This is a genomic window from Variovorax sp. GW531-E2 (genome assembly GCF_059423125.1).
The window spans coordinates 112872-169962 of record NZ_JBWKXQ010000007.1 but is presented as its reverse complement, the minus strand read 5'-3'; the positions used below and the strand labels follow the sequence as shown (position 1 = coordinate 169962).

General features: G+C 69.1%; 47 protein-coding genes, 1 tRNA gene and 1 riboswitch (1 of these 49 running past the window's edge). Of the genes, 32 read left to right on the top strand and 16 right to left on the bottom strand.

What is annotated here, in order from left to right:
- Positions 1 to 12: 12 nt before the first annotated feature.
- Positions 13 to 2043 (bottom strand): sensor histidine kinase, encoded by a 2031-nt coding sequence (locus tag AC07XP_RS07385; protein ID WP_495264243.1) that lies wholly within the window; start codon positions 2041 to 2043, stop codon positions 13 to 15.
- Positions 2044 to 2141: 98 nt separating this feature from the next.
- Between AC07XP_RS07385 and AC07XP_RS07380 the strand changes: the two genes are divergently transcribed.
- From AC07XP_RS07380 to AC07XP_RS07340, 9 genes are all read left to right on the top strand, one after another.
- On the top strand, positions 2142 to 2834 hold the full coding sequence (locus AC07XP_RS07380) for a response regulator transcription factor (RefSeq protein ID WP_495264242.1): 693 nt from the start codon (positions 2142 to 2144) through the stop codon (positions 2832 to 2834).
- 107 nt (positions 2835 to 2941) lie between these two features.
- A complete protein-coding gene (locus tag AC07XP_RS07375) occupies positions 2942 to 3262 on the top strand; it encodes a hypothetical protein (RefSeq protein ID WP_139705889.1) in 321 nt (106 codons plus the stop codon).
- A 254-nt stretch (positions 3263 to 3516) separates the two neighbouring features.
- Complete coding sequence (locus AC07XP_RS07370; protein WP_159276726.1) at positions 3517 to 5295, top strand: nitrite/sulfite reductase; 1779 nt, start codon at positions 3517 to 3519, stop codon at positions 5293 to 5295.
- Positions 5292 to 5687, top strand: coding sequence for a DUF934 domain-containing protein (locus AC07XP_RS07365; protein WP_062472499.1), 396 nt, complete (start codon positions 5292 to 5294; stop codon positions 5685 to 5687). Before AC07XP_RS07370 ends, AC07XP_RS07365 begins: the two co-directional genes overlap by 4 nt.
- A 17-nt stretch (positions 5688 to 5704) precedes the next feature.
- Entirely contained in the window at positions 5705 to 6337 is a 633-nt protein-coding gene (locus AC07XP_RS07360) for a phosphoadenosine phosphosulfate reductase domain-containing protein (RefSeq protein WP_139706772.1), read from the top strand.
- Positions 6338 to 6369: 32 nt separating this feature from the next.
- Positions 6370 to 7323: a sulfate adenylyltransferase subunit CysD gene (cysD, locus tag AC07XP_RS07355; RefSeq protein ID WP_307588654.1), complete on the top strand. Its 954-nt coding sequence runs from the start codon at positions 6370 to 6372 to the stop codon at positions 7321 to 7323.
- Positions 7323 to 8660: a sulfate adenylyltransferase subunit 1 gene (locus tag AC07XP_RS07350; protein WP_495264241.1), complete on the top strand. Its 1338-nt coding sequence runs from the start codon at positions 7323 to 7325 to the stop codon at positions 8658 to 8660. The genes cysD and AC07XP_RS07350 overlap by 1 nt, the downstream gene beginning before the upstream one ends.
- A gap of 43 nt (positions 8661 to 8703) precedes the next feature.
- On the top strand, positions 8704 to 9033 hold the full coding sequence (fdxA, locus tag AC07XP_RS07345; RefSeq protein ID WP_062472491.1) for a ferredoxin FdxA: 330 nt from the start codon (positions 8704 to 8706) through the stop codon (positions 9031 to 9033).
- The gene (locus AC07XP_RS07340) at positions 8991 to 10067 is read left to right on the top strand and encodes an NAD(P)/FAD-dependent oxidoreductase (RefSeq protein ID WP_495264240.1); all 1077 of its coding nucleotides are present in this window, start codon (positions 8991 to 8993) and stop codon (positions 10065 to 10067) included. Before fdxA ends, AC07XP_RS07340 begins: the two co-directional genes overlap by 43 nt.
- Here AC07XP_RS07340 and AC07XP_RS07335 read toward each other — a convergent pair.
- The gene (locus tag AC07XP_RS07335) at positions 10054 to 11355 is read right to left on the bottom strand and encodes an aspartate aminotransferase family protein (protein WP_495264239.1); all 1302 of its coding nucleotides are present in this window, start codon (positions 11353 to 11355) and stop codon (positions 10054 to 10056) included. The genes AC07XP_RS07340 and AC07XP_RS07335 overlap by 14 nt on opposite strands.
- A 115-nt stretch (positions 11356 to 11470) precedes the next feature.
- Here AC07XP_RS07335 and AC07XP_RS07330 point away from each other — a divergent pair, with 115 nt between their 5' ends.
- Positions 11471 to 12211, top strand: coding sequence for a TetR/AcrR family transcriptional regulator (locus AC07XP_RS07330; protein WP_495264238.1), 741 nt, complete (start codon positions 11471 to 11473; stop codon positions 12209 to 12211).
- On the opposite strand, the gene AC07XP_RS07325 is transcribed toward AC07XP_RS07330, so the two are convergent.
- Positions 12195 to 13112, bottom strand: a complete 918-nt coding sequence (locus tag AC07XP_RS07325) for a LysR family transcriptional regulator (RefSeq protein ID WP_495264237.1) — start codon at positions 13110 to 13112, stop codon at positions 12195 to 12197. The two genes, AC07XP_RS07330 and AC07XP_RS07325, sit on opposite strands and share 17 nt — an antisense overlap.
- A gap of 84 nt (positions 13113 to 13196) precedes the next feature.
- Between AC07XP_RS07325 and AC07XP_RS07320 the strand changes: the two genes are divergently transcribed.
- The 3 genes from AC07XP_RS07320 to AC07XP_RS07310 are packed head-to-tail and all read left to right on the top strand — an operon-like array spanning position 13197 to position 16431.
- Positions 13197 to 14228 (top strand): Bug family tripartite tricarboxylate transporter substrate binding protein, encoded by a 1032-nt coding sequence (locus tag AC07XP_RS07320; RefSeq protein WP_307635685.1) that lies wholly within the window; start codon positions 13197 to 13199, stop codon positions 14226 to 14228.
- Positions 14225 to 15451, top strand: coding sequence for a Rieske 2Fe-2S domain-containing protein (locus tag AC07XP_RS07315; protein ID WP_495264236.1), 1227 nt, complete (start codon positions 14225 to 14227; stop codon positions 15449 to 15451). The genes AC07XP_RS07320 and AC07XP_RS07315 overlap by 4 nt, the downstream gene beginning before the upstream one ends.
- Before the next feature lie 5 nt (positions 15452 to 15456).
- Positions 15457 to 16431 (top strand): PDR/VanB family oxidoreductase, encoded by a 975-nt coding sequence (locus tag AC07XP_RS07310; RefSeq protein ID WP_495264235.1) that lies wholly within the window; start codon positions 15457 to 15459, stop codon positions 16429 to 16431.
- Here AC07XP_RS07310 and AC07XP_RS07305 read toward each other — a convergent pair.
- A complete protein-coding gene (locus tag AC07XP_RS07305; protein ID WP_495264234.1) occupies positions 16405 to 18336 on the bottom strand; it encodes an adenylate/guanylate cyclase domain-containing protein in 1932 nt (643 codons plus the stop codon). The genes AC07XP_RS07310 and AC07XP_RS07305 overlap by 27 nt on opposite strands.
- A gap of 125 nt (positions 18337 to 18461) precedes the next feature.
- Positions 18462 to 19238 carry an enoyl-CoA hydratase gene (locus AC07XP_RS07300; RefSeq protein ID WP_062472475.1) on the bottom strand — a complete coding sequence of 259 codons (777 nt, stop codon included), beginning with the start codon at positions 19236 to 19238 and terminating at the stop codon, positions 18462 to 18464.
- Between the two features lie 136 nt (positions 19239 to 19374).
- Here AC07XP_RS07300 and AC07XP_RS07295 point away from each other — a divergent pair, with 136 nt between their 5' ends.
- Entirely contained in the window at positions 19375 to 19830 is a 456-nt protein-coding gene (locus AC07XP_RS07295) for a MarR family winged helix-turn-helix transcriptional regulator (protein WP_070060883.1), read from the top strand.
- Positions 19831 to 19940: 110 nt separating this feature from the next.
- A riboswitch (TPP riboswitch) is annotated at positions 19941 to 20045 on the top strand.
- A 76-nt stretch (positions 20046 to 20121) separates the two neighbouring features.
- Entirely contained in the window at positions 20122 to 21462 is a 1341-nt protein-coding gene (locus AC07XP_RS07290) for a purine-cytosine permease family protein (RefSeq protein ID WP_495264233.1), read from the top strand.
- Here the strand turns inward: AC07XP_RS07290 and thiD are convergent.
- Positions 21407 to 22255, bottom strand: coding sequence for a bifunctional hydroxymethylpyrimidine kinase/phosphomethylpyrimidine kinase (thiD, locus tag AC07XP_RS07285; RefSeq protein ID WP_495264232.1), 849 nt, complete (start codon positions 22253 to 22255; stop codon positions 21407 to 21409). The two genes, AC07XP_RS07290 and thiD, sit on opposite strands and share 56 nt — an antisense overlap.
- 35 nt (positions 22256 to 22290) lie before the next feature.
- Here thiD and AC07XP_RS07280 point away from each other — a divergent pair, with 35 nt between their 5' ends.
- From AC07XP_RS07280 to AC07XP_RS07250, 7 genes are all read left to right on the top strand, one after another.
- Positions 22291 to 23397, top strand: coding sequence for an FAD-dependent oxidoreductase (locus tag AC07XP_RS07280; RefSeq protein ID WP_495264231.1), 1107 nt, complete (start codon positions 22291 to 22293; stop codon positions 23395 to 23397).
- 17 nt (positions 23398 to 23414) lie between these two features.
- Positions 23415 to 23612 (top strand): sulfur carrier protein ThiS, encoded by a 198-nt coding sequence (thiS, locus tag AC07XP_RS07275; RefSeq protein ID WP_062472460.1) that lies wholly within the window; start codon positions 23415 to 23417, stop codon positions 23610 to 23612.
- Positions 23613 to 23650: 38 nt separating this feature from the next.
- A complete protein-coding gene (locus AC07XP_RS07270) occupies positions 23651 to 24460 on the top strand; it encodes a thiazole synthase (RefSeq protein WP_495264230.1) in 810 nt (269 codons plus the stop codon).
- Positions 24457 to 25416: a thiamine phosphate synthase gene (gene thiE, locus AC07XP_RS07265; RefSeq protein ID WP_495264229.1), complete on the top strand. Its 960-nt coding sequence runs from the start codon at positions 24457 to 24459 to the stop codon at positions 25414 to 25416. Before AC07XP_RS07270 ends, thiE begins: the two co-directional genes overlap by 4 nt.
- On the top strand, positions 25413 to 27554 hold the full coding sequence (locus AC07XP_RS07260; protein ID WP_495264228.1) for a TonB-dependent siderophore receptor: 2142 nt from the start codon (positions 25413 to 25415) through the stop codon (positions 27552 to 27554). Before thiE ends, AC07XP_RS07260 begins: the two co-directional genes overlap by 4 nt.
- Before the next feature lie 115 nt (positions 27555 to 27669).
- A tRNA-Asn gene (locus AC07XP_RS07255) sits at positions 27670 to 27745 on the top strand.
- 258 nt (positions 27746 to 28003) lie between these two features.
- Complete coding sequence (locus AC07XP_RS07250) at positions 28004 to 28450, top strand: hypothetical protein (RefSeq protein WP_390343608.1); 447 nt, start codon at positions 28004 to 28006, stop codon at positions 28448 to 28450.
- Between the two features lie 39 nt (positions 28451 to 28489).
- On the opposite strand, the gene AC07XP_RS07245 is transcribed toward AC07XP_RS07250, so the two are convergent.
- The 4 genes from AC07XP_RS07245 to AC07XP_RS07230 form a co-directional block, all read right to left on the bottom strand.
- On the bottom strand, positions 28490 to 31330 hold the full coding sequence (locus AC07XP_RS07245) for a prealbumin-like fold domain-containing protein (RefSeq protein WP_495264227.1): 2841 nt from the start codon (positions 31328 to 31330) through the stop codon (positions 28490 to 28492).
- A 1051-nt stretch (positions 31331 to 32381) separates the two neighbouring features.
- Positions 32382 to 39509 carry a hypothetical protein gene (locus AC07XP_RS07240; RefSeq protein WP_495264248.1) on the bottom strand — a complete coding sequence of 2376 codons (7128 nt, stop codon included), beginning with the start codon at positions 39507 to 39509 and terminating at the stop codon, positions 32382 to 32384.
- Positions 39510 to 39800: 291 nt separating this feature from the next.
- On the bottom strand, positions 39801 to 42698 hold the full coding sequence (locus AC07XP_RS07235) for a beta strand repeat-containing protein (protein ID WP_495264226.1): 2898 nt from the start codon (positions 42696 to 42698) through the stop codon (positions 39801 to 39803).
- 162 nt (positions 42699 to 42860) lie between these two features.
- Entirely contained in the window at positions 42861 to 43484 is a 624-nt protein-coding gene (locus AC07XP_RS07230) for a hypothetical protein (RefSeq protein WP_495264225.1), read from the bottom strand.
- On the opposite strand from AC07XP_RS07230, the gene AC07XP_RS07225 reads away from it, so the two are divergent.
- Positions 43475 to 43855, top strand: coding sequence for a hypothetical protein (locus AC07XP_RS07225; RefSeq protein ID WP_143599180.1), 381 nt, complete (start codon positions 43475 to 43477; stop codon positions 43853 to 43855). The genes AC07XP_RS07230 and AC07XP_RS07225 overlap by 10 nt on opposite strands.
- Positions 43856 to 44374: 519 nt before the next feature.
- Positions 44375 to 44776, top strand: coding sequence for a GreA/GreB family elongation factor (locus tag AC07XP_RS07220; protein WP_062472433.1), 402 nt, complete (start codon positions 44375 to 44377; stop codon positions 44774 to 44776).
- Positions 44777 to 44819: 43 nt separating this feature from the next.
- On the opposite strand, the gene AC07XP_RS07215 is transcribed toward AC07XP_RS07220, so the two are convergent.
- Positions 44820 to 45050: a hypothetical protein gene (locus tag AC07XP_RS07215; protein ID WP_062472430.1), complete on the bottom strand. Its 231-nt coding sequence runs from the start codon at positions 45048 to 45050 to the stop codon at positions 44820 to 44822.
- Positions 45051 to 45228: 178 nt separating this feature from the next.
- Here AC07XP_RS07215 and AC07XP_RS07210 point away from each other — a divergent pair, with 178 nt between their 5' ends.
- Together AC07XP_RS07210 and AC07XP_RS07205 are read left to right on the top strand one after the other, a co-directional pair.
- On the top strand, positions 45229 to 46116 hold the full coding sequence (locus AC07XP_RS07210; protein WP_070060896.1) for a CsgG/HfaB family protein: 888 nt from the start codon (positions 45229 to 45231) through the stop codon (positions 46114 to 46116).
- Between the two features lie 82 nt (positions 46117 to 46198).
- Entirely contained in the window at positions 46199 to 47275 is a 1077-nt protein-coding gene (locus tag AC07XP_RS07205; RefSeq protein ID WP_495264224.1) for an MBL fold metallo-hydrolase, read from the top strand.
- 7 nt (positions 47276 to 47282) lie between these two features.
- Here the strand turns inward: AC07XP_RS07205 and AC07XP_RS07200 are convergent, their stop codons facing one another.
- Entirely contained in the window at positions 47283 to 48296 is a 1014-nt protein-coding gene (locus AC07XP_RS07200) for a zinc-dependent alcohol dehydrogenase family protein (protein ID WP_495264223.1), read from the bottom strand.
- 118 nt (positions 48297 to 48414) lie between these two features.
- Between AC07XP_RS07200 and AC07XP_RS07195 the strand changes: the two genes are divergently transcribed.
- The 3 genes from AC07XP_RS07195 to AC07XP_RS07185 are packed head-to-tail and all read left to right on the top strand — an operon-like array spanning position 48415 to position 50748.
- Complete coding sequence (locus AC07XP_RS07195; protein ID WP_495264222.1) at positions 48415 to 49317, top strand: LysR family transcriptional regulator; 903 nt, start codon at positions 48415 to 48417, stop codon at positions 49315 to 49317.
- A 31-nt stretch (positions 49318 to 49348) separates the two neighbouring features.
- Positions 49349 to 50215, top strand: a complete 867-nt coding sequence (locus AC07XP_RS07190; protein WP_495264221.1) for an alpha/beta fold hydrolase — start codon at positions 49349 to 49351, stop codon at positions 50213 to 50215.
- Complete coding sequence (locus tag AC07XP_RS07185; RefSeq protein ID WP_495264220.1) at positions 50212 to 50748, top strand: GrpB family protein; 537 nt, start codon at positions 50212 to 50214, stop codon at positions 50746 to 50748. Before AC07XP_RS07190 ends, AC07XP_RS07185 begins: the two co-directional genes overlap by 4 nt.
- A gap of 1 nt (position 50749) precedes the next feature.
- Here the strand turns inward: AC07XP_RS07185 and AC07XP_RS07180 are convergent, their stop codons facing one another.
- Both AC07XP_RS07180 and AC07XP_RS07175 read right to left on the bottom strand, forming a co-directional pair.
- The gene (locus AC07XP_RS07180; protein ID WP_062478117.1) at positions 50750 to 51163 is read right to left on the bottom strand and encodes a PaaI family thioesterase; all 414 of its coding nucleotides are present in this window, start codon (positions 51161 to 51163) and stop codon (positions 50750 to 50752) included.
- A gap of 66 nt (positions 51164 to 51229) precedes the next feature.
- Positions 51230 to 51634 carry a GFA family protein gene (locus AC07XP_RS07175; protein ID WP_495264219.1) on the bottom strand — a complete coding sequence of 135 codons (405 nt, stop codon included), beginning with the start codon at positions 51632 to 51634 and terminating at the stop codon, positions 51230 to 51232.
- Between the two features lie 91 nt (positions 51635 to 51725).
- On the opposite strand from AC07XP_RS07175, the gene AC07XP_RS07170 reads away from it, so the two are divergent.
- The 3 genes from AC07XP_RS07170 (at position 51726) to AC07XP_RS07160 (ending at position 55316) form a co-directional block, all read left to right on the top strand.
- Positions 51726 to 52703 (top strand): helix-turn-helix transcriptional regulator, encoded by a 978-nt coding sequence (locus AC07XP_RS07170; RefSeq protein ID WP_495264218.1) that lies wholly within the window; start codon positions 51726 to 51728, stop codon positions 52701 to 52703.
- A 107-nt stretch (positions 52704 to 52810) separates the two neighbouring features.
- Complete coding sequence (locus AC07XP_RS07165; protein WP_082818203.1) at positions 52811 to 53449, top strand: response regulator; 639 nt, start codon at positions 52811 to 52813, stop codon at positions 53447 to 53449.
- Between the two features lie 28 nt (positions 53450 to 53477).
- Positions 53478 to 55316: a sensor histidine kinase gene (locus AC07XP_RS07160; RefSeq protein WP_495264217.1), complete on the top strand. Its 1839-nt coding sequence runs from the start codon at positions 53478 to 53480 to the stop codon at positions 55314 to 55316.
- A 15-nt stretch (positions 55317 to 55331) separates the two neighbouring features.
- Here the strand turns inward: AC07XP_RS07160 and AC07XP_RS07155 are convergent, their stop codons facing one another.
- The gene (locus AC07XP_RS07155; protein WP_495264216.1) at positions 55332 to 56816 is read right to left on the bottom strand and encodes a Do family serine endopeptidase; all 1485 of its coding nucleotides are present in this window, start codon (positions 56814 to 56816) and stop codon (positions 55332 to 55334) included.
- Between the two features lie 87 nt (positions 56817 to 56903).
- Positions 56904 to 57091, bottom strand: the end of a protein-coding gene (locus tag AC07XP_RS07150) for an ATP-binding protein (protein ID WP_495264215.1). Its footprint extends 1141 nt past the window's final position; only the last 188 of its 1329 coding nucleotides appear in the window; its start codon lies off the right edge, out of view — the gene reads right to left on this strand; it ends in the stop codon at positions 56904 to 56906.

The following is a 57091-nucleotide window of genomic DNA, read 5'->3' as shown; positions in this document are numbered from 1 at the left end:
GTTCGCACCTTCTCAGGGCAGCGCGAGACTGAAGCGCACGTGGCCGTCCTGCCCGGCGCTGTCGAGCCGGGCCTGGCCCCGGTGCAACTCGGCGATCTGGTGCACGAGGTACAGGCCCAGCCCGGCGCCCGGTGAGCGCGCCGCCTGGCGACCGCGGAAATACTTCTCGAACAACCGCGGCACCTCGTCGTGCGGAATCGCGTCGCCGGGGTTGCTCACGCGGATGTTCAGGCCGCCCTCCCCATCCGGTCCCGCCGGCACCACGTCGAGCACGATGGCGTGGCCGGCCGGCGTGTGGCGGTCGGCGTTGGCCAGCAGGTTGCGCAGCGCCACGCGCAGCAGGCCGGGGTCGCACACCAACTGCGGCGGCAGGTGGCTGCCCTGCCACACGACGCGGCCGTCCGGCCAGTCGGCCACGAGGTCCTCGAACAGCTCCAGCAGCTCGTCGCGCTCGCAGGGGCGCGGCTGGAACGGCGTCTGGCCGGCTTCCATGCGGTCGGAGGTGAGGTACTCGTCGACCAGCGCGGTCATGCGCTGTGCGGCGGCGCGCAGGTTGAGGCAGCGCGCCAGGGTCTTCTCGCGCGCGGCGTCGAGGTTCTTGGCGATCTGCTGCGCGGTGGTGTGGATGATGGCCAGCGGCGTGCGGAACTCGTGCGACACCATGGCGACGAAATCCACCTGCGACTGCTTGGCGCGGCGCTCGGTCTCCAGCGCCGCGCGCAGCTCGACCTCGAGGCGCTGGCGCTGCTCGATCTCACCGCGCAGGTCGGCCGTGCGCTTGCGCACCTCGTCTTCCAGCCGGTCGTTCTGGCGACCGACCACGTGCACCAGGCGCGCCTGCGCGGCTTCCTTCTCGCGGCGCAGCTGGTCGTAGCGGCGGTTCAGCCGCATGCTCATGAGCAGCAGGTGCAGCAGCGTGCCCACGGCGGTCGCGTTGTCGGTCCAGGCGCCGGCCGGCAGCCAGCCCTGGTTGCGCAGGAAGCTCACCATCACGCCCACGTAGTAGATGCCGAAGATGACGAGAAAGGCCCGCGCCTGGCCCTGGTCGCGCGGCAGCAGCCACAGCGCGGCGCCGATCAGGTAGACGATGCACAGCATCGCCGTCCCCTGCACCGCCTGCATGGCCAGGCCGTTGGCGCCGGCCAGCACCAGCGCCACCGCGATGGCACTCACGAGGCCCACCACGCGCACCGCCACGCGGGTGAAGCGCGGCCACTGCACGTCGGTTCCCAGCTGCATGCCGGCGAAGCGGATGCCGATGGCCACGCCGGCGCAGATCGACAGGCTCAGCAGCAGGTCGGACAGCCGCGCGGGCATGGCCAGCAGCTGCTGCGGCAGCCCGGCCGTCAGGAACTCGACCAGCAGCGCGTTCGCCACGTAGACCAGGTACCAGGCGCTCAAGCGCTCGCGCGTCATCTGCCAGAACAGCGTGTGAAAGGCGAGCAGCATCAGGCCGAATCCGAAGCCCAGGCCGTAGAAGAGGTACTCGCGCCGCGCGGTGCCCGCGTAGACCTCGGGCGCGGCGAAGCCGATGGTGGTCGACATCGCATTGCGCGACTGCAGGCGCAGCAGCAGCGGCGTGGGTTCGGTGCTCTCCAGCGTGAGCGGCAACTGCACGTTGCGCGCGTCCACCGGCCAGTGCTCGCGGCCGATGTCTTCGCCGGACTGCACGGCCAGCTGCCAGCGGCCGGTGTCGTCCCGGCGGTACAGCCGCACGTCGTCGAGCAACGCGTTCCTGAACTGCGCCAGCCAGCGCTGCTGCGGCGCGTCGGCCGGGCGCTGCACCTCGAGCCTGATCCACACGGCGTCGCGCGTGAAGCCTGCGTTCACGGCGCCGGGCAAGGCCTTCCAACCCGGCGCGGCGGCGGCCTCGTCTGCGCTGAGGCGGCCTTCGGGATCGCGCAGCATCGACAGCTGGCCGTGGCTGTCGACGCTCGCCAACGGATTCAGCCGCAGCACGCCAGCGGCGGCCGAGGCAGAAAAGAGAAGGCCCAGCACGGCAAGACAACCGCACCGCCACAGGCACCGAGCAAGGCGTTTCATGGGCGCGGATTATCGAGGCCGCACCTAGAATCTGCGCGCCCTTCGCCGCGCTTAGAAACGCTCAGATTCCCCCGGCCACCAGCCCCTACCCTGTTCCCATGCGTGATGTGATCCTGCTGGAAGATGAAGCCGTGCTGCGCGAAGAGTTGAGCGAGTTCCTGACCGGCAGCGGCTACCGGGTCGATGCCGAGGCGTCGCTCGAGGGCTTCCACCGCACCTACGACCCGGCCCGCCACGGCATCGCGCTGGTCGACCTCGGCCTGCCCGACGGCGACGGCCTGTCGCTGATCCGCGAACTGCGCGAACGCGGCGAGCGCCTGGGCATCGTCGTGCTGACGGCGCGCGGCGGCGCCCGCGACCGCGTGACGGGGCTGGACATCGGCGCCGACTACTACCTGTCGAAGACCACCGACCTCGATGAACTGGCGGCCACGCTGGCGGCCTTGTCGCGGCGCCTGGGCGATTCGCCCGCCGCGCTGCCGGCCGACGCCTGGGTGCTGGAGCTGGGCCCGCGCCGGCTGTCGCCGCCGGGCTTTGCGCCCATTGCACTGTCGGAACAGGACCTCACGGTGCTGCACGAGCTGATGCGCAGCGGCGGCGAAATCGCCAGCCGCCAGCAGATCGTGCAGGCGCTGGGCGAGCACTTCCTGAGCTACGACCAGCGCCGCCTCGACACGCAGATCCGCCGCCTGCGGCGCAAGGTCAGCGAGGCCACGGGCCTGGTGCTGCCGATCAACACGGCGCGCAACGCCGGCTACCGCTTCCACGCCAAGACGCTCATCCGGCGCTAATCCGGCGCTGTCCGGGCGCCGGCCCGGCGCTCAGAAACGCTCAGTTTCATTTCGATACCCGCCGCTAATCTGCGGCACAGGCAGCGACTTGAGGCACGGATGAAGGCATGAGCGATCTCGCCAGGACAACTTCTTATGTGGTCCCCTACGTGGTCCACGTCAAAGGCCAGAACTTCACTTTGAAGGATGTCATGGTGGCCGCGGACATCTACCGGCTGCGGATCGAGGAGCAGATCGGCGATCCGCTGCGGGTGGTGAAGTGCTTCCAGGCCTGGTCGAAAGAGCGCCACCACGGCATCGAGCACCTGAACCGGACCGAAGCCCGGCTGGCCCGGGAATGGCTCAATGCGCAGCACCAGGCCGACAAGGCCGCGCGGCAGCTGCTGAGTTCGCCGCAGACCCTGGGCTTCGACTTCAAGCTGCGGTAGGCGCCCTGCGCGAGTGCCCCCGGGTTCCTAGAATCCAGCGTCCGGCGACCCCGCGCCGGCCTTCGCGCCTTATCCGGAATAAGCAACCAACCGCCTCGCAACCCGCATGGATGCTGGTGAATAAGCTTATCCGCATAAGACGCGAACCAAAAAATAGTTTGTTTCCATAAGGCGGGCTTTCAGAATCCGGGGCTTCTTGCTGGGGCGCCCCGTTGTACGTGCGGCACCGCACTTCTTCAAGACACATACGCACGATGTACCAATACACAGAATTCGACCGCCAGTTCGTTCACCAACGCGCTGCCCAGTTCCGAGACCAGCTCGAGCGCTGGCAAAAGGGCCGCCTGCACGAGGACGAGTTCCGCCCCCTGCGCCTGCAAAACGGCTGGTACGTGCAGCGCTACGCGCCGATGCTGCGCGTGGCCGTGCCGTACGGCGAGCTGTCGAGCAAGCAACTGCGCGTGCTGGCCCGCATCGCCCGCGAATACGACGAGCCCGAAGCCGAGGTCTACCGCAAGGCCATCGAGACCCAGGGCCTGCTCGGCAGCCACAAGCTGCCCACCCACTACGCCCACTTCACGACGCGCCAGAATGTCCAGTACAACTGGATTCCGCTGGCCAAGTCGGCCGACGTGATGGACCTGCTGGCTTCGGTCGACATGCACGGCATCCAGACCAGCGGCAACTGCATCCGCAACATCACGAGCGACGAGCGCGCCGGCATTGCCGTCGACGAAATCGCCGACCCGCGCCCCTTCGCGGAAATCATGCGCCAGTGGAGCACGCTGCACCCTGAATTCGCCTTCCTGCCGCGCAAGTTCAAGATCGCCATCACCGGCGCCACCGAAGACCGCGCCGCCACCGGCTGGCACGACGTGGGCCTGCACGTGGTGAAGAACGATGCCGGCGACATCGGTTTCCGCGTGCAGGTGGGTGGCGGCATGGGCCGCACGCCCATCATCGGCACCGTGCTGCGCGAGTTCCTGCCCTGGCAGCAGATCATGAATTACCTCGAAGCGGTGATCCGGGTCTACAACCGTTATGGCCGCCGCGACAACATCTACAAGGCGCGCATCAAGATCCTGGTGAAGGCCGAAGGCCAGCGCTACATCGACGACGTCGAGGCCGAGTACAAGCAGATCCTCGAGCACGACGGCGCACCGCACACCATCACGCAGGAAGAATACGACCGCGTGGCCGCCTCCTTCGTGCCGCCGACGCTGGCCACCCGCGTGCTGCAAAGCGCCGAAAAAACCGACGCCGAGCTGCGCGCCCACGCCGCCGACGACGTCATGTTCGCCCGCTGGCTGGCCCGCAACGTCGACGCCCACAAGAACCCCGCGCTGCGCGCCGTGACGCTGTCGTTCAAGCGCCTGAAGCAGGCGCCCGGCGACGCCTCGGGCGACCAGCTCGACACCATCGCCGAGCTGGCCGACCGCTTCTCGGCCGGTGAAGCCCGTGTGACGCACGACCAGAACGTGGTGCTGCCCTGGGTGCACGCCGAAGACCTGCACGCGCTGTGGCTCGCCGCCCGCGCCGCCGGTTTCGCGAGCGCCAACGTGCAGCTGCTGACCGACATGATCGCCTGCCCCGGCGGCGACTTCTGCGCGCTGGCCAACGCGCGCTCCATTCCCATCGCCGAAGCCATCACCGAGCGCTACCAGGACCTCGACGAGCTCGACGACCTGGGCGAGATCGACCTGCACATCAGCGGCTGCATCAACTCGTGCGGCCACCACCACAGCGGCCACATCGGCATCCTGGGCGTCGACAAGGACGGCAAGGAGTGGTACCAGGTCACCCTCGGCGGCTCCGACGGCTCCGCGCTCAGCGGCGCGCCGCAGGCCGGCAAGGTGGTCGGCCCCTCGTTCTCGGCGGCCGAAGTGCCGGGCGTGATCGAGGCCGTGCTCACCACGTACCGCGACACCCGCGCCAACGGCGAGACCTTCATCGACACCTTGCGCCGCGTGGGCCACGACCCGTTCAAGGCCGCGGCCAACGGTGCGCGATTCAAGGTGGAGGAAGCAGCATGAAGAAGACTCTGAACATCCTTTCGGCCGAAGAACACATCGACGACGGCGACCCGAAGGTCCTGCAACTGGCCAACGACGCCGACCCGCTCGCCATCGAGGTGTGCCTGGCCGACATCGAGCGCATCGACCTGAACTTTCCGAAGTTCACCGACGGCCGCGCCTACAGCCAGGCCTTCCTGCTGCGCCGCCGCCTGGGCTTCACGGGCGACATCCGCGCCACGGGCGATGTGCTGATCGACCAGCTGGTGCAGATGGAACGCACCGGCTTCTCCAGCGCCGTGCTCAAGGAAGGCGTGGACGCCTCCGACGCACAGCGCCAGTTCGACCGCTTCGCCACGTTCTACCAGGGCGACGCAGTGAAGACCGCGCCGCACTTCGTGGCCGGCGCCTGAGCAGACAAGAGAGTCCCATGAGCATCGCCACCGACATCGACTTCGCACGCATCAACACCGAACTCGGCCGCAACGCCGAGGGCCTGGTGGACTGGGCCGTCGGCCTGGGCCAGCCCGCGATCATCACCACCAACTTCCGCCCCTTCGAGGCCGTGATCCTGCACATGGTCACGCGCGCCAAGCGGGACGTTCCGGTGGTCTGGATGGACAACGGCTACAACACCGAGGCCACCTACCGTTTTGCCGACGAGGTGACGAAGCTCCTGGGCCTGGATCTGCACATCTACCTGCCGCGCCGCTCGCGCGCGCACCGCGAAGCGGTCGAAGGCGCCACGCCCGCGCTGGACGATCCGCGCCACGCCGCCTTCACCGAAGAAGTGAAGCTGGAGCCCTTTGCCCGCGCCCTGCGCGAGACCGCGCCCAAGGTCTGGTTCACCGCACTGCGGGCCACCGATACGGCCGTGCGCGCGCAGATGGACCCGGTCAGCGTCAACCCGGACGGCCTCATCAAGGTCGCGCCGCTGCTGCACTGGTCGTCCAAGGACCTGTACGAATACTGCGAAGCCAACGGCCTGCCCAACAACTTCGACTACGTGGACCCGACCAAGGGCGAAGACAACCGCGAATGCGGCTTGCATCTGTCGCACTGAACGATCGATCTCCGCCTCCAGGACCCCATCCGATGAACGCCCGTACCGAAGCCGACCTGCTGCAGCCGCCCATGCATTCACCCGCGAACCTGTCCAACACGCACCTCGACGCGCTGGAAGAAGAAACCATTTTCATCCTGCGCGAAGTGGCTGCCGCCTTCGAGCGCCCCACCCTGCTGTTCTCGGGCGGCAAGGATTCGCTGGTGCTGCTCAAGTGCGCTGAAAAAGCCTTCGGCGTCGGCCGCATTCCCTACCCGCTGCTCATGATCGACACGGGCCACAACTTCCCCGAAGTGACGGCCTACCGCGACCAGCGCGCGCAGGAACTGGGCGCCGAACTCATCGTGCGCAGCGTCGAAGACTCGATGAAGCGCGGCACCGTGCGCCTGGCCCATCCCGGCGAATCGCGCAACGCGCACCAGTCGGTGACGCTGCTCGAGGCGATCGAAGAATTCCGCTTCGACGCGCTGATCGGCGGCGCCCGCCGCGACGAAGAAAAGGCCCGCGCCAAGGAACGCATCTTTTCGCACCGCGACAGCTTCGGCCAGTGGCAGCCCAAAGACCAGCGCCCCGAGCTGTGGACGCTGTTCAACACGCGCCTGGCCCCCGGCGAGCACTTCCGCGTGTTCCCGATCTCGAACTGGACCGAACTCGACGTGTGGCAATACATCGAGCGCGAGAACGTCGGCCTGCCGTCGATCTACTACACGCACAAGCGCGAAGTGGTCGAACGCCGCGGCCTGCTGGTGCCGGTGACCGAACTCACGCCGCCGCGCGACGGCGAGACCGTGCAGGTGCGCGACGTGCGCTTTCGCACCGTGGGCGACATCACGACCACCTGCCCGGTCGAGAGCCTGGCCGCAGGCGCGGGCGACGTGGTGCTGGAGACGCTGTCGGTCGACGTCAGCGAGCGCGGCGCCACGCGCATGGACGACATGACGTCCGAAGCTTCGATGGAAAAACGCAAGAAAGACGGCTACTTCTGATGAGCACAACGATCGCAACCCCCGCCACGTCCGACGTCCACGGCGACACCGGCACCGCCCTGCGCTTCATCACCTGCGGCTCGGTCGATGACGGCAAGAGCACGCTCATCGGCCGCCTGCTGGTCGACAGCAAGACCGTGCTGCAGGACCAGCTGGCCGGCGTGCAGCGCGGCGGCGAGACCGACCTGGCCCTGCTGACCGACGGCCTCTCGGCCGAGCGCGAGCAAGGCATCACGATCGACGTGGCCTACCGCTACTTCTCGACCGCCAAGCGCAAGTTCATCATCGGCGACGCGCCGGGCCACGAGCAGTACACGCGCAACATGGTCACGGCCGTCTCGGCCGCCGACGCGGCCGTGGTGCTGGTCGATGCCACCAAGCTGGCCTGGGCCGCCGAGGTCGAAGACGGCACCGTGGTCAAGCGCGAGCTGCTGCCGCAGACGCGCCGCCACACGCTGCTGGCCCACCTGCTGCGCGTGCAGTCGATCGTGTTCGCGGTCAACAAGCTCGACGCCATCGACGACGCCGCCCTCGCCTTCGAGCGCATCTCGACCGCGCTGAACGCCTTTGCCGAAGCGGCCGGCGTGAAGGTCGCGGCCATCGTGCCGATCTCGGCCCTCAAGGGCTGGAACGTGGCCACGCGCCATGCCGACTGGGTCGGCTACGAAGGCCCGAGCCTGCTCGAGCTGCTCGAAGACCTGCCCGTGACCGCGCAGGACGAAGCCGTGCCCTTCGCCTTCCCGGTGCAGTGGGTCGAGAAGTTCTCGGCCTCGGCCGACACCTCGCAGGGCCGTCGCGTGTTCTGGGGCCGCGTCGCCTCGGGCCACGTGGAGCCCGGCCAGCGCGTCACGGTGCTGCCCAGCAACCAGACCGCCACCGTGGCGCAGGTGCTGAGCCACACGCGCCAGCCGAAGACCGTGCATGCGGGCCACAGCGCCGGCATCGTGCTCGACCGCGAACTCGACGTGTCGCGCGGCGACTGGCTGCTGGCGCCCGAGGCCTTCGAGCCCGTGCGCGAGATCACCGCCACCGTGGCCTGGCTCGACGACGAGCCGCTGGTCGCGGGCCGCGTGTACTGGGCGCTGCAGGGCCACCGCTGGGTCAAGGCCAAGGTGGCGCGCATCGTCGATCGCGTGAACATCACGACCCTCGAATCCGAGCCGGCGACCCAGCTGGAGGCCAATTCCATCGGCGATGTGGTGCTCGCGCTGCAGCAGCCGCTGGCCGTGCTGCCCTTCGCCCAATCGCGTGCGCTGGGGTCACTCGTACTGGTCGATACGGCCTCTCATCGCACCTCCGCAGCCGTGCTCGTGCAGCCGCCCGCCGCAAAGGCCTAAAATCTAGGGTTTTCCAGCCCCTTCTCCTGACGCTAAAAGACAAATGACCCACGTCGTCTCCGAAGCCTGCATCCGTTGCAAATACACCGACTGCGTGGACGTTTGCCCCGTCGACTGTTTCCGCGAAGGTCCCAACATGCTGGTGATCGACCCGGATGAATGCATCGACTGCGCCGTCTGCATCCCCGAATGCCCGGTCAATGCGATCTACGCCGAGGAAGACCTGCCGGCCGACCAGATCGCCTTCATCAAGCTGAACGCCGAGCTGGCCCTGGCCGACGGCTGGAAGAGCATCACCAAGCGCAAGCCTGCCCTGCCCGAAGCCGAGGAGTGGAAGGACAAGACCGGCAAGATCTCGGAGCTGGTGCGCTGAGCCAGGCGCCCGCACCGATCGAGACCGACGCGCTGATCATCGGCGCCGGTCCGGTCGGCCTGTTCCAGGCCTTCCAGCTGGGCCTGCTCGAGATTTCCTGCCACATCGTCGATGCGCTGCCCGCCGCGGGCGGCCAGTGCGTGGCGCTGTACGGCCACAAGCCGATCTATGACATTCCCGGCACCCCGGTCACCAGCGGGCGCGATCTGGCGCAGTCGCTGCTGCTGCAGGTGGCGCCGTTCAAGCCGCAATTCCACTTCGGCGAGCAGGTTTCTACCCTGGCCCGCCAGGCCGACGACCGGCTCTTGCTGACCACCTCGGCCGGCACGGCCTTCCTCGCGAAGACCGTGTTCATCGCGGCCGGCGTCGGCGCCTTCGTGCCCAAGCGCATCGCGGTCGACGGCATCGGGCAGTTCGAAGGCTCGACGCTGTTCTATCACCCCGATTCGCTCGACCGCTTCGCCGGCCAGACGGTCGTGGTCAACGGTGGCGACGACATCGCCCTGGAAACGGTCATCGCCCTCACGGCACTGGCCAGGCAGGTGACGCTGGTCCACCGTCGCGACGGCTTCCAGGCCGACGAGGCGAACGTGGCCGCCATGCGCGCCCTCGTGGCCGACGGCAAGCTGGCCTTCCGGGTCGGCCAGCCGAGCGCCTTCGATGGCCGGCAGCTGCAGGTCACCACGCCCGACGCCACCACGGTCGACCTGCCGCTCGACGCGCTGGTCGCCTGCCTGGGCATTTCGCCGCGCCTGGGCCCCATCGCCGACTGGGGCCTCGAGCTGGAACGCAAGCAGGTGCCGGTCGACACCGAGAAGTACGAAACCCGCGAGCCCGGCGTGTTCGCGGTGGGCGACATCAACACCTACCCGGGCAAGAAGAAGCTCATCGTCTGCGGCTTCCACGAGGCCACGCTGGCGGCCTGGGGCGCTGCCGCGCGGGTGTTTCCGGGCAAGGCGATCCCGCTGCAGTACACGACCACCAGCACGCGCCTGCACGAACTGCTGGGCGTGGCGGGCACTACCCCGCGCTGAGCAGCAGCGGCCGGCAGGCCTCGATGAAGCTGCCCACGGCGGCGACGTAGCGATCGATATCATGCGCCGACAACGGCAGCGAGAGCACGACGAATCCACGCGGCGAGGTGTAGATCCCCTCGCTCAGCAGGTGGAAGAACAGCAGCTGCCGCAAGCGCCCGTCCACTGCCGCCAGGTCGGCCACGCGCCGCACCTCGCCCCGCAGGAAATGCGCATTCATGAGCGAGCCCACGCCGGTGAACTGCATCGCGACACCCTCGTGTTCGCACAGCGCATTGAGCCGTGATCGCATCGCCTCGCCGCGCTCGGCCAGCGCGCCCGCCGCCTCGGGCGTGAACAACTGCGTGAGACCCGCATAGCCGGCCGCCATCGTCATCACGTTGTTGTTGAAGGTGCCCGAGTGCGCGAGCGCGCCGGTGCGCGGGTCGAACTGCGCCATCACGTCGGCTCGCCCACCGAAGGCGCCGAAGGACATGCCGCCACCGATGTACTTGCCCAGCGTCGTGAGGTCGGAGCGAATGCTCAGCCCGTTCGCCAGCCCGTGCGGCCCGAGCCGCGAAGTCATCACCTCATCGAAGACCAGCAGCGCGCCGACCCGCGTGGCCCCATCACGCAATGCCTGCAGGAAATCGTGCCGCCCCGGAATGCAGCCGCTCGCGCCCTGCATCGGCTCGACCAGGATGGCGGCAATGTCCGCGCCGTGCGCGTCGATCTGCGCGCGCGCCGTGTCCGCGTCGTTGTAGGGCAGCACGAGGAAATCGAAGGGCACGGTGGTCGGCGACGGCTGGTCGCCGAAGCCGAGCACGCCGCCGTGATAACCGCCCGAGAACACCACGATCTTGCGCCGCCCCGTGAAGCGCAGCGCGGCCGTGAGCGCCATCAGGTTCGCCTCGGTGCCCGAATTGGTGAAGCGCAGTTGCTCGACCTGCGGGAAGCGCTCGCAGATCGTCTGCGCGAGCCGGCCTTCGAGCAGGTTGTGGCCCGTGAGGTTGATGCCGCCCTGCATCGCCTCGATGACGGCCTCGCGGATCTCGGGCGCCGAGTGGCCGTAGACGCCGGCCGTGTACTCGGCGATGAAGTCGGTGTAGCGGTGGCCGTCCGCGTCCCAGAGCGCCGCGCCTTCGCCCTTGGCGATGGTGAGCGGGAACGGCGCGTAGAACAGCACCGAGCGGCTGTTGGCGCCGGGCATGTAGCGCGTCTGTGCCTCGAAGCGGCGCAGGCTTTCCGGGTTGCCGTCGGTGAAGCGTTGATGGGCCTGGGCCAGGGCCTGATCGATGGCGGTCGTCATGGGAGACATCCTTTGGGAATGGAACGTACCGGGAGCGCCCGGTCCGCTTAATTGATCAATGCTCAATTAATAATATTTATACAATCAATTCACCCGCTGCACAATGGCTGCATCCATGAAGAAAAAAGCCCCCGAGCCTCGCCCCCGGACGGCCGGCCGCCCTGCCGGCGGCGCGGCACTGTCAAAGCAGCGCATCGCCGAAGCCGCGCTGGCGCACATCGACGCCTTCGGCCTCGGCGCCTTCAGCATGCGGGAAATCGCGGCGCAGCTCGGCGTGTACCCGGCCACGGTGCACTGGCATGTCAGCACGCGCGAGGCCCTGCTCGCCGAAGTCGCCGCCACGGTCATGGCGCAGGTCACGCCGCCCAGAGGCACGCTCGCCTGGCAGGACTGGATCGCCGAGCTGTTCCACCGCTGCCGCGCGGCGGTGCGGCAGCACCCGAACGTGGCGCAACTGCTCGGGGCGCAGCTGGTGTCCAACGGCAGCCTGCCGACCGAACTGGTCGAAGGCGTGCTGGCGGCGCTGACCGAGGCCGGCTTCGACGGCGAGCCGCTGCGCGAGGCCTACAACTGCGTGATCGCCGCGATGCTGGGCTTTCTGACGATGGAGTTCTCGCCCCTGCCTGCCGACAACACGCAGGCCTGGGCCGAAGAGCTGCGCGAGCGCGTCCACACGATCCGCCCGCTCGACCACCCCGTGCTCGCGCGCCACCTGCCGCAGCTGGCCAACAAGGCCTTCATCCTGCGCTGGGACAACGGCACCACCGTGCCGCTCGACAGCAGCTTCGAGCGGCACATCCAGATCACGATCGACGGGTTGGAGGCTTTCGCGCGCAGGCTCAAGCCGGCGCAGTGAGCGCGATGCGCAGCAGCGCGTCTTTCAGCCACAGCACGCCCGCATCCGAATTCGAGCGGCGGTTCCAGCAGACGACCGAGCGGTAGCCCGGCAGCTCGAAGGGCAGCGGGTGCACCGCGAGGCGATCGCGAAAGCGCTCGGCCACGCGCAGCGGCAGCACGGCCACATGGTCGGTCTGCGCCAGCAGGTCGACGATCTGGCCGAAGCTGGTCATCGCCACGCGCATGCTGCGCGTGCGCCCCTGCCGCGCCAGCACCTGGTCGATGAGGTCGTCCAGCGCCGAGCTGCCGTAGCCCAGGAACACGTGCGCTGCCTCGCAGAACGCGTCGAGCGTGGCCGCCGCGCCCAATGTCGGATGGCCGCGGCGCACCGCGACCACGTAGCGGTCTTCGTACAGCAGCGCCGATTCGCAATCGCTCGGCGGCTGCAGGCGCGGCAGCACGGCCACGTCGAAGTCGCCCTTGCGCAGGCGCTCGGTGAGCGTGAGGAACGAGCTGGTCTCCCAGTGCAGGCGGATGCGCGAGCCGCAGGCCGCGAGTTCGTTGGCGAGCGTGGGCAACAGCAGGTGGCTGGCGTAGTCGCTGCCCGAGATGCGAAAGATGCGCTGCGACGACGCCGGCTCGAAGCCCTCGCCGGGCTCCAGCATCGCCGACAGGTCGGCCAGCACGCGCTCGACCTGGCCGGCCAGCGCATGGGCGCGCGCGGTGGGCTCCACGCCGTGGGCCGTGCGCGTGAACAGCGGATCGTTGAAGGTGTCGCGCAGCCGGTTGAGCGAGGCACTCACCGCCGGCTGGCTCAGGAAGAGCCGGGTCGCCGCGCGCGACACGCTGCGTTCGCGCATCAGGGCATCGAAGGTCCGCAGCATGCCGACGTCGAGGCTGCGGATATCACGTTGGGCCATATCTCATATTCAAAGCTTCGAATTGCCCGCGGGGCAGGCTGTCCGTATCGTCCAGCGCACAAGTACAACACGACTGGAGACACGATGAATCGGTTCAGACCCTCGCCGCCCGAAGCACATGCGGCGGACAAGACGTGCACCACGCGCCGCCATGCACTCGGTGTGCTCGGTGCCGGCTTCGCGGCCCTCGCCGCCGGCCCCGCCTTCGCACAGCCCGCGCCCTTTCCCAACCGCGTGGTGCGCATCGTGCCCTTCGGCTCGCCCGGCGGACCGATGGACGCCATCGCCCGCGTCTATGCCGAGAAGCTCAAGGCGCGCTGGAACCAGCCGGTGATCGTCGAGGCCCGCCCCGGCGCCAGCGGCACCATCGCGGCCGATGCCGTCGCCAAGGCCGCGCCCGACGGCTACACCGTGCTGCTCACGCTGCCGCTCACGCACATCAACAACGTGGTGCTGCAACCCAAGCTGCCCTACGACCCGGTGAAAGACTTCGAGCCGCTGTCGCAACTGGCCACGGGCGGCCCGATGCTGATCGCCCGCGCCTCGGCGCCCTTCTCCACCGTGCGCGAGTTCGTGGCCTACGCCAAGGCGCATCCCGGCGTTTCGTACGGCACCTGGGGCAACGGCTCCAACGCGCACCTGTTCGGCGAACTGCTGGCGCGCCAGAACCACATCGACCTCGTGCACGTGCCCTACAAGGCCGAGGCCGCCGCGCACAACGACATGTTCGGCGAAGCGCTGGGCGTGGCCTGGGCCAACCCTGCGACCGCACGCGGCCTCGCACAGGCCGGGCGCATCAAGGTGCTGGGCATCACGGGCCGCCAGCGCGTGCGCTCGATGCCCAACGTGCCGACCTTCACCGAACAGGGCTTTGCAGGCTTCGACCTCGACAGCTGGATCGGTGTGTACGCGCCCGCCCGCACGCCGCAGCCCGTGCTCGACGAATGGTCGCTCGCGCTGCGCGAGATCACGAAGCTGCCCGACATCCAGGAGCGGCTGGCCGGCTACGGCTTCGAGCCGCTGGGCAGCACGCCCGCCGAATTCCGTGCCGGCTACAAGGCCGACTTTCCCCGCGTGGCGGACCTGATCAAGGCCGCAGGAGTCACCCCCGAATGAGCGCCGTCGCCCCCCCTTCCGCCACGTCCGAGTGGCAACCCATCGCCTTCGACACCGGTACCGCCTACGGCCGCAAGGCGCCGAGCCACAAACCCGAGCTGACCGAGGTCGGCGCGGGCACGCCCATGGGCGAGCTGCTGCGCCGCTACTGGCACCCCATCGGCCTGGCCGCCGACGCCACCGACACGCCGCGCCAGGTGCGCGTGCTGGGCGAAGACCTCATCCTGTTCCGCGACAAGAAAGGCCGCGCGGGCCTCGTGCACTGGCGCTGCGCCCACCGCGGGGCCTCGCTGTACTACGGGCGCGTGGAAGAAGAAGGCATCCGCTGCTGCTACCACGGCTGGATGTTCGACGTGCAGGGCCACTGCGTCGACCAGCCCTGCGAACCCGATGGCGGTGCGCGCAGCCGCGGCCGCGTGCGCCAGCCCTGGTACCCGGTGCAGGAGCAATACGGCCTGGTCTGGGCGTACCTTGGCCCGGCCGAGAAGAAGCCCGTGCTGCCACGCTACGACTGCCTCGAAACCATGGACGACGGCGAGACCCTGGAAGCCGACGGCAACAGCATCGGCGGCGGCGGGCCGCAGGTCATTCCGTGTAACTGGCTACAGCACTACGAGAACGTGGCCGACCCCTTCCACGTGCCCGTGCTGCACGGCAGCTTCAGCGGCACGCAGTTCGTGGCGCTCATGGGTCAGATGCCCGACGTGAGCTTCGAGAGCACCGAGACCGGAGTGACGATCACCTCGATCCGCACGCTCGAGGACGGCAGCACCTTCCGCCGCGTGGCCGGCCCCGTGCTGCCGACGCTGCGCGTGGTGCCCAACCCGCGCGTGGCCGCCTACGGGCGCGTCGAGTCGATCGGCTGGGTGCTGCCGATCGACGACCACAGCTTTCGCATCTACACCGTCGGCCGGGTGAAAAACCCCGGCGACCTTGCCCGCGTGCGCTCGCGCCTGAACGGCAAGCTGTGGGAAGAGTTGAGCGAGGCCGAGCACCGCGCCTTCCCCGGCGACTACGAGGCGCAGGTGAGCCAGGGCGCCATCACGGCGCATTCGGAAGAGCACCTGGCCTCGTCCGACCGCGGCATCGTGATGCTGCGCCGACTGCTGCAACGCCAGCTCGACGCGCTACGCGAAGGCCGCGACCCGGCCGGCGTGAGCTTCGACCCCGCGGCCCCGCCCGTGCAGTTCGAGGCCGGCAACTTCCTCATGCCCAAGGAATGAATGGCGTGTCGAGCGGTGCAGGCATCGCGGTGCGGGTGGCGCGCAAGACGGTCGAGGCCGAAGGCGTGGCCGGCTTCAGGCTGGTACCCGTCGATGGCGAGCGCTTGCCGGCCTTCACGGCGGGCGCGCACATCGACGTCGCACTGCCCGGCGGGCTCGTGCGCCAGTATTCGCTGTGCAACGCATCGGCCCCTGGCGACGAGGGGCACTACGAAATCGGCGTGCTGCGCGACGCCGCCTCGCGCGGCGGCTCGCGGGCGATGCACGACGCCGTCCATGAGGGCTCGGTGTTGCAGATCAGCCCGCCTCGCAACCTCTTCGCGCTCGACGAAAGCGCAACGCACAGCCTGCTGCTGGCCGGCGGCATCGGCGTGACGCCGCTGCTGTCGATGGCGCAGCGGCTGGCCGCGCTGGGGGCCGACTTCGCGCTGCACTGCTGCAGCCGCTCGGCGGCGCGCGCGCCCTACCGGCGGCGGCTCGAAGACAGCACGTTCACAGACAAGGTGTTCTTTCACCACGACGACGGCCCGCCCGCACAGCACATCGACCTCGCGGCGACCCTCGGCTGTCCGACTCCGGGCCGACACGTCTATGTCTGCGGCCCCTCGGGCTTTCTCGAGGCCGTGCGCACGACCGCACGCGCCCTGCATTGGGCGGACACGCAGGTGCACTTCGAGTCGTTCTCGGGCGCCGCACCGCCAGCCGATGGACAGGGCAGCTTCGAGGTCGAACTGCACCGCTCGCGCCGCGTCGTCCACATCCCCACGACGATGACGGTGCTGGACGCGCTCGCCGCCGAAGGCATCGAGATCCCGGTCTCGTGCGCGCAGGGCGTCTGCGGCACCTGCCTCACGCGTGTGCTCGCGGGCGAGGTCGCGCACCACGACCTCTACCTGACGCCGGCCGAGCAGGCGGCCAACGACTGCTTCCTGCCCTGCTGCTCGCGGGCCCGCTCACCGAGGTTGGTGCTCGACCTCTAGCAGCTCGTAGAGCACCATCTGCGTCTGCCGCCCGCGCAGCTCGACCTGCTCCTCGATGCGCCGCGTGGCCAGGCGCCCGCCCAGCCCTTCGAAGGTCGCCTCGGACATCAGCGTGCGCGTGCCCAGCTGCTTGTTGGTGCCCTCGATGCGGCTGGCCGCGTTGATCACGTCGCCCAGCGCGGTGTACGACAGCCGGTCGCTCGAGCCGAGCACCCCGGCGATCACGACGCCGGTGTGCATGCCGATGCGCGTGCGAAAAGGCTGCAGGCCCTCGGCCTGCCAGCGGCGGTTGAGCTCGGTCATCTCGGCGTGCAGTTCGAGCGAGGCCGCGCAGGCGCGGTACTCCGCGTCGGGCAGGTCGGTGGGCGCGCCCCACAGCACCATGATGCCGTCGCCCATGAACTTGTCGATCACGCCGCCGTGGCGCGCGAACACGCGGGTGGCGAGGTTGAAGTAGTCGGTCAGCTGCCGCATCAGCAGATCGGCCGGCATCGATTCCGCGATGGCCGTGAATCCTTCCACGTCGGTGAACATCGCGGTGATGCGACGCGGCGACCCGTTGGGTTCGAGTGCGTGCCCTTCGGCGATGAGCTGGCGGATCACGTCCACCGGCACGAACTTGCGAAAGGCCTGCAGGCTGCGCGCGGAATCGTCCAGCGCCTGGTTCAGGTGCTGGATCTCGAGCACGCGGCTCGACTCGCGCGGCAGGTCGTCGAGCTCGAGCCGCCCGATGCGCCGCGCCGTGCGCGAGAGGTTCTCGATTGGCGCGGTCACCAGCTTCGACAGGCGCAGCGAAATGAAGAGCGCGATCGCCAGGAATGCCAGCACCAGCAGCAGCGACCACAGCACGTTGCGATGCAGTGCACCCAGCAGCGCCTCTTCGGGCTCCCAGCTCACCAGATGCCAGTCGGTGGCGGGAATGCGCGAGGTCTGCACCTGGTAGTGCATGCCCTCGTGCACGAGGGCAAAGGCCATGTCCTCGGTCCAGCCGCGGCTGCCGTTGGCCAGCATGTGGGTGTGCAGCGCACCGAGCACGCCCTCGTCCGGGTCTTCGAGCACGCGCACGGAATGCGGGTGATCGCTGCGTGCGATCACGTGGTGGTCGGCGCTCAGCAAGGCACTGTGGCCGTGGCCCGTGCCACCGAACAGGCGCACGAGGTTCGAGAGATGCCCCAGCGACACGCTGGCGACCGCCACCATCGTCTGCGTGACGCCCTCCTCGTCCTGCCGCCGGCTCGGCCGCGCGTGGCTCACGCCCAGTTCCTTCATCGAGGGCAGCACGAAGGGCGCGGTCCACACGGCGCGCTGCGCCTTCTCGGCCTGCGTGAACCAGTCCTGGTGCACCGGGTCGTCTTCGCTGCGGAAGGCCTCGATGCGCGTGGTCTCGTAGCGCCGCCGCGGGTCTTCGTCGTCGTCGCTGTCGGGCGGCGACTTGTACTCCCAGGTCTCGGTGGTGGTGCGACCTTCGCGCAGCACCTGCCGCACCACCGACACGGGGTGGCGCATGGCCATCAAGAAATGGCCGTCGTCGCTGCCCACGCCGATGCTGTCGATTTCGGGTGTCTGTTCCAGCGCGGCCCAGAGCAGCTCGGCAGTCTGCTCGCCATCGTGGCCCGCCGGGTGCAGGTCGGGCGTGTGGGCGATGGCGCGCACCAGGCCCTCGGTCTTGGCCAGGAAGGCGAGGATGTTGTCCTCGACCCGGTCGTGGTTGACCTTGTGCGCCGACTCGCCCACCTTCGACACCAGCTTCTCCGCCCCCCAGTAGCCGAAGGCCACCAGCAGCAGCGACTGCAGCAGCGCGACCGCGCAGATGATCGTGCCGACGTCGACCCGGAAGCGCCGCAGCCGCGCGTGGGGTGCGGGCGATGAGGCCGGTGGTTCCGGGTGCTTGCGGTCGTCTGTCATGTGCGGGGAGCCTCCAGGGCATTCGAAGGCGCCCTCGTGGCGGAGATTCTCACCCGGGCCGTGGGCCCGCGGACCGGCGCATCACGGGTCGGTCGACATCTGGACGATGACCGGCCCGCTTGCCGTTACGCCGCAGTCTTTGAGAAGTCAGGGGCCCGCTTCTCGGCGAACGCCGTGAAGGCTTCGCGCGCTTCGGGACTCTGGAGGCGCTCCACGAACTGCGCGCCTTCGAGGTCCATCTGGGCTGCAACGGCCGCGCCCTGCTTCATCAGGCCCTTCGTCAGCTTCAACGAGCCCGCGGCACGGCTGGCGAGCAGCTCGGCAACCTTCTGCGCCTCGCCGTGCAGGTCCGACACAGGAACGACCCGGTTCGCGATGCCCCAGGCCAAGGCCTGTGCAGCGGACACCGGCAGGCCCAGCGCAAACATCTCGTAGGCACGAACGTGGCCGATGCGGGCAGGCAGCAGCAGGCTCGACGCCGCTTCGGGAACCAGCGCCAGGTTGACGAACGGCGTGGACAGCAGCGCATCCTCAGCCAGCACGACGAAGTCGCAGTGCAACAGCAAGGTGGTCCCCACGCCGACTGCGCGTCCGTTGACCGCCGCAATCACCGGGCGCGTTGAACTCGCCAACGCACGCAGGAAGCGGGCGACATGGCGCTCTTCGTTGCCGGCCTTCCCGGCAGCCACGGCAGCAAATTCGCCCAGGTCGTTGCCCGAGGTGAACATGCCACCTTCGCCTCGCATCACGATGGCCCGGACGGACGGGTCGCTCTCGGCGCCTGCGATGGCATCGGCCAGACGGCCATACATGGCATTGGTCAGTGCGTTCATCTTCTCCGGCCTGGCCAGCGTGAGGGTCAGGACACCCTGGGTGGATTCGACGGTCACGTATTCGGTCATAGGTTCTCCTGGTTGCCCTCTCGCACCGTGCGAGAGGGATGGCATTTAATTCGCACGCGAAGTATATGCTTCGCGTGCGAAATAAATACGGATAAGATGTAACCTGCCGCGCCTTCGCCCAGGCCACAGGAATCCGATGAAAGCTCAAAAAAAATACAGGCTGGTGTTTCTTCTGAACGTCGCCCAGCGGGCGGTGCAGCGCTGGAAAGAAACCCGCGGCGACGCCCTGCCCGCGCTGTCGGCAGCCCAGGCCGGCACGATGTTTTTCCTGTCGGCCAACGATGGCGCCCTGACGGGAGAAGTCGCGCAGGCACTGAACATCGGTGCCCCGGCCATGTCCGGCCTTGCCGCCCGGCTCGAAAAGGCCGGCTACCTGACCCGCGCGCAAGACCCGAACGACGGGCGCGCATTCCGCCTGTACCAGACCGAGGAAGGACGGCTTGCGGGACAGCGTGCAAAGGCCGGGCTCGGCGCGTTGAACGCACGGCTGACCCAGGGTTTCAGCGACGAAGAGATGGCAATCGTCGGCCGGTGGCTCGAATCGGTGGTCGAGAATTTTTCCGCCGAAGGCGCGGGAAAGCACGAGGAATAGGCCCTCGGCCCCGGCACGCCATCGGTGCGGCGGGTGCAAGGCCCGCTGTGGCCGGATTCTTCCGTGCGCAGGAACTTTTCGGTGCGTCTGCGACACACGCGCCTAAAATGACATTTCGCTAGGGGTGCTGCACCGGTTTCGACCGGTGTGGCTGAGAAAGTCCCTTTGAACCTGACTGAGGTAATCCTCGCGCAGGGAAGCTGGTCCGGTGGCCTGTCGCGTTGTCTCGCGCGACGGCCACGCCACTGGAGCCTCGCCCACCTGCCAAACCTTTTGCACTGGAGCAAACGGATGGCACACAACGACAACGACAGTTCCGCTTCGTCCGGCAACGAAGCGCTCACGCCCCTGCCCGCCGCCCGGCGCGTCTTCGGCTGGCACGACCACGCCTCGCTGTGGTTCAGCCTCGGCGTCGGGCTGCTGGTAATGCAGATCGGCGCCTACCTGGTGCCGGCCGTGGGCACGCGCGACGCGACGCTGGCGATCGTGCTGGGCTCGCTGCTCGGCGCCGGGCTGCTGGCCTGGACGGCGCGGCTGGGCTGCGAAACCGGGCTGGCCAGCGCCGGACTGATGCACGCCACCTACGGCAGCGCCTTCGCGCGGCTGCCGGTGCTGCTCAACATCGTGCAGCTGGTGGGCTGGACCACCTTCGAACTCGTGATCATGCGCGAGGGCACACAGGCCATCGGGCAGCAGGCCTTCGGCGCCGCGCTGGGCACGGCCTGGGGCGGCGTGCTGACCACCCTGTTGTGGGGCGCGGTGCTGCTGGCGCTGCTCGCGGGCTCGATGGTGAAGCTGGTGCGCCGCTTCGTGAGCCGCTTCGGCCTGCCGCTGGTGGTGCTGTCGCTGCTGTGGCTCAGCTGGCAGTTCGCCACGCAGTTGCACGCCAAGGGCCTGGACGCCTTCTGGGCACGGCCGGGCAACGGCAGCATGGGCATGTTCAGCGCGCTCGACCTCGTGATCGCGATGCCGGTGTCGTGGCTGCCGCTGGTGGCCGACTACGCGCGCCACGGCAAGCGCAGCGCGGGGGGCGGCCTGGGCAGCGCGTTCAGCGGCACCTGGATCGGCTACGCGCTCGCCAACATCTGGTGCTATGCGCTGGGCGTGATGGTGGTGAGCGTGGCCGAACCGGGCACCAGCCTGGTCATGGCGCTGCTGCTGGCGCAGGGCGGCCTGGTGGCGCTGGGCCTGATCCTCATCGACGAACTCGACAACGCCTATGGCGACGTGTACTCGGGCTCGGTGTCCACGCACAGCCTGCTGCCGCGCTGGAGCGTGAAGCGCTGGGGCCTGCTGCTGGCGGTGCTGTGCATCGGCCTCGCGCTGGTGCTGCCGATGCACACGCTCGAACCTTTCCTGCTGCTGCTGAGCTCGGTGTTCGTGCCGCTGTACGGCGTGATCCTCGGGCGGCTCGGCAGCGGCCACGCCGTGTCGGCCAGCGGCACGCGCACCATCGACTGGGGCGCGGCGCTGATCTGGCTCGCGGGCATCGCGGCCTACCACGCGCTCGCCAAATGGGCGCCGCAGTTCGGCTCGGCGTTGCCGACGCTGGCGGCGACCTTCGTGCTGGCCTGGCTCAGCCGCCCGACAGCGGCACGCGGTGGGTCGGCACTGGCGCAAAGCCGTGGTTGAGCGGACCGTGGCCCGCGCCGACCAACACATCCGCACCGGCGCGCATCGCGCCGAGGATGTACGCGCGTGCGCGCTCGACCGCGTCGGGCAGCGCCAGGCCCAGTGCCAGATGCGCGGCGATGGCCGACGAGAGCGTGCAGCCGGTGCCGTGCAGGTTGCGGCTGGCGATGCGTTGCGACGCGAGTCGCTTGCGCGCGCCGCTGCGCTCCAGCAGCACGTCGACCACCTCGTCGCCCGGCAGGTGGCCGCCCTTGAGCAGCACGGCCTTGGCACCGAGCGCGAGCAGTTCGTCGGCCGCGCCGTCGAGCGCGTCGATGCCGCCGATGGCGTGGCCGACCAGCAAGGCGGCTTCGTCGAGGTTGGGCGTGACCACCACGGCACGCGGGAACAGCTCGCGCACCAGCACCTGCACGGTCTCGGCCGCGATCAGGCGGTCGCCGCTGGTGGCGATCATCACGGGGTCGAGCACCACGTTCTTCAGCTGGTAGCGGTCGATGGCCCAGGCCACCACCTCGACCACCTCGGGCGCGTGCAGCATGCCGAGCTTGACGGCGTCGACGCCGATGTCTTCCACCACGGCCTGGATCTGCGCCTTGAGGAAGTCGGGCGGCACGCCGTGGATGCCCGAGACGCCCACCGTGTTCTGCGCGGTGAGCGCGGTGATGGCCGTCATGCCGTAGCAGCCGAGGGCCGCGAAGGTCTTGAGGTCGGCCTGGATGCCGGCGCCGCCGCCGCTGTCCGAGCCGGCGATGGAGAGCACGCGTGCGTAGCGCTGGGTGGGTGCTTGGGTCATGTCGAAAATTATCGGCGAGCCGACGGAGGTGCCGCATGAGCGCACCGCATCCCCTGCCTTTCGGCTCGGCGGCGATCCTCGGCGCGGGCCTGATGGGCCGGCTGCTCGCGGTCGAGCTGGCGCGCGCCGGCTGCCGCATCGACCTGTACGAAGCCGGCAGCCCCGACGCCGAAGGCGCAGCCGCACGCGTCGCCGCCGCCATGCTCGCGCCGCTGGCCGAATCGGCCGTGGCGCCGGTGTCGGTCGTGCGCATGGGCCAGCACGCGCTGTCGCGCTGGCCCGAGCTGCTGGCGCCGCTGGCGCAGCCCGTGTTCTTCCAGCGCGAAGGCACGCTGGTGCTGTGGCATCGGCAGGACGCCGCCGAGGCTACGCGGCTCGCGGGCGTGCTGGCGCGCACCGGCGCGCAGGTGCCCGAGCTGGCGCCGATGCAGGCACTCGACACGCCCGCCGCCATCGCCGCGCTGGAGCCCTCGCTGGGCACGCGCTTCGCCTGCGGCCTGTACCTGCCGGGCGAAGGCCAGCTCGACAACCGTGCGCTGCTGGCGTCGCTGCGCGCCACTCTGGAAGCCGATGCGCGCGTGACTCTGCACTGGCAATCGCCGCGTGCGCCCTCCGACTTTTCGCCCGGCACGGCGGGCCAGCCCGACTGGGTGATCGACTGCCGAGGCCTCGGCGCCAAGCCGCAATGGAACGCACTGCGCGGTGTGCGCGGCGAGGTGATCCGCGTGCATGCGCCCGAGGTCACGCTGCAGCGCCCCACGCGCCTCGTGCATCCGCGCTATCCGCTGTACATCGCGCCCAAGCCCGATCACCTGTTCGTGATCGGCGCGACCGAGATCGAGTCGGACGACCTGTCGCCCGCCAGCGTGCGCTCCACGCTCGAGCTGCTGAGCGCGGCCTACGCAGTGCACAGCGGCTTTGCCGAGGCGCGCATCGTCGAGATCGCGACGCAATGCCGGCCCACGCTGCCCGACAACCTTCCCGCCATTCGCCAGCCGCAGCCGCGCGTGCTGCAGATCAACGGCCTGTACCGCCACGGCTTCATGATCGCGCCCGCCCTGCTCGACGCGGCGATGGAACTGCTGGCGCACGGCCGTTCCACGCTCGCACGCGGCTTCGGCATGGACGTGCCCGACGCATGACGACAACGACATCGACGATGAACATCCTGATCAACGACAAGCCCTGCACGCTGCCCGAGGGCGCGCTGCTTGCCGACGCGCTGGCCGTGCTGCAGGCCGTGCCGCCTTTCGCGGTGGCGGTGAACCGCGAGTTCGTGCCGCGCTCGGCCTATGCCACGCACCCGCTGCACGCCGACGACCGCGTCGAGGTGATCCGCCCGGTGACCGGCGGCTGAACGAACGCACCAGAGACAAGACGATGGAGACGACAACCATGACCAATCCCGATCCCCTGGTCCTCTACGGCCAGACCTTCCACAGCCGCCTGCTGCTGGGCACCGCGCGCTACCCGTCGCCCGACGTGCTCGAAGCCGCCGTACAGCGCGCCCAACCCGCGATGCTGACCGCCTCGCTGCGCCGTCAGACCGCCAGCCAGGGCTCTGGCAACAGCGACCTCGGCAACGGCTTCTGGGAGCTGCTGCGCAAACTGGCCGTGCCGGTGCTGCCCAACACCGCCGGCTGCCACAGCGTGCAGGAGGTGATCGCCACCGCACAGATGGCGCGCGAGCTGTTCGACACGCCGTGGATCAAGCTCGAGCTCATCGGCGACGACTACACGCTGCAGCCCGACACGCTGAACCTCGTCGATGCGGCGTCGCAGCTGATCCGCGACGGCTTCCACGTGCTGCCGTACTGCACCGAAGACCTGGTGCTGTGCCAGCGCCTCGTCGATGTCGGCTGCCAGGCCGTGATGCCCTGGGCAGCGCCCATCGGCACGGGGCGCGGGCCGGTCAACCCGTATGCGCTGCGCCTGCTGCGCGAAAGGCTGCAGGTGCCGATGCTGGTCGACGCGGGCCTCGGCCTGCCCTCGCATGCGTGCCAGGTGATGGAGTGGGGCTACGACGGCGTGCTGCTCAACACCGCCGTCGCGCTCGCACAGGAGCCAGTCACCATGGCCGGCGCGTTCGCCGATGCGGTGCAGGCCGGCCGCGCCGCCTACCGCGCCGGCGCGATGGCCGCACAGGACGCCGCGCAACCCAGCACGCCCGTGCTCGGCACACCCTTCTGGCACCACGCACCATGAACCCCATCGACACCACCAACGCCCGCGCCGTGGCGCAAGCCATCGTCGCGGCCCACGGCCTGCGCTTCGGCGCCGCCACGGCCACGGCCGTGAGCGGCGCGCCGCGCTTTACCTCCGACGACGCCATCTATCGGGGCGCCAAACAGGCCTGCACCGCGCTCGGCTTCATCGAGATCGACGCCGAATGCCTCGCCCATGCGTGGCGCGCGCAGACCGAACGGCTCAGCCAGTTCGACGCGTCGGCATGGCCCGATGCGCCGGTCGATTTCGGCATGGGCCCGTTTCCGCCGACCGCGCGCGCCGACGCCTTTCCGCCCTGCCCCGAACGGCTCGGCCTCTACGCCGTGCTGCCCGATGCGGCATGGGTCGGCCGCATGGCGCGCGCCGGCGTGCCGACGGTGCAGCTGCGCTTCAAGTCGGACGACGCCGAGGCCGTCGCGCGCGAAGTGCAGGCCGCCGTCGATGCGGTGCGCGGCACGGGTGCGCTGCTCTTCATCAACGACCACTGGCAGGTCGCCATCGCAGCCGGCGCCTACGGCATCCACCTCGGGCAGGAAGACCTCGACGCGCTGTCGCCCGATGAACTGCATCAGCTGCGCGCCTCGGGCCTGCGGCTCGGCGTGAGCACCCATGGCTATGCCGAGATGGTGCGTGCCGACGCGGTGAGCCCGAGCTACATCGCGATGGGCGCCATCTACCCGACCACGCTCAAGAAGATGGCGACCGCGCCGCAGGGCGTGGCGCGGCTCGCGGCCTACGCGCGCCTGCTGCGCGGCTACCCGCAGGTGGGCATCGGCGGCGTCGATGCCGTGCGGTTGCCCGAGGTGCTCGCCACCGGCGTCGGCTCGGTCGCCGTGGTGCGCGCGCTGGTCGCCGCCGACGACCCCGAGGCCACGGCCGCGCAATGGATGACGGCAATGCACGCCGCCCCCGGTTCCCCTGAACGCACAGAATGAACGCTCGACTTTTCTCGCACTCCCCGCTCTCGCGCGCGCTTGCCGCCGCCCTCCTCACTTTCGGCGCCTGCGGCACGCATGCGCAATCGCAGTCGCAGGCCTTGCCCGAGGTCACCGTGAACGACGGCGCCGCCGCGCCGCAGGCCGAGATCAGCGGCTTCGGCGATGTGCCGCTGCGCGAGCTGCCGCTGTCGGCCACCATCATCGACAGCCAGCAACTGCGCAGCAGCGGCGCACGCCGCCTCGCCGACCTGACGCAGTTCGACGCCTCGGTCACTGACGCCTACAACTCCGCCGGCTACTGGGACTACCTCACGGTGCGCGGCTTCGTGCTCGACAACCGCTTCAACTACCGGCGCGAAGGCCTGCCGATCAGCGCCGAGACGGCGATCCCGCTCGATAACAAGGAGCGCATCGAGATCCTGCGCGGCACCAGCGGCATCCAGGCCGGCACCAGCGCGCCGGGCGGGCTCGTCAACTACGTGGTCAAGCGCCCGACCGAGCAGGACCTGCGCACCATCCGCCTCGAAACCACGAGCCGCGGCAGCGTGCTCAGCGCGCTCGACTTGGGTGGGCGCTTCGGCGAGAACCGTCAGTTCGGCTACCGGCTCAACGTGGCCGGCGAAAAGCTCAAACCGCTCACGCACAACCTGGACGGCAGCCGCCGCCTCTTCTCGCTCGCGGCCGACTGGCGCATCACACGCGACTCGGTGCTCGAGTTCGAGGTGGAGCAAAGCCACAAGCAGCAGCCGAGCCAGAACGGCTACAGCCTGCTGGGCAACACGCTGCCCCGGCCGGTCGATCCGCGCGTCAACCTCAACAACCAGCCGTGGTCGCAGCCCTCGGTGTTCAAGGCGCTGACCGGCACGGTGCGCTTCAGCCAGGCGCTGAATGCCGACTGGCGCTGGAGCGCGCAGATCGGCCAGCAGCGCCTGAAGACCGACGACCGGCTGGCCTACGCCTTCGGTTGCGGCGCCGAAGGCAACTACGACCGCTATTGTTCCGACGGCACCTTCGACGTGTACGACTTCCGCAGCGAGAACGAGCGCCGCACGCAAACCGCGGGCAGCCTCAACCTCAAGGGCAACGTGATGACGGGCAGCGTGCGCCACGAGCTGGGCTTCGGCCTGCTGCAAAGTCGCGTACGCAACCGCTTCCAGGACCAGGCCTATAACTACGTCGGCACCGGCAACATCTGGGCCACCGCGATGACGCCGGCCGACCCGCGCCTGACCGACGCGAACACCAACCGCAACGAGCGCTCAACCGAGCTGTCGGTGCAGGACGCGATCCGCTGGAACGACCGCTTCACGACCTGGATCGGCGCGCGGCACACGCGGCTGTCGCGCGACAGCATCCGCACCGACGGCTCGCGCCCCACCGGCTACAGCGACAGCATCACCACGCCGTGGATCGCGGCCAGCTACACGATCCAGCCCGGACTGCTCGCCTATGCGAGCTGGGGCAAGGGCGTCGAGTCGCAGGTCGTGCCGAACAAGAGTTCGCAGTACGCGAACGCGGGCGAGGCGCTGCCCGCGCTGCAATCGCGCCAGTGGGAACTGGGCCTGAAGGGCGGCGACGCGGCGTTCAACTGGCAGGTCGCGTGGTTCAACATCTCGCGCCCGATGACCAACCTCGACCTGTGCGGCGCGTCCTGCACGGTGCGCAACGACGGCCGCGCGGTGCATCGCGGCCTCGAAGCCGGCGCGCAATGGGCCGGCGGCCCCTGGCGCCTGGGCGGCAGCTTCGCGCTCATCGACGCCAAGCGGCGCGGCAGCACGACCGCGCCCGAACTCAACGGACAGGCGCCCACCAACGTGCCCAAGCAGGTGCTGCGCGCGCAGGCCGCGTACCGCTTCGCGTCGGTGCCGGGCCTCGAACTCGCGGGACAGCTGTCGTACGAAGGTCGCCGCAACGTGCTGCCCGACGGCTCGATCCGTCTGCCGTCGTGGACGCGCCTGGATGCGGTGCTGCGCTACGACACCAAGCTGGCCGGCATGGCCACGAGCTGGACGCTGGCTGTCGACAACCTGTTCGATCGCCGCTACTGGAAGGAATCGCCCTACCAGTTCAGCCACGTCTACCTGTTCCCCGGCGCGCCGCGCACGCTGCGCCTGGGCGTGAGCATCGCGATGTGACGACATGAGCGGGGCGCTTCGTCTTCGTCATCGCGGCTTCGTTGCCACGAATTCGTTGCGCGGGCGCCGCGTTGTTTTGGAAGCCCCAAAAATCACGCTATAATCTAAGGCTTGTTCCTCGATAGCTCAGTTGGTAGAGCGCCGGACTGTTAATCCGTAGGTCCCTGGTTCGAGCCCAGGTCGAGGAGCCACCATTTGCTGAAGGCCCGTTACTCACAAGGTAACGGGCCTTTTCGCTTTGCGGCCCCTTTTGCTTTGGCGCCACACATCGGCCGCCGCCTGCCCGCTCGCGGGCCTGTCCGACACGCAGGCCCCGCCCTGCGTGCAAAACTCCCTCTTTGTTAACGGCTTGCGCTGCCCTGCCCCGGGCAAACCCGTGCACGCGACACGCCGCTCAGGCGTTGTTTGGGCTCAGTCATTCACAAATAACAACCATCAAGGGCATCACGATGAAACTCACAAGAATTCTTCTGGCCGCCGCCGTGGCCGCCGCCACCTTGCCCGCCGTGGCGCAGGTGTCCGTCAACATCAACGTGCCCGGCCTGATCCAGGTCGCGCCGCCTGCACCACGCTATGAACCCGCGCCACGGCCGCGCAGCGGCCAGGTCTGGGTGCCCGGCCATTGGCAGTGGAACGACCGCGCCTACGCATGGCGCCCCGGCTACTACGTCGCGGCCCGCCCCGACTACGCCTACGCCCCGGGCGGCTGGGTGCGCGCCGACGGCGGCTGGCGCTGGCGCGAAGGCGACTGGCGCCGCGCCGAGCGTCGTGAAGAACGCCGCGAAGACCGCCACCACCGCCGCCATGACCGCGACCACGACCGCTACGACCATGACGACGATCACCGCGGCGGCGGCCACTGCCCGCCCGGCCAGGCAAAAAAGGGACGCTGCTGATAGCAGCAGCAGCTTGCGCGCCTGCTGACGCGCAAGCCCTCAGTTCACCGTCACCCTGAACCGCACGCTGCCCGTGCCGCCGGGCGCGAGTTGCCCGGTGAACTTCCAGTCCAATGGCCCCGTTCCGCCCGGCGCTTGTGCGGCCGCGCATGCCACGGCCGGCGCAGGCAATGCATTGGCCGGCGTGCGCTTCGTGCATGCGGTCAGCGTCGCCGGGGTAGCGCCTTCCTGCGAGGCGACGAAGCTGGTGTAGACCGGCGTGACGTCGCTCACCGTCAGGCCGCTGATCGGCGTCGCGCCGTTGTTGGTGTAGGTGATGCGGTACTCGAGCGTCTCACCCGACTTGGCTTCGTTGTTGAGTCCGAAGTCGCCGTTCTTCGTCAGGTTGCGCACTTCCTTCTTGAGCTCCAGCGCCGTGCTCGACACGGTCGTGGTGTCGAGCACGAGGTAGCTCGCGCTCAACGCGGGTGATGCGTTCGTGAACACGAAGCTCGCCTGCACCGAACGCTTGTCGTTGTAGCCGGCGAGCGCGCTGGCCGGAATGAACTCCTGCACCACCACGCACAGGTTCTGCCCTGTCGTCACAGGCCTGGGCACCGCCGGCGGATAGAGCACCGCGGCGCCGGCCTGCAAGGCGCCGGTGCAGCCCGGGTCGTCGAAGATCCTGGCGCTCCAGCCATCGATCGGCGGCGTGGCCACCGCGCCTGCCACGCCGAAGCTCACCGTCCCGCCGGTCTGCGCCACGAAGGTGTGCGCGTGGCTCACGCTGCTGCCGGGCGAGCCGGTGCGGGCGCTGTCGGCGCCGAAGCGATTGAGGGCCACGTCGCCGAAGTTCAGCTCGCCGGCCCGGGCTTCGTTCCATGCAAAGCCGATGTGATCCGGCGCCCCCGCGGCGGTGCGCGTGTAGGTGTAGGTCCGCCCGCCCACGGCCACGCCCGCGCCGGAAGGCAGCGGCGTGGCGCCGACCGACGCCCCCGTGGACAGATGACCCGCCGGCGTCACCTCTTCCACGCACATCGGATCGCCATCGGACGGGGACAAAGGCTGCGACGGCACCTCCAGGCGGTAGTGGCCCGAGCCGTCGGTCACCGCCGTGGACCACACCCCCGCCGCACAGTTGGTGAGCCGCATCCGCACACCCACGAGCCCCGCTTCGCCGCCGTTAACCACGCCGTCGTTCGGCACGCCCGCACCGCTGCCGTTGTCGTTGAAGACGCGGCCGGTGATGGCGTAGGCGTCGCTGTTGACGAAGGTGCATACGATGTCCGCGCCGCCCACCATCCATTCGGCGGGAATCGTCAGCACGTTGCCGGCCAGCACCACCGGCGGCAGCGACGCCGCTGCAGCCGCTGCCGCCCGCCTCGAAGCGGACACCCCGGGGATGGGCGACGGCGCAATGGCGTCCTTCACGTCGTAGCAGCTGGCGCTCACCGGGTTCACGGGCCAGCCGGCGGGCGACGTCTCGGTGATGGTGACCGGGACGCCGACCCTGCCGGTGATGGTCTGCGCGCCAAACTCCTCCCCCGGCACGGTGAGCGTGATGGTGTCGCTGCTCACGCTGAGGCCCGACAGCGCAAAGCGAAAGCGGTGGGTGCCCGAACCGACGTACGCAGCCTTGAGGATGCGGACCTTCGGGTCACCCAGCCGGACCCCGATGGACGGCGTCGTGGCATCGCAGGGATCGGTCACCAGCGTGGTGCAGAGCGCATCGCCGCCGCCGCTCAGGTTCACCGTGTTCGTGCCGGACTGCGCGCCCACGGCCGTCTTGTCGACCTCGACGGGAATGCGGATGTCGAAGGTGCCCGGCGCCACACCGGCGGCCACGCTGCAATTGGAAATCAGCGAGCCGGCCGCAGGGCAGCCGCTCAGGACGCCGGTGGTGGTCCTGGCGATCAGCACGGGCGGCCCGGCCAGCGTGATGCCGGTGGGCAGCATGTCTTCCACGAACAGCGGCGCCGTGGTCGGTTCATGCTCCACCTTCACGGCGACCGTGTAGAACTGGCCCGCCGCGCCGACGATCAACGGATTCGCACTCACGGTCTTCGTCGAGGTGATGGCCAGCGGAAAGGCCACGGGCGTATTCGTCGTGCTCCGGCACACGCCGATTCCGGCGCAATACGGATCCCCGCCCTTGGAGGCCATCGCGACATTGACGATGTACGACAACGGGGCCCCCACGGTCACGGCAGACGGCAGCGGCGTCACGGGAATCACGAACGAATGGGAGGTCATCAGGCCGGGGGGCACCGTGCAGGTCACGTTCTGCTGGACGGCCGTGCAGCCCGCGGGCAGCGTGCCGATGCGCAGGGACGATGAAATGGCGTCGGTGATCTCGGCCGGCGCCGTGGTCGGGCTGCCGTTGCTGCTGAGCTTCAGGGTGTAGCTGGCCGGCACGCCCACGAAGAACTTGGCGACGCTGACCGTCTTCTGGAGCTTCAGTTGCATCATGTCGACCGATGTGGGCGGCGTGGTCGAGTCGCAGGCCTCGTTGACCGCCGTCGTGCATGCCAAGTCTCCCCCACCGCTCAGGTTCGCCATGTTGGTGCCCTTGTTCAGGCCCGCGGCCGGTGTGCTGACGCTGACGGGAATCCTGATTTCGAAGGTGCCCGGTGCAACACCGGCCGCCACGTTGCAGAAGACGCCGCCGCCGATCGTCGGGCACCCGACCAGCGTGCCGGTGGTCGTTCCCGGAATCAGCGTCGGCCCGCCACGCAGGTTCATGCCCGCGGGCAAGAAGTCCGTCAGCCCAATGGGCGCCGTGGTCGTCCCGTTGGCCACGGTGATGAACAGGGAGTAGAACTGGTCGGGCGCCCCCACCACCAGCGGGCTGGCGCTGACCGTCTTGGTCGAGGTGATGACGGGCAGAGGCGGAAGGGCCACCGGCGTGGTCACCGTGCTCGTGCACGCCCCCGTGCCGTTGCAAGTGGCGTCTCCCCCCCCCGATGCCGTGGCCGTGTTGGTCACGCCGGGCACGGCCGAAGGCAGGGGCGTCACCGGAATGACGAAGGACGCGGACGATGTGAACCCTGGGGGCACCAGGCAACTGACGTTCTGGCCCACTCGGCTGCACCCCGGGGGAAGGTCGCCGATGGTCAGCGAAGGCGGCACTCTGTCGGTCACCACCGTATCGGCAGTGGTCGCGGCGCCAGTCGTGTTCGTCAGCGTGAGTGTGTAGCTGGCAGGCTGGGCCACGATCCATGGGGCCGCGCTGGCTTCCTTCTTGAGCGCCAACCGGGGGTCTGGGAGGTCTGGCACGAAGAAGCACACCCTGTTGTCCGACCCATTCGGCTGACCATGGATTGGCTCGTTCGAGAGCGTGACGGAAGACACGGATGTTCTCGAAACAAAGGCCCATGCAGAGGCCCCATAATTGGATTTCGCCCCCTCAAGATTGCCATCTGCATCGATTTTTACCGGCGCAAGGGCCCTCCACTCTGCGGGCATTGGATCGGGATCGGGGGCAGGCGTCTTGACCTCCGCCACAGTGAACGGATAGTGATTTCCGTTGACGGACACCACCATCTTCTCGCACCCATCTGCTGGGTCGCAGTTGAGCACGTAAGTTCGAACGCTCAGGTTCTTCACCGGCACAGAAAAATTGAACGTGCATGCCTCCCGCACGTTGGGCTTCCCAAGCCAGAGATAAGTACCCCATGTGTACTTGTTCTCCACCCCGCATGCGCCCTCCGTGGTGACAGCGACTTCCCCGTAGGTCCCGCTCTTCCATATACATAGCTCCGCAGCCGTGGCCTGCGTGCCGATCAGGAGCGAGGTCAGTGCCAGAAAGGCGACGCCGCGCAAGGCATGAAAGAAGTGCGCCACGCCTCTCGCAAGCGCCATCGCACGCGTCCGCACGGGTAGGCAGCGAAGCGCCGTCGCGCAGCGCATCGAATCAGTTTTTTGCATTTTCATTGGCCATTCCTCCGCGACTTCATCGATCGGTCCGGTCGTCTTTCACGGGGGCTGCCGCGCCCGCCGACGCGGCACCCAGCGCCGTCTCGTCGAACTTGAAACGCAGCCGGATGTACGCGCCCTTGCTCGTGTAGTCGTTGGCCGCCAGGTCGCGGTCTTTCAGGCCCACGAAGTTGTAGCCCGCCGACACCCACAGGTCCTTCATGACCTGGTAGCCGACTTCGATGCCCAAGGTCTTCTGCAGGCCGCCGCCCTTGCCACGCAGCAGGCCGGCCTGCACGCCGAGGTCCCAGCTGTCGTTGAGGTCTTGCGTGTAGCGCGCCTGCAGCAGGTGCGCCCAGTAGGTGCTGCGCAGCAGGCCGTCGTCGGCGCGCGACCACTTGGCGGCGTAGCGCCCGTTGATGACGGTGCCGGGGCGCGGGTTGTAGTTGAGGTGGGCCGAGACGATGTCGGCGCTGGTGCGCCCGGGCAGCGCTGCGCTGCCGTTGCCCGCGCCGAAGACGCTCGCGCCGTCGAGTGCGCCGGTCGAACTGCCGGTGCCGGTGACGCGCTCGGAACGGCGCTCGTAGCGCATGAGCGCGTTCCAGCTGTCGGTGTCCACCGGACGGTAGGCCAGGCCGATCTGGTGGCGCGCCAGGTGGTGCGCGTTGCCGGCGTTGGCGCCCTGCCCTTCGCTGGCGCTCATCACGCTGCGCGCCAGCAGGCTCCATGACGCATCGATCTTGAAGCCGAAGCCCGCGCTGAACAGGCGCGTGTCGGCGTCGTCGCCGTGGCGGCCTTCGAGGATGCCGCTGGCCTTGATGCGTGCGTCGGTGTATTCCACGCCGCCGGTGATGGCGGTGGAGTCGCCCGTCAGGCCGCTGGCGTGGCCGGTGCCGTTGTTGCCGCTGTTGCGCACCCCGCCGATCTGGCGCGTGTGCTCGACGCCGCCGGTCAGGCGCCAGTGGTCGTCGACCCTGAAGGTGTTGCGCACGCCCGTGGCGGCCTGTGCGGCGCGCCCGTCGAGGCTGTCGGCCAGGCGGTACTCGCTGTACACGCGCCCGCCCTCCATGTAGGCGCTCTCGATGCCGAGGATGCCCACGTTGTTCGACTGCCCCGCGTTCAGCTCGTACGGCCCGTAGAGGCTGGAGACCAGTTCGTAGCGGCCGTACAGGCGCGTCTTGTCGGTGACGGCGTAGTTGCCGCCCACGGCGAGCACGTGGCGGTCGGACTTGCGGAGGTCCTGCTCGCCCTCGACGAAGACGTGGGCCTGCGGCAGGCCCGGCACCTGCGCCGACAGGCGGGCGCGCACGGTGGTCAGGTCTTCGTCGTTGGCGTTGGCCTGGGTGCCGGCGTTGGCCGCCGCACCGAGCGCGGTGACGTTGTTGGCGGCCACGCCGCTGCCGAGGTTGCCGCTGTAGGTGGAGACCTGGCCGTAGTCGAAGCCCGAGCCGCTGCCCAGGCCGGTGCCGTTGTGGCCGTGGCGCAGGCCGAACTCGCCCACCAGTTGCTCGCCGAACTTTCTCTGCACGCTGGCAGTGATGCCGCGGCGGGTGCCTTCGCGCAGGGCGTCCTGGCCGTAGAGCAGTTCGCCGCGCAGCGCGGTGGCGGCGTCGAGCCGGTACTCGGCGCGCGCCGAGGCTTCGGTGCGCCCGGCGGAGAAGCTCGCGCCGGGGTTGTCGAAGCCGGTGCTGGTCTTGCTCGCGAGCGCGGCCACGGCCAGGTCTTCGCCCTGGTGGCGCAACTCGACGCGGGCGCCGCTGCCCTTGCCGTTGCGGTCGGAGTCGGTCTGCACCCATTCGCCGGCGACGGTGGTGTGCTCACCCAGGCGGGCCAGGGCGGTGACGGCACCGAGCTTGCGGCGGTTCTCGGGGTTCTCGTCGATGGCCGCGACCACGCCGACCTGCAGGTTCTTGGCCACCTTGAGCTGCACGTCGGCACCGGCCACGGTGAACTTGGGGCCACCCGCGTCGACCTCGTAGGTCACGCGGATCGACTGCGGGTTGAGGTTCGCATCGACCGACGCGATGGCGCGCGTGAACAGCAGGCGGCGCGTGAGCGGCTCGACGGTGTAGTCGACGAAGCGCGTCACGGTCGAACGCTGCAGCACGAGGTCGGGCTGGTTGCGGTCGCGCACGACGATCTCGACCTGCTCGCTGTTCTCGACGAACTCGCCGCCCCTGGCGCCCAGGTAGTACGGGCCCGAGGTGCCGACCGCGCGAAACTCTTCCACCTGCTGGGTCTGCGCGGTGCGCGAGGCAAACGTGGTGGTGCGCACCTCGCCGTCGTCGTAGACGTGCTTGAGGCCGGTGAGCGAACGGCTGACCTGGCTCAGGCTGCGCACCTCGGTGCTGCTGGCGGTGGTGAAGTCGCCGTACAGCAGGTAGGAGCGGTTCTTGTCGATGCGCACGTAGAGCTTCTGCGTGCTCTGGGCGTCGAAGCCCTTGGCGGACGAGTCGCCGTACACGGGGTAGAACTCGTCGGGGCGGATGTCGCGGAACAGGCGGTCCTTGCGCGTCTTGTCGGAATCGTAGGCGGCGGTGAGCAGGTAGTCGCCCTTGACGGCGCCCTTGAAGAAGAACGCAGCGCGCGCGGCCGCGCGGCGCTTGTCGTTGCCCTCGTCGGCCAGGCCGGACAGCTCGGCCTCGAAGGCCGCGCCCGCGGGCATCGCGCCCAGCGGCACCTGGCCGCGCTTGGTGAAGTCGAGCACGCCTTCGACGATGCCCACGCCGATCATCGGGCGCAGCTCGGGCAGCAGCGTCAGGCGCGCCTCGGCCGTGAAGCTCGCGGCCGTCACGCGCAGGCGGGCATCGCCGGGTTCGCCGGGCGGCAGCAGGCGGAAGTCGGCCATGCCACCGTCCATGAAGACCTGGGTGCCGGGTTCGGCGGGGTTCAAGTCTTCGTCGAGCCAGCGGCCGCGGTCGGTCTCGAGCGTGAGCTGCGTGCGTGCGGTCACGGGCACGCCGGCCGCGTCGGTCAGGCGCACCTTCACGACGACGGGCGTGCGCAGGTCCGCCTGCGCCGAGGCGGGCACGTCGATGTGGATGGCGCCGAGCTTGTCGGGCGCGGTGACGCTGATCTGCTGCGCGGCGCCGCGCACGTTGCCGAACGGATCGACGGCTTCGAGCACGAGGCGGTTGACGCCGGGCCGCAGCACGATGCCGATGTATTCCCAGGCGCCGATCCGGCGGCTGGCCTGCTCGGTCTTCTTGCCGACGCGGCGCTCCTCGACACCCTGGCCGTTGACGCTCAGGCGCAGCGCCAGGCCAGCTTCGCCCTTGACGCGCACGTTGAGCGAGGTCGAGGGCAAGGTGTCGCCGTCGCGCAGGTCGATGAAGCCGAGGGCGTTGCTTTCGATGCGGGGCAGCAAGGCTTCGAGGCCGATGGGGCTGGGGACGGCTTGCGGCGGCGCCACCGCGGCGGTCGGCTGCGCCATGCCGCGGGACACGCGCATGCCGGAGAAAAGGCTGCCCACAGGGGATGCGCCATCCGCCGCGCCGCCGCCGGTCGCCGCGCCGAGCGTGCTGCCCTGGCTGCCCGACGCGCCGCCGATGAAGCTGCTGGGCGACGCCGGTGCAGTGGGCATTGCGATCAGCGGCGCCGAGCTGGCCTGCGTGGTGCCGGTGCCGGTGCTGCCGCCCGCGCGCACCTCGCCGCTGGCAGGCAGCGCACGCCGGTCGCCCACGGGGACGATCCGGCCTTCGGGGTCCAGGCGCATGCGCACCTGGGCTTCGGCCTCGGTGTCGGGCACGGCGGCGATGGCCTCACGCCGCGCGATGACGGCGCTCATCACCGCCGGTGCGTCGCAGTTGGCGACCACGAAGTTGGCCTTGTGGAATTCGCCCTTCTTGAGATCGACGAAGCGGCTGTCGGGGCGCCCGGCATTGCGGTTGTCGAGCGCTTCGAGCCGCGCGCCGGCGGGCAGCGTGGTGGCATCGAGCCGCAGCACGTGGGTGACCGGCTTGAGGCCGTACAGGCTCCACTTGCCTTCGACGTCGGTGATGACATGCGTGCCGTCTTCCATATACAGGCGCACGCCGGGCACGCCGATTTCGTCGACGCCCTGCTGGCGGCCATCGCGCCGGCAGTCCATGTAGACCTTGCCGAAGAGGAAGGCATCGTCGGAGAACACGCCACCGGTCACGCGCACGGTCCATTGGGCGAGATTCGACTGCATGGGGCCGGAGCTGGCGCGGGCACGGTTGACGGCATCGCCGTTCGTCGGTGCGCCGACACCGACGCGCACGCGGTAGCGCACCGCGGCGGACTGGTCGATGCCAAGCGCGAGGCCGGGCTGGTTGAAGACCAGCCGTGGACCGGCCCCGCCCACGGGATCGGCCGTGGCCGCACCGTTGAGCCGCGCGCTGCCGGCCACGTAGGCGAAGCCCGGCGGCAACTGGTCGGAGAGGCTCAGGCCGGTGACGGGAAAGCCGGTCTTGTTGGTGACGACCAGCGCGTAGTCGAGGAAATCGCCGAACTCGACCTGGCGCTTGCTGCCTTCCTTGCGCAGCACGAGGCCGAGCACGTTGCCCGGATCGAGCGGGATGTGGTTGTGCATCACGTCGCAAGCAGCGCCCGAGGGCTCGAACCCGGCCTTGAGCGAGAAGTGATGCGTGGTGGGCTCGGCCCTCTGCGGCGACGCAGCGTTCGGGACGATGGCGCCGCAGCGCTCGAAGGTGCCGGACGTGACGGGGATGAGCTGCGAAGGCGCCGCGTAGGCACTGCCCGCGGGCGGCGCCACGCCCAGCGCATAGGTGCAGCTGCCGGTGACCGGCGGCGACAGGAAATAGAACTGGTAGCCGCCGTCGGCGCCGGTGGTCATGGACAGGCTGCCATCGGCGTTGGCGCGGTAGACGCCGCTGTCGCCGCCGAACACCTCGGCCAGGGACATCGGCCGGGCAGCGCCGTCGCTGCACGACTGGCGGGTGAAGGTGACGACGGCACCGGCCACCGGTTGGCGGGTGACGGCGTTGTAGACCACGCCCTGCGGGTCGGCCAGCATCGAGGACGCGCTGCTGGCGCTCGCGGTGACGAGCGCGGCCGACGACGCAGGGGCGGTGTTCTGCTCGAAGGCGGCCGCCCAGGCCTTGTTGGTGAACGGCACGCGGGCGCCGTTGCTCGAAGGCTTGCGGGTGATGCGCACGGTGAATTCGATGTCTTCGCTCTGGCCGGGTGCCAACGCGCGGCTGCCGTCGGTGAGGCCGAGTGCGGCCTGCATCGGTAGCCGGAAGGGGTCGGCGCTGGCGGCAGCCTCGCGGTCGCAGGCGGCGCGGCCGGTGAAGCCGGATGCGATCTGCAGCACGCCGTGGCGCACCTTGGGCGCGCCGACGAGTTCCCAGGCGGCGACGAGGCCGTCGGGCTTGTCCATGTCGAAGGTGCAATCGAGGTTGTCGATCACGCGCACGTTCGGGGCCGGGGCCGCGCCGGTGTTGCCGACCTTGAAGCGGTAGTCGAGTTCGTAGACGCCCTCTGCCATGCGGCGCGGCTGCGAGACGCTCTTCACGAGCGAGAGCACCGGCTGCTGCAGCTGCACCGGCGTGGGCGAGGTGTCGTTGCCGGGGTTGCCGTCGCCGTCGGCATCGGGGTTGCTGCCGTTGACGGAGTCGTCGAAGACGGTGGGCGGGCCACCGGCTGCGAGCGCGGCCTGCGCGCGCACGGTGTTGAGCAGCGTGCCCGCGCGACCCGACACGTGGAAGCGCACGTCGAAACGCACCGTGAACTGGCCGCCCACAGGCAGCACCGCACCGGGCGCGAGCAGCTCCTGCGCGGAGGCCGTGCCGTTGAACGCGGCGTTGACTGCCGCCACCGTGCCCGCCACGCCGTTGCCCGGACTGCCGACGATGGCCAGGGTTCCGGGCACCACTGTGTACTGGCGCGCGCCCGGCACCGCGGCGGTCGTGCGGGTGCCGAACTGCGCGGCGCCCTGCCCTTCGAGCACGTCGGCCAACTGCACGCCGTGCAGCGCGGTCGTGCCGTAGTTGCGCACGTGGACGTCGAAGGTGACGGTGGCCGTGCCGTCGGGTTGTCCGTCCGCGCCGCGGTGCATGCGCGGCGTGGAGGCGGCCTTGGCGACGCCGATGCGGCCCTGGCCTTGCGGCGGCGCCATCGCGATCACCACCGTGTTCGACGGCGAGGCGGCGGGCGCGACGCCGTCGTTGTACTGGCTGTGCGCGGTGTTGCGGATATCGCCGGTGTGATCGGCCTTGACCTGCACCGCGAACTGCATGGCGATGGAGGCATTGCGCGCGAGGGCTGTGGGCACGCCGATGGCCACTTCGATCGCCGCGCCGTCTTCGGCGGTGCGGTAACTGAAGTCGGCGTCACCGGGCATGCGGAACAGACGCACCGCGCCGGCTGCCGTGCTCTGCAGGCTGCCAGGCAGGTAGCGCGTGCCGGTGGGCACGAGGTCGCGCAGCAGCAGCAGGCTGCGCGGGCTGCCGTTGACCAGCACCTGCGTGCCGGTGGGCGCGGCCGCGCCGCCGGGCTGCGCGTCGCGCGCGCCGGTGTTGGTGCCCGAGATGCTGAAGTCGATGCGCGTGCTGCCGGGCACGACGGCACCCGCATGGCTGGCCGACTTGACCAGCGCGAGCACGGCGACGCTGCCCACGTCGACCGTGTCGCGATTGCTCGCGCTCGCGCCCTGCAGGGCGGTGGTCGCGCTCAGCACCACGCAGGCGCTGCCGCTGGCCGCGGCGGGAATGGTGCCCTGCACCAGCAGTTCGGCCGTCTGGCCCGGCTCCAGCGCGAGCGTGCCGGCCGCACCGGGCAGCAGCACGAGATCGGAGGCGTCGACGACGCCGTTGTGGTTGCCGTCGCGCGCCACGCGCAACGCCGACAGGTCGAGCCCGTCGGCCGGGCACCCCGCGCCGTCGTTGACGAGCCCCAGGGTGTAGCGCGAAGCCACGTTGCCGGTGTTGGTGAGAAGGTGGCTCAGCGTGACGACGGTGCCGGGCGGGCGGTTCACGCGCTGGTCCTGCGTGAGCGACAGCGCCTCCACGGGCAGCACGCTGGCGGTCACGGCATTGGAGATGGCCGTCTCGCTGCGGTCGAGGCCGGCCGGGACGTAAGTGCCCGTCGCGATGCTGCGGATCACGACGCCGCCGGGCGCGGGCGCCGCCTGCGCGATCGGTGCGAAGAGCATGGCGAGTGCGAGGCCAAAGGCCGCCATCGCGCTGCGCGCGAACGCCCCGCAGCCCCACCAGCGAGGCATGCCGGCACGCGAAGAAGAAAGAAGAAATGGCACGCGGTGAACCTTCCCTCGCACCTCCCGCTGCGGGAGACACGTCAAACAGTCGAAGAACTCTTTCCTCTGCCGCCTCGAAGGCCGGCAAGGCACGGCTTGCATGCAGCGATGTGCGCGAAAGCGGCAGGGGAAACAGGCGAGGCACCGGGGCAAACCCGGGCCTCGCGGGAAACAGCCGACGGCCCTTGCGGAACCGTCGGCGGCGCCGATGTCAGGTCAGGGGTTGATCTGCACGGCGAAGGTCAGCGTGACCTTTCCACCTGGGGCCACGGTGTTGGCCGCGCTGCCGCAGCTCACCGCGGTGGCGGTCGATGCGAAGGCCGGCGCCGTACCGCCAATGCCCGGGGCTTCGCACTGCAATGCAGGCTGCTTCGCGCTCAGGACGGTGTACGCCGGCAGTGCGTCGTTGATGGCGATGTTGGTCACCGGCACGATGCCTTCGTTGGTGGCAACGACCTGGTAGACGATGCACTGGCCCGGCTTCAACTGCAGCGACGTTGCCGCGAACGCGGTGTCCGCCACGCCGTCACAGGTCGCATCGGCCGCCTGCGTCTTGAGGACGCGGATCTGACCGGTGATCACGGCCGTGATGTCAGTGGCCGAAGGGGTACCGCAGTTGGGGGCCGGGTCGGTGAAGGTGGCCGTCACCGTCGTGGTGTTGCTGACACCCGCGCTCACGCCGCCCGGCGCGAACACGCGCACCAGCAGCTTCTGCGCTGCACCGGCCGGCAGGCTTGCCAGCGGACCGTTCACCGGCGTGTCGCCGGCGTCGATCTGGCCGTCGCCGTTGACGTCGAGGTAGACCGTGGTGGTCCAGCCTTGCGCCGCATCTGCCGCAGGCACCGTGGCTGTCAGCGTGTACGCGCCGCAGCTCTGGGCGCCGATGTTGGTCAGCGTGTGGGCATACACCACGGTGCCGCCGGGCGCGACCTGGCCGTTGTTGTTCGGCGTGAGCGAGGCGCCCAGTTGCAGCGCCGTCGAGGTCACCGTCACGGCGTCGGTCTTGACGTCAGACGCGATGCCGCCGGTCGAAGCCACCGCAGTGGATTGCACCTTGAAGTAGATCTTCACTGCAGTGACGGCAGCTTGCGAGGACGGTGGCGTGACGCACGCTTCGACCGCCTGCTGTCCCCCGGCGATGACCGCGAGGTTTGAGATGGCCGGCGATGCACAGGTGCCGCCAAACGCCACGAACTTGACCGTCCAGCCTGCTGGCAGCGCGCCCGGGAAACCGGTCGTCTGGCTGGCGGCAAGGTTGTAGGTCGCGTCGACCACGTCATGGTTCTTCACCCACAGCGTGAAGACCGTGCCGGTGCCGGCCCCCGTTTCGTGGACCTGCGTCGGCAACGGGCTGGGACCCGCGCCGAGGTCACCGTTGGCGACGCTGCCGGTGCCTGTACCAATCTTCGTGTTGGTCAGGTCGACCAGGGTCTCGATCACGCGCTCGAGGCGGTCTTCGGTCGCATCGATCTTCGTGTTGTCGCCCACGGAACGACCGAGCACGGTGGCCACGTAGGCGCCGCCCACGGTGGCCGGCGGCAGTTGCACCTGCGTCACGATGTTGAAGCTCGCGCCAGCCGGGATCGGGCCGGTGTCGGGCACGCCGTCACCGTTCGTGTCCAGCAGCGGTGCGCCGGTGTCGGCAGCGAAGAACTGGAAGCTCGTGCCGGCCGGGAACGTGTTGGCGGAGATCGACAGATTCACTGCATCGGTGGCGCCGCCCGTGTTGAACACGGTTTGCGGGAACCGGACGCTGCTGCCTGCGACGGCCAACTGCCTCGTGGTCAGGTCTTGCCCAGTGGGGTTGGGCGTGCCGGGTGTCGCGTCGAGCGCCGTTGCAGCTGTGGACGGGTTGGAACCCACCACGATGCCGAAACGCGCCAGGACGGTGTACGCCGACGGGTTGGAGGTCGAACCGACGGTGCCGATCAACGCTGCGGTCACGCCGGCCGGCGCGTTCGCGGGGTTGTAGCGGGCCACGTTGGTGGTGGTGGACGTACCGACCGCCGCGGTGCTGTTCACGAGCACCACGAAGCTCAACGTTTGCGTCACGTTCGGGTTCAGCGAAGCCACCACGGCATTCAGCGTGTTGCCAGTCGCCTGGAAGTCGATGCCCGACGGATCGCCGCCTGCACCGTCACCCAGCGCCGTACCCGACGCACCGCTCCACACTGCCGAGCCCGTGACGTAGGTCAACCCTGCCGGCAACACATCGGACAGCGCGAACTTGCCCGGTGCGCCACCCGTGTTGTTGAACGTGAGGGTGTAGACCGAGTACTGGCAGTTCGCGTTCGACGCGAGACCGGCTGTCCAGCTCGTGGCCGTGCAGGCGGCGGAAGAGCGCGGCCCACTGGTCGGTGCAGTCGGCCAGACGCCATTGCCCGGTGCCGCGACCGACGGAGCGCCAATCGACTTGGTGACGTTGAACACCGCATCGGTGGCCAGCTTGACCTCGTCCTTGTCGGCCGCCGAGGTGTTCGGCGCGGTGTACAGCTCCGGGGTGCCCGGGGTGGCGGTGATCGTTGCGGCATCGAAGTTGCCGGTGCCGGTGGCCGAGCCCGGGATCGTGTAGGCCACGACGAATCGGAACGCACCGTTGTTGCCGGGCACGCTCTGCGCCGGGGTCACCGTGCAGACGTCCGTGCCGACCGCCGAGCAGAGCGCCGTCGTGCTGTCGGGCAGCCCGTTGCCGTCGGCATCGGCAAAGACCTCGACACGCGAGAACTTGCCCGCATCGGCCTTGACCGTGAGGCCGAAGGTGTCGACGCCATTGCCGGTGTTGGTCAGCACGTGAGGCGCATAGACCGTGGCGCCGGCCGCGCCGGACTTGGTGTTGATGATGGTCGTCGTGACCTGGTTGACGCTGTCGAGCGTGAACGAGCCCACCTGGAGAACGGTGGTCTGCACCAGGTTGGAGGTGGCGACCTGGGTCGTCCCGGCGGCGTCCGAATAGCTGGCGGACGCCTGGTTGCCGATGACGGTGTTGGCGGGCGGCGACGCGGCAAATGCAGCCGGGCTTCCGAAAAGGAAGCCCAGCGTCAACGCTGCGGCGCCTGCCCAGGGCGCGCACGGCTTGTAGCCGCTGGCGCGTTGGGTTGGCTGGGTGGGAATCACGTAGTTTTCTCCTCTGTTGTCGATGAACGGGAACACGAAAGAACCTGGCGGATACGTTTCGACGGGCGAACGCGTACCTGCCGACTGGCACTCGGAAACAAGAGATCGATGGAAAAGGCGGGCGCCCTCGCCTCGCGCAGCGCGCGAGGGCCGGCGCGGCCTTTACTTGCCGCGCGGGGGCGGCGTGGCGGGCGTGGGAGGCACAGCCGTTGGCGGCGCGACGGTTTCGACCTTGGCGCGCGCGCTCACGGCGAGGCTGCCGTTTGCGGGCAACTGGCCCAGGCTCCAGCGCAGCATGCGGTACTCGCTGTAGGGAACGGGTTCGGTCTTGCCGCCGGGCAGTTTGCGAACGAGCGGCTCGGGCTCGAAGACGGCGGTCTTGGTGGCGGCTTTCACGAGGCTGGCGCCTGGCTTCGCGCTGCGCGGCAGGTATTCCAGCCCCTCGGGGATCGGCAGATCCGCCACCAGCCCCTTGACCGGCTTGCCCGTGTTGTTGGTGTAGGTGGCCTTGTATTCGATGACGTCGCCCGGCTTGATGGTGGCCGCGTCCTGGAACTGCTCATTGCCGTCGGGCCCCTTGACCACCTTCGACTGGGCGAGGACGACGGTCACGGCCTGGGTCGCGGCAGGTGCGCGCGACGCCTCCAGCGAAGCGGTGGGTTGCGCGAACGCGACGGTCGCGGCGCCTGCGGCAAGCAGGGCCAGGCCTGCGCGGATCAGCGGGTGGACCGCCCCTGCGCGGCCTCGCGACGACGACAAGAACAAGTCCCATGTAGATGCTGTCATTCAAACCTCAATTAACAATATTTGAAATTCATGTCGCAAAATTTGCAATCAACCTCTTATTGCAAACAAATAGCCAGCATTGCTTGCAATTGAAGGCAATCGGCCACTTAGATTTTTGCGTACTGAATTCTTATGTCTCGGGGCTTTTATGGCAATCAAACAAAAGAACAGAGGATGCGCAAATGAGACATATTGAACAAACAAAATGCATCCACCATTTCGTTCGAACTGAAGCCCCTCCAATTGAAGCTTTCAAGCTTCTGGGAAAGTCAAAACAATTGAGATCGAATGGCAACAACAGCAACCTCAGGCGCAACCCTTATGCACCAAATAATATTTTCAATGAATTCAAGCCCATAAAATTAATTTGAAATCACTCATTAGATGCAGCACAAGAAATTATTCGCCGATGAATTACAGAGAAATCCCGGTGGTCAGGAAAATATCGAACTCGCAAAGAATCCGGTAAATATGAGCGCTTGCCCACGCTTTCCCCATCACTCATTCACGTCGTCTCGAATCACAGGCTCTTGATTTCAATTCGGGCGTTCTACTGATTGAATCCAGAGATTCCACGGCAATTCCTCGCTGCGCCCGTAGGGCCATAATTGGCCAATCTGGCCAGAATCCCCTACACTCACGCCCCATGGCTCTCCTCTCGCCCCGTCGATACCCTGCGCGCGCAGCCCTGCCCATGGCAGCGGCCGGTCGTCGTGTGGGCGCCGTCGTCGCGGCGGCCACGTCGGTCCTCCGACGCACGTCCGCACATTCCTGAGCCCGGCGGTCCGCTACCTTCTTCTTGATGCGCACACCTTGACCGCCGGGCACCACACCGCGCGGTAGCGACCCTGTCTGTTGGAAAGGCGGGTTGCGTTCATCTGGAGTGCTTCATGCTTTCAACCGTTCACGGGGAGCGCACGCTCACCGAACTCGATTACGTTCGTCTCAGCAAATTCGCGGACACGCCGCTTCCTCCGGCCCTGGTCGATCTGCTCGACACGGCCGACATCCTTCCGTCACGCGAAATGCCCTCGGACATCGTGACGATGTACACCCAGGTGGAAATCGAAGACCTGCCCGCCGGACAGCGGCAGAAGATCGTGATCTGCTATCCCGCCGACGCGAACCCGACCACGGGCTTCATCTCGGTGTTCTCGCCCGTCGGCATCGGCCTGCTCGGCCAGAAGACCGGTGCGGTCGCGCGCTGGAAGACGCCCGGCGGCGGCGAACACAGCGCGCGCGTGATCGCCGTGCTGTTCCAGCCGGAAGCCAGCGGCGACTACACGACCTGAAAGTGCGCCGGTTCAGGCCGGAGGCCGGCGCCCCACCGGCCGGTCAGTGCTGCAGCACGCCGGCAACGCCGGGGCCCCTGCTCTTCGCACTGTCGATGGTCGCGCTGACGGAACTCGTGTTGACCGCCAGCGCCACCAGCACCGCCCCCACGAACGACGGATCGGCGCTGCCGCTGTAGCCCGACGCTCCGGCAATGGCCAGGGCCTGCGCGACCTGCTGCGTCGTCAGTTCGACGGCGGCTTCTCCCACGATATTCCTCTTCTTTGTGGCCATCTGAAAACTCCTGCGAATGGAGTTCGGACTGTAACCAAGCCCCGACAAGCGCCACAAATGTTCCTAACCCTGTGACTTTCGACACTGGCCCCCGCATCGGGCGGCCCGTATCGTCGCGCGGGCGCGGCGCCTGCCGGTGGGGCGGACGCCACATTGTTTTCATTTGATGGACAGGGACATGCCTTTTTCCAAACTCTCTCTCGCCAGCGCACTCGCAGGCCTGCTCGCGCTCTCCGGTTGCCAGACCATGGACATGCAGATGGGCGCTCCGGCGGCCAAGACCACGGCCACGGGCAGCGCCGCCGGCGGCGCCACCTCGGGCGAGAGCAGCCAGCTCGAACGCTGCGACTCGCCGCTCGGTACCGTCTCGCTGATCGAGAACGTCAATGCCGGCTGGTACACCATCCTCACCGGTGAATACCGCCTGCCGCCCACGGCCAACCTGCTGCGCCTGCTGGTGCAGCAGTCGAACTGCTTCGTGGTGGTGGAGCGCGGCGCGGCCGGCATGAACGCCATGACGCGCGAGCGCGCGCTGATGCAATCGGGCGAGATGCGCGGCGGCAGCAACTTCGGCCGCGGCCAGATGGTGGCCTCCGACTACGGCCTGTCGCCCGAGATCGTGTTCAGCAACAACGACGCCGGCGGCATCGGCGGCGCGCTCGGCGGCCTCGTGGGCGGCGGCCGTGGCCGCGCCATCGCAGCTGTCGGCGCCAGCCTGCAGACCAAGGAAGCCAGCGCGCTGCTGACGCTCATCGACAACCGCTCGGGCGTGCAGGTGGCTGCGGCCGAAGGCAGCGCCTCCAAGACCGACTTCGCGGGCTTCGGCGGCCTCGGTGGCCGCAGCGGCGCCGGCGGCATCGGCGGCTACACCAACACCGCACAGGGCAAGGTGATCGCGGCGGCCTTCATGGACGCCTTCAACCAGATGGTCCGTTCGCTGCGCAACTACAAGGCGCAGACGGTGCGCGGCCAGGGACTGGGCGGCGGTGGCCGGCTGGGCGTGGACGGCGGCGCCGCCCCGTCGCAGACCTCGGCGCCGGGCGCGGCCCGCCCGCGCCGCAAGTAAGCGCGGCCGTCCATCGTCTTCGAAGTGACCCGGGCCGAATGCCGGTCGGGTTCACAATTCATCCCTCTGGAGGTGAAACACGATGGATGGTTTGGAAGAGTCGGCGGAAGCGGCCAAGGGCAAGCTCGTTTATCCCTTTACGGAGCTTCCGCCACGCGGCAAGTCGATCGAGGTCGCCGATGGGGTCCACTGGATCCGCATGCCGCTGCCCTATTCGCTCGACCACATCAACCTGTGGGCGCTGGACGACGGCGACGGCTGGGCCGTGGTCGACACCGGCGTGCGCACCGAGGAAACCGTGGCGGTCTGGCGCGAGTTGTTCGCCAATTCGCCCGACACGCGCGGCCTCACCCGCGTCTTCGTGACGCACATGCACCCCGACCACGTCGGCATGGCCGGCTGGCTCACGCGCAAGTTCGGCGTGCGGCTGTGGATGACCCGCTCCGAATACCTCATGTGCCGCGTGATGGTGTCCGACACCGGCCGCGAAGCGCCCGACGAAGCCATCGCCTTCTACCGCCGCGCCGGCTGGGGCGAGGCGGCCATCGAAACCTACCGCACGCGCTTCGGCAACTTCGGCAAGCACATCCACCCGCTGCCCGACAGCTTCCGGCGCCTGCGCGATGGCGAGGTGTTGCGCATCGGCGCGCACGACTGGCGCGTCGTCACCGGCAACGGCCACTCGCCCGAGCATGCGTGCCTGTACTGCCCCGACCTGAAGGTGCTGATCTCGGGCGACCAGATCCTTCCCCGCATCTCGTCCAACGTGTCGGTCTCGCCCGTCGAACCCGACGCCGACCCGATGGCCGACTGGCTCGCGTCGCTCGCCAAGCTCAAGCGCGAAGTGCCCGACGACGTGCTGGTGCTGCCGTCGCACAACGAGTGCTTCCGTGGCCTGCATGCGCGCATCGACCGGCTGCAGCATGGACAGGAGCGCTCGCTCGACCGCTTGCGCAATGCATTGAAAACGCCGAAGCGCGCGGTCGATGTGTTCACGAGCCTGTTCGCGCGCAGCATCGCCGAATCCGACGTGCCGTTGCTGGGCATGGCCACCGGTGAAAGCCTGGCCTGCCTCAACTACCTGCGCCACCGCGGCGAGATCGCGTGCGACATTGCCGACGACGGGGTGGCCTGGTACCGGCTGACGTCCGCCGCCTGAGCGCCGGTCAGACCTCGAGCACGACCTTGCCGATGTGCCCGGCGCGCTCGAGGTAGCGATGGGCCTGCACCACGTCGTCGAGCGCGAAGCTCCGGTCGATGCGCACGTGCAGCGAGCCATCGGCAAGGCCTGCATCGATGAAGGCCAGCGCGCGGCCCAATGCGCCCTTGTCGCGAGGCAACCCCATGGTGGCGGCACCCGTGTGCTCCAGCACCTTGTAGACGTGGAAGCGCCAGCTCTTGCGGAACTGCGCCACCACCGGAAATTTGAATTCGGCGCCACCCGACAGGCCGTACAGCACGTACCACCCGCGATGCGCGACCACATCGCCGAGCCGCTCGACCTGCGCGCCGCCCACGCCGTCGTACACCAGGTCGACACCGCAGCCCTCGGTGAGCCTCAACACGCGCTCGACCACGTCTTCGTCGTCCGTCACGACCACATGCGCAGCGCCCGCTTCCCGCAGCGCGTCGCGCTTGGCGACCGTGCGCGTGACCGCGATGGCGGCGATGCCCGCCGCGCGCGCCATCTGCAACGCCGCGATGCCGGTGCCCGATGACGCCCCGGTGACCAGCATGACCTGGCCGCGCTGCAGCCGTGCGATCTCGAACATCGGGAAGTAGCCCGTGAGGTAGGCCATGTAGGCGCCCGCAGCCTGTGCGGCCGACAGGTTGGCGGGATACCGCACCACGTGCGCGGCCGGAAAGAGGATGCGGTCGCCGTAGGTCGGATACAGCCCCTGGCTCGCCCCCGGCAGCACCGCGACCCTGTCGCCCACGCGCAGCCCTTCGACGCCCTCGCCCACGGCCTCGATGACGCCGGCGGCTTCGTTGCCCAGCCCCGCCGGCAACGTCGCGTCTTCGATGTACAGGTTCTCGCGCCACAAGGCGTCGGCCCGGTTCAGGCCGATGGCCTGGACCGCGATGCGCACTTCGCCAATGCCCGGCGCCGGCACCGCGACCTCTTCGAGCTTCAGCACCTCGGCACCACCGAATGCGTGGAAGCGAACCATCCTGCTCATGACAACTCTCCTTCTTTCTTGAATGACCGATGGCTTCAATCTAGAGGCCGCGGCGTCATCAAGGAAATCGATTTGCGGGATAGTCGCTATGCGCACCATCGATAACGCCCCGACCCCAATGAAACCCATCGAACTCAACCGCATCGACCTGAACCTGCTCACCGTGCTGGCCGCGCTCATGCGCGAGCGCCATGTCAGTCGCGCCGCCGAGCGGCTGAACCTCGGCCAGCCCGCGGTGAGCCATGCGCTCGCGCGGCTGCGCGAGCTCACGGGCGATCCGCTGCTGGTGCGCCAGGGCCGCGTGATGGAACCCACCGCACGGGCGCTCGCCCTGATGCAGGGCCTGGGCCCCGCGCTCGCGCAGATCGAGGCCACGTTCCGTGCGCAGGCCGACTTCGAGCCGGCGCGCGCCGCGCCGGTGTTCCGCATCGGCCTGACCGATGACCTGCAGATCGCAATGCTGCCCCGCCTGCTGCGCGCCCTGAGCACCGAAGTGCCCGGCGCCAAACTGGTGACGCTCACCGTCTGCTACCGCAACGCCATGCGCTACCTCGACCAGGGCCGTGTCAGCGCGGTGATGTCCTTCCTGAAAGACCTGCCCGCCGATGCGAAGGTGCGCAAGGTCCGCACCGCGCGCTTTGCCGTGCTCCGCGCCGACACCGCGCCCGGCAAGCTGTCGCTCGACGACTACTGCCGCCGGCGCCACCTGCTCGTGACCTATGCCGGCGACCTGTGCGGCACCGTCGACGAAACGCTGGGCGAACTCGGACGCCAGCGCGACGTGCTCTTCTCGGTGCCGCAGTTCGGCAGCCTGCCCGCCGTGCTCGCCGGCACCGACCTGCTGGCCACGGTGCCCGAGCACGTGGCGCGGGCGCTGTCGGCGCAAAGCGGCCTGCGCTGCGAGCCCCTGCCCTTCGACAGCCCGAGCTACCCGCTGCGGATGGCCTGGCGCGCGGTGACCGACAAGGACCCGGCGCAGGCGTGGCTGCGCAAGGCCATGCTGCGGGCTGCCAACGATTAGGATGCAGATCCACTTCCCTGGAGGACCCCGCATGCCGAGCACCGAGACCCACTTCGAACTGACCGCCAACGACGGCCATCCGGTGGAGGCCCACCGCTGGCAGGGCGCCGCGCCGCGCGCCATCGTGCAACTGGCGCATGGCATGGGCGAGCATTCGCTGCGCTACCGGCCGCTGGCCGATGCGCTCACGCAGGCCGGCTACGTCGTCTACGCGAACGAGCACCGCGGCCACGGCCCGGGCGCCGCCGCGCGCGACGAACTCGGCGAGTTCGGCCCGCGCGGATTCGCCGGTCTCGTGGAGGACATGGCGCTGCTCAGCCGCCACGCACGCGCCGAGCACCCCGGGCTGCCGCTGGTCCTCGTCGGCCACAGCATGGGCTCGTTCGCCACGCAGTACTACCTGGTGCGGCACAGCGAGCTGTTGTCGGGTGCGGTGCTGTCGGGCACCACGGCGCTCGACCTGCTGGGCGGTGCACTGCAAAGCGGCTTCCGTCTCGAAGACATGAACGCCGCGCTGCCCGACGTGCGCACGCCCTTCGACTGGCTCAGCCGCGATCCGGCCCAGGTCGATGCCTACATCGCCGACCCGCTGTGCGGCTTCACGGTGTCGGCCGATGGCATGGGCTCCATGTTCGCCAGCCTCGACGAACTCACGCCCGCCGCGATGCAGACGCGCATCCGGCCCGAGCTGCCGCTGTACCTGTTCACCGGCGACCAGGACCCCGTCAGCAACAAGGCCGAGTGGTTCTACCCGCTGGTGCAGCGCTACCGCGACGCCGGCCTGCGCGACGTGTCGTGCCATGTGTTCGGCGGCGCCCGCCACGAGACGCTCAACGAAACCAACCGCGACGAAGTCGTGGCCGTGCTGCTGGCCTGGCTCGCGCGCATCGTGCGATGAAACTCATCGCCTTCGACGAGAGCCTGGACCAGCGCCACATCCTGCCCTACGACCCGGCGTACGCCGAGGTGTTCGCGCAGGTGCAGCGTTACGTGCAAGCGCAGCTCGAGGGCGTGGAACTCGTGCACATCGGGAGCACGGCCATCGTCGGACTGCGGGGCAAGCCGATGGTGGACATCGCGGCGATCACGCAGCGCGAGAACCTGCGCAGGGCCCAGTCGGAATTCGAAGTGCTCGGATTTCACCGCCGCCCGGTGTGGGTCGACACGGACGAGAAGCCCTACGTCTGCGCGTCCGTGCTGCACGGCGGGCGCAGGTTCAACCTCAATCTGCACATCTGCCATCGCGGCGACCCGGTGCACGTGGACTCGCTGGCCTTCATGGAAGTGCTCGACCGGCGCCCGGACCTGCGCAGGAAGTACGAAGAAGCCAAGGACCGCGCCCACGGCATCGACCCGGCCAACCCGCAGATCTACAACAAGGAAAAGGAAGCGGTGATCCGCGAAATACAGGCTGAGATCGGGCGGGCGTAGCCTAGAGGCTCGCCAGTATCCCCGTCGATGTAGCCTCGGCCGCCAGCTTCCCATCGGGGTTGTAGAGCGCCGCTTCGAGAAACGCCACGCGCTTCCCACGCCGGATCACGCGCCCCTCGACCCGGCCTTCGCCGGGGCCGACCTTCTCGTAGAAGCTCACCTTGATCTCCAGGCTGAAGACCGTCTGCGCCTGCTCGGTGTCATGCATGACCGCATGGGCCATGGCGGCGTCGAGCCAGGCCGTGATGAAGCCGCCCTGGGCGATCGTGCCGTTCGTGTGGCAGTACTCGCGCCGCACGGTGAAAGCGGCCTTCAGCGTCTTGTGCTCGGCGTCCCAGCCGGTCACGTGGAAATTGCCCATCGATTCGGACAGCGCCTGGCCCGAGCGGATGCGGGCTTCGAGTTCGTCGTTCATTGGTGTCGTTCGCAGCAGGTGAAGCAACGGGCATTCTCAGCCGAAAGCGTGGGGCCATCGGTCATCTCAGAGATAGCGCACCTCCGCCGGCACCTCGAACCAGTTGTTGTGGCGCCCGTCCATGTAGCGCACCGGCGCGGTGGACAGCTCTTCGAGCGTCGCGTCGTCCAGGCAGGAGACGTTCACGCTGACGTACGCGCCGCCGATCTCCGGCACGTTGCCGCGCCCGAAGGACTTGACGCCGCAATGGCGGCAGAACAGGTGCTCGGCGCTGAACGAGCCGAACTGGTAGCTCGACAGGTCATCCTCGCCCGACAGCAGCGTGAAGTCGGCCGGCTTGACGATGGCGCCCCAGCCGCGCGATTTCATGCAGATCGAGCAGTTGCACTTGCCGGTGCCCGCGGTGAGGTCGATGAGCGCCTGGAAGCGCACCTTGCCGCAGTGGCAGCTGCCGTGATAGGTCTTCTTCATGGTCGGTGTCCGTGGAAACGAGTGGAGGAAACCCAAGGCTACGACCCATTGCGGACAGATTCTGTCCTCGATCGCAGGCATGATGCGGGCCATGCTGTCCGCTTCCGCCCGCCTGCTTCGCCTGCTCGCGCTGTTCCAGGCCCAGCGCGCCTGGACCGGTGCCGCCCTGGGCGAGCGCCTGGAGATCACCGAGCGCACGCTGCGCCGCGACGTCGACCGGCTGCGCAGCCTCGGCTACACGGTCGACTCCACCTCGGGCGTGGCCGGCGGCTACCGACTGGGTGCGGGCAGCGCCCTGCCGCCGCTGCTGCTGGAAGACGAGGAAGCCATTGCGGTGGCGCTGGCGCTCGGCCATGCCGGCACGGGTGAAGGCGACATCGGCAACGCGTCGATGCGCGCCCTCGCCAAGCTCGACCAGCTGATGCCGCCGCGCCTGCAGCGCCGCCTGGGCAGCGTGCGCGCCTCGGTGGTGCCGGTGATGCGAAGCAAGTCGGGCGTGCGCGTGAAGGCGGTGTCGATGTTCGCCGAGGCCTGCACCGAGCGACGCGAACTGCGCTTCGGCTACCAGGACCACCACCAGACGGCCACGGCGCGCACGGTGGAGCCGCACCGCGTGGTGCAGACCGGCCAGCGCTGGTACCTGCTGGCCTGGGACACGGCGCGCCAGGACTGGCGCACCTTCCGCCTCGACCGCATCGTCGACGCCGAACCGACGGGCGCGCGCTTCACCGCACGCCGCCTGCCGCTGGGCGACGTCGAGGCCTACATGGAACACGCGCTCAAGGTCTCGCCCTACCTGCACCACGCGCGCGTGATCGTGCATGCCCCGCTCGCAGCGCTGGAACCGCACCTGGGCTGGGTGGGCGGCGTGCCCGAGGCCCTCGACGCGGACCGCACGCGCGTCGTCACCGGCGCCAGCTCGCTCGATGCGCTGGCCGTGTGGCTGGGCTGCCTGGGCCACGACATCGAGATCGAGTCGCCTCCCGAACTGGTGCAGCACGTGGCGCAGGTCGCCGCACGGCTGGACACCATCGCGCGTCGGCAGGGTACCCCCATCCCCCGTCTATAGGATGGGCTCGCCCGATACCGGTCGATAGGCTTGCGGCACCTGCAACCCCGAACGGAAACGGATCTGCCCATGCGCCTCGGCCCCGGTCTCGCCTGCGGAAGCCCGCCATGCCCCTGACCGCCACCCAGGTCGCCGTGGTCGAGGACGACAGTGGCATGCGCGAGCGCATCGCCCGCGTGATCGGCGCCGACCCGGCACTGGCGCTGGCCTTCAGCGCCTCGAACGCGGTCGACATCCTGAACTGGCTCACGGACAACCCGGTCGACGTGCTGCTGGTCGACCTCGGCCTGCCCGACCATCCCGGCCTGCAGGTGATCCGCCAGTGCCGCCGCATGCAGCCGGCCTGCGCGGTGATGGTGCTGACGATCTTCGGCGACGAGACCCACATGGTGCAGGCCTTCGAGGCCGGCGCGCGCGGCTACCTGCTCAAGGACGGCACCGAGGCCGACCTGGCGGCGCACCTGCGCCACCTGGGCACCGGTGGCTCCCCGCTGCCGCCGGGCATCGCGCGGCAGCTGCTGCGGCGCTGGCAGGCCTCCGACGGCGCGCCCGGGCACCTCTCGTCGCGCGAGGCCGAAGTGCTCGACCGGGTGTCTCGTGGTTTCACCTATGCCGAAATCGGCGCGCAGATGGGAGTCTCCGCATCGACGGTTCAAACCCATATCAGAAACATCTACGGCAAGCTGGATGCGCCCCCACCCTCGGAAGCCGTGTTGGCGACCCGTCCTCCAGGCCGGCTTTCCTAGCCGCGTGAGCCGCCCCTTCTTTTCCCGCATGCAAGCCGTGCTGCAACTGCTGCTGTGGCTGGTGCTCGCAGCCCCCTTCGCCCACGCTGCCACCCCGCCGGGCAGCACCGACGTGGACTGGGCCGAAGCCAGCCTCGAACCCGATGGCCTGCCGCTGCAGGTGCGGCAGGTGGCGCTGCCCTTTCGCTGGGACCACGAGTTTCCGGGGCGCGGCGGCAAGGCCAGCTACCGCATCGTGTTGCCCCCGGACGCCGCCCGCGCGGACGATGCCCAGGCGCTCCTGATGTCGGGCCTGGGCAACCAGGCCGCCGTGTGGTTCAACGGCGCGCTGGTCGCCAACTACGGTGTGCTCGGCGACCCGGCCTACGACGCCGGCAAGGCCAACCTGCTGATCCCGCTGGCCGCCGCCCTGCGACGCGGCGACGGCCAGCCGCAGGAGCTGCTCATCCAGGCCACCATGCAGCGCCAGCGCGGCGGCGGACTGGCCAGCGTGCTCTACGGCCCCGAGGCCTCCCTGGCCCCGCTGCACCGCTCGCAGCAGAACTGGCGCAACACCTCGGCCATCGTCTACGCCGTGAGCCTGCTGCTGATGGGTGGCCTGGCCGCCGGTCTGTGGCTGCGCCAGCGCGACGCGCTCTACGGCTGCTTCGCGCTGGCCGCGCTCTCGGGCGTGGCCCGCAACCTCGACCGCGTGCTGACCGAAGGGCCCGTGCCCTGGCCGCTGTGGGGCGCGGTAGTGGCGGTCTGCTACGCCTGCCACATCGGGCTGATCGCGCGCTTCGTGCTGCTGGTGCTCGACCGCAATCCGCCGTGGCTGGTGCGCTCCATCTACGGGGCGCTGGCGCTCTCGGTGGTGCTGGCCTGCGCCTCCTTCGCCTTCGCGCTGCCGGCGCTGTGGACCACGGGGCTGGCGATCCTGCAGATCACGAGCACTATCTGCCTGCCCTACGTGGTGCACGGCGCGCTGGTGGCGCGGCGGCGCATCGCGGGCGTGCTGATGGCGGCGGGCACGCTGGCCATCCTGGCCGGCGCGCACGACCTGCTGCTGGTGCGCATGGGCCTGTTCGGCGGCGCCTACTACACGCTCACCTCCCACGCGATCTTCTTCTTCGTGATGATCCTGGCCGGCCTCGTGGTGGAGCGCTACAGCCGCACCGTGGCCGATTACCGCTCGCTCAACGCCAACCTCGCCGCGCGCGTGGCCGAGCGCGAGGAGCAGCTGCGCGGCGCCTTCGAAACCGTGCGCAAGCAGCAGGAAGAACAGGCCGTGCTGCTGGAGCGCCAGCGCATCATGCGGGAGATCCACGACGGCGTGGGCTCGCAGCTCGTGGGCCTGCTCAACGTGGTGAACCAGCCCGCGCCCGATCGCGACGTGGTCGAGGAGCACGTGAAGCTGGCGCTCGACGAGATGCGCATGGCCGTCGATTCGCTGCAACCCATGCACGACGACCTGACCACCGTGCTGGCCACGCTGCGCTACCGCCTGCAGCCCCGGCTGGATGCCGCCGGCATCGAACTGGTGTGGGACGTCGCGCTCATCCCCACGCTCGCGCCCTTTGCCGCGCAGGCTGCGCTGCAGCTGCAACGCATCCTGCTCGAGGCTTTCACCAACGTGCTGAAGCATGCGGCCGCCACGCGCATCGTGATGCATGTGGGCTGGCACGGCGAGCAGACGCCGCCGCTGGTGCGGATCGTGCTCACCGACAACGGCCGCGGGCTGCAGGCGAACGAACGCCCCGGCGGCCACGGCCTCGCGAACATGCGTTCGCGGGCACAGGCCATCGGGGCGCGGCTGCAGATCGAGCGGGCCGACGCACAGGCCGGCGGCACGCGCGTCTCGCTCGACTGGCCCTGCGCGCTGCCTTGAACCCGGCCGGACCGGTCAGCCCAGGCGCACCGGCACGAAGATCTTGTCCTCGCCGCGCTGGATCAACAGCGCCACCGACTTGTCCGCCTTGGCCACCGCCTGGCGCACCTGCTCCAGGCTCTTGGCCGGCGTGCCGTTGATGGCCAGCAGCACGTCGCCGGCCTGCACCCCGGCCATCGCCGAGGGGCCCGCCACGTCCTCGATCAGCAGGCCGCCGTCGACCGAGGCCGCGCGCTGTTCCTGCGGCTGCAGCGGGCGCAGCGCCAGGCCGAGCTTGCCCTGCCCCGCCGTGTTGTCGGCCTTGGCCACCTGCGCCGGCTTGTCGCTGGCATCGCCGAGCCTGGCCTGCAGCTCCTGGCGCTCGCCCTGGCGCCACACCTCGAGCGTGACCTTCTTGCCCGGCGCCTGCTGGCCGATCACGGCGGGCAGGTCGCCCGACGACACGATGGCCTGGCCGTCGACCTTGCGGATCACGTCGCCCGCCTTCAGGCCGGCATGGTCGCCGGGGCCGCCCTTCTCGATGTTCGAGACCAGCGCGCCCTCGGGCTTGTCGAGCTTGAAGGAATCGGCGAAGGCCTGGTTCACCTCCTGCACCGCCACGCCCAGGCGCGCGTGCGTGGCCTTGCCGGTGGCGACGATCTGGTCCTTCACCTGCACCGCCACATCGATCGGGATGGCGAACGACACGCCCTGGTAGCCGCCGCTGCGGCTGTAGATCTGCGAGTTGATGCCGACCACCTCGCCGCGCGCATTGAGCAGCGGCCCGCCCGAGTTGCCGGGGTTCACGGCCACGTCGGTCTGGATGAAGGGCACGTAGCTGTCGTCGGGCAGCGAACGGCCCTTGGCGCTCACCACGCCGGCCGTCACGGTGTTCTCGAAGCCGAAGGGCGAGCCGATGGCCAGCACCCATTCGCCGACCTTCAGGTCCTTGGTGTTGCCCAGCGCGAGCACCGGCAGGTTCTTGGCGTCGATCTTGAGCACTGCGATGTCGGTCTTGGCGTCGGCGCCGAGCACCTTGGCGCGGTACTCGCGGCGGTCGGTCAGCTTGACGGTGACTTCCTTCGCGTCCTTCACCACGTGGGCGTTGGTCATGATGATGCCGCTCGGGTCCACGATGAAGCCCGAGCCCTGCGAGCGCACCGGCACGGCGCGCTGCTGCTGTTGCTGGCCGCGCGGTCCCATCTGCCCCTGGAAGTGTCGGAAGAACTGAAACATCGGATCGTCCGGGTCGATGCCCTGCAGCTGCGCCATCGTGTCGTCGTCCGGGGCCTTCTCGGTGCCGGTCACGCTGATGTTGACCACGGCCGGGCCGTCGCGCGAGGTGATGGTCGAGAAGTCGGGCAAGGTGACCATCGCGGCCGGCGCGGCCACGGCGGCGGTGGTGGCCGGTGCACCCACGGCGCGGGCGCTGGTGTAGGCCCCGGCGCCGACGGCACCGATCACGCCGGCGCTGGCCAGCGCGATCACGAGGGCACGGGGGGAAATCAGGGCGGCTTTCATTCTTCGATTCCTTTCAATCCTGCGCCGGAGCGCAAACACGGTGAAAGGAATGTCGCGGCCTTGACTTAGGCGTCGCTTAAGCGGAGTTCACTCTTTGGCGGGAGCGAACGTCACCCGCACGCACAGCCCACCGAGGCTCGCGGACTTGTCCAGCGCCACCGTGGCGCCGTGCAGGTCGGCGATCGACTTCACGATGGCCAGCCCCAGCCCGCTGCCCGGCGCCTGCGGCTCGCCCGAGCGGTAGAAGCGATCGAGCACGCGCGCACGCTCGGCCT

Excerpts from the sequence above, each read along its gene's own strand:
- AC07XP_RS07385 (WP_495264243.1), bottom strand. The coding sequence starts at position 2,043 with ATGAAACGCCTTGCTCGGTGCCTGTGGCGGTGCGGTTGTCTTGCCGTG.
- AC07XP_RS07380 (WP_495264242.1), top strand. The coding sequence starts at position 2,142 with ATGCGTGATGTGATCCTGCTGGAAGATGAAGCCGTGCTGCGCGAAGAG.
- AC07XP_RS07375 (WP_139705889.1), top strand. The coding sequence starts at position 2,942 with ATGAGCGATCTCGCCAGGACAACTTCTTATGTGGTCCCCTACGTGGTC.
- AC07XP_RS07370 (WP_159276726.1), top strand. The coding sequence starts at position 3,517 with ATGTACCAATACACAGAATTCGACCGCCAGTTCGTTCACCAACGCGCT.
- AC07XP_RS07365 (WP_062472499.1), top strand. The coding sequence starts at position 5,292 with ATGAAGAAGACTCTGAACATCCTTTCGGCCGAAGAACACATCGACGAC.
- AC07XP_RS07360 (WP_139706772.1), top strand. The coding sequence starts at position 5,705 with ATGAGCATCGCCACCGACATCGACTTCGCACGCATCAACACCGAACTC.
- cysD (WP_307588654.1), top strand. The coding sequence starts at position 6,370 with ATGAACGCCCGTACCGAAGCCGACCTGCTGCAGCCGCCCATGCATTCA.
- AC07XP_RS07350 (WP_495264241.1), top strand. The coding sequence starts at position 7,323 with ATGAGCACAACGATCGCAACCCCCGCCACGTCCGACGTCCACGGCGAC.
- fdxA (WP_062472491.1), top strand. The coding sequence starts at position 8,704 with ATGACCCACGTCGTCTCCGAAGCCTGCATCCGTTGCAAATACACCGAC.
- AC07XP_RS07335 (WP_495264239.1), bottom strand. The coding sequence starts at position 11,355 with ATGACGACCGCCATCGATCAGGCCCTGGCCCAGGCCCATCAACGCTTC.
- AC07XP_RS07330 (WP_495264238.1), top strand. The coding sequence starts at position 11,471 with ATGAAGAAAAAAGCCCCCGAGCCTCGCCCCCGGACGGCCGGCCGCCCT.
- AC07XP_RS07325 (WP_495264237.1), bottom strand. The coding sequence starts at position 13,112 with ATGGCCCAACGTGATATCCGCAGCCTCGACGTCGGCATGCTGCGGACC.
- AC07XP_RS07320 (WP_307635685.1), top strand. The coding sequence starts at position 13,197 with ATGAATCGGTTCAGACCCTCGCCGCCCGAAGCACATGCGGCGGACAAG.
- AC07XP_RS07315 (WP_495264236.1), top strand. The coding sequence starts at position 14,225 with ATGAGCGCCGTCGCCCCCCCTTCCGCCACGTCCGAGTGGCAACCCATC.
- AC07XP_RS07305 (WP_495264234.1), bottom strand. The coding sequence starts at position 18,336 with ATGACAGACGACCGCAAGCACCCGGAACCACCGGCCTCATCGCCCGCA.
- AC07XP_RS07300 (WP_062472475.1), bottom strand. The coding sequence starts at position 19,238 with ATGACCGAATACGTGACCGTCGAATCCACCCAGGGTGTCCTGACCCTC.
- AC07XP_RS07295 (WP_070060883.1), top strand. The coding sequence starts at position 19,375 with ATGAAAGCTCAAAAAAAATACAGGCTGGTGTTTCTTCTGAACGTCGCC.
- AC07XP_RS07290 (WP_495264233.1), top strand. The coding sequence starts at position 20,122 with ATGGCACACAACGACAACGACAGTTCCGCTTCGTCCGGCAACGAAGCG.
- thiD (WP_495264232.1), bottom strand. The coding sequence starts at position 22,255 with ATGACCCAAGCACCCACCCAGCGCTACGCACGCGTGCTCTCCATCGCC.
- AC07XP_RS07280 (WP_495264231.1), top strand. The coding sequence starts at position 22,291 with ATGAGCGCACCGCATCCCCTGCCTTTCGGCTCGGCGGCGATCCTCGGC.
- thiS (WP_062472460.1), top strand. The coding sequence starts at position 23,415 with ATGAACATCCTGATCAACGACAAGCCCTGCACGCTGCCCGAGGGCGCG.
- AC07XP_RS07270 (WP_495264230.1), top strand. The coding sequence starts at position 23,651 with ATGACCAATCCCGATCCCCTGGTCCTCTACGGCCAGACCTTCCACAGC.
- thiE (WP_495264229.1), top strand. The coding sequence starts at position 24,457 with ATGAACCCCATCGACACCACCAACGCCCGCGCCGTGGCGCAAGCCATC.
- AC07XP_RS07260 (WP_495264228.1), top strand. The coding sequence starts at position 25,413 with ATGAACGCTCGACTTTTCTCGCACTCCCCGCTCTCGCGCGCGCTTGCC.
- AC07XP_RS07250 (WP_390343608.1), top strand. The coding sequence starts at position 28,004 with ATGAAACTCACAAGAATTCTTCTGGCCGCCGCCGTGGCCGCCGCCACC.
- AC07XP_RS07240 (WP_495264248.1), bottom strand. The coding sequence starts at position 39,509 with ATGGCGGCCTTTGGCCTCGCACTCGCCATGCTCTTCGCACCGATCGCG.
- AC07XP_RS07225 (WP_143599180.1), top strand. The coding sequence starts at position 43,475 with ATGCTGTCATTCAAACCTCAATTAACAATATTTGAAATTCATGTCGCA.
- AC07XP_RS07230 (WP_495264225.1), bottom strand. The coding sequence starts at position 43,484 with ATGACAGCATCTACATGGGACTTGTTCTTGTCGTCGTCGCGAGGCCGC.
- AC07XP_RS07220 (WP_062472433.1), top strand. The coding sequence starts at position 44,375 with ATGCTTTCAACCGTTCACGGGGAGCGCACGCTCACCGAACTCGATTAC.
- AC07XP_RS07215 (WP_062472430.1), bottom strand. The coding sequence starts at position 45,050 with ATGGCCACAAAGAAGAGGAATATCGTGGGAGAAGCCGCCGTCGAACTG.
- AC07XP_RS07210 (WP_070060896.1), top strand. The coding sequence starts at position 45,229 with ATGCCTTTTTCCAAACTCTCTCTCGCCAGCGCACTCGCAGGCCTGCTC.
- AC07XP_RS07205 (WP_495264224.1), top strand. The coding sequence starts at position 46,199 with ATGGATGGTTTGGAAGAGTCGGCGGAAGCGGCCAAGGGCAAGCTCGTT.
- AC07XP_RS07200 (WP_495264223.1), bottom strand. The coding sequence starts at position 48,296 with ATGAGCAGGATGGTTCGCTTCCACGCATTCGGTGGTGCCGAGGTGCTG.
- AC07XP_RS07195 (WP_495264222.1), top strand. The coding sequence starts at position 48,415 with ATGAAACCCATCGAACTCAACCGCATCGACCTGAACCTGCTCACCGTG.
- AC07XP_RS07190 (WP_495264221.1), top strand. The coding sequence starts at position 49,349 with ATGCCGAGCACCGAGACCCACTTCGAACTGACCGCCAACGACGGCCAT.
- AC07XP_RS07185 (WP_495264220.1), top strand. The coding sequence starts at position 50,212 with ATGAAACTCATCGCCTTCGACGAGAGCCTGGACCAGCGCCACATCCTG.
- AC07XP_RS07180 (WP_062478117.1), bottom strand. The coding sequence starts at position 51,163 with ATGAACGACGAACTCGAAGCCCGCATCCGCTCGGGCCAGGCGCTGTCC.
- AC07XP_RS07175 (WP_495264219.1), bottom strand. The coding sequence starts at position 51,634 with ATGAAGAAGACCTATCACGGCAGCTGCCACTGCGGCAAGGTGCGCTTC.
- AC07XP_RS07170 (WP_495264218.1), top strand. The coding sequence starts at position 51,726 with ATGCTGTCCGCTTCCGCCCGCCTGCTTCGCCTGCTCGCGCTGTTCCAG.
- AC07XP_RS07165 (WP_082818203.1), top strand. The coding sequence starts at position 52,811 with ATGCCCCTGACCGCCACCCAGGTCGCCGTGGTCGAGGACGACAGTGGC.
- AC07XP_RS07160 (WP_495264217.1), top strand. The coding sequence starts at position 53,478 with ATGCAAGCCGTGCTGCAACTGCTGCTGTGGCTGGTGCTCGCAGCCCCC.
- AC07XP_RS07155 (WP_495264216.1), bottom strand. The coding sequence starts at position 56,816 with ATGAAAGCCGCCCTGATTTCCCCCCGTGCCCTCGTGATCGCGCTGGCC.